The 57,671-nt window shown below is 53.7% G+C and carries 51 protein-coding genes, 2 tRNA genes and 1 pseudogene (1 of these 54 running past the window's edge); 15 read left to right on the top strand and 39 right to left on the bottom strand.

The genetic code is table 11. From position 1 onward, the window contains the following. Positions 1-1,337, bottom strand: partial view of a trypsin-like peptidase domain-containing protein gene (locus tag B0B07_RS06390; RefSeq protein WP_076757585.1) — the 5' portion only. It extends 124 nt beyond the left edge of the window; 1,337 of the gene's 1,461 nt are visible here — the first part of the coding sequence; its start codon is at positions 1,335-1,337; the stop codon falls past the left edge of the window. Between the two features lie 178 nt (positions 1,338-1,515). On the opposite strand from B0B07_RS06390, the gene B0B07_RS06385 reads away from it, so the two are divergent. Next, positions 1,516-2,286 carry an NRDE family protein gene (locus B0B07_RS06385; protein ID WP_076758340.1) on the top strand — a complete coding sequence of 257 codons (771 nt, stop codon included), beginning with the start codon at positions 1,516-1,518 and terminating at the stop codon, positions 2,284-2,286. 39 nt (positions 2,287-2,325) lie between these two features. Here the strand turns inward: B0B07_RS06385 and B0B07_RS15485 are convergent, their stop codons facing one another. Next, positions 2,326-2,448 (bottom strand): hypothetical protein, encoded by a 123-nt coding sequence (locus B0B07_RS15485; protein WP_268753118.1) that lies wholly within the window; start codon positions 2,446-2,448, stop codon positions 2,326-2,328. A 238-nt stretch (positions 2,449-2,686) separates the two neighbouring features. Here B0B07_RS15485 and B0B07_RS06380 point away from each other — a divergent pair, with 238 nt between their 5' ends. The 5 genes from B0B07_RS06380 to B0B07_RS06360 all read left to right on the top strand — a co-directional run bounded on the left by B0B07_RS06380 (position 2,687) and on the right by B0B07_RS06360 (position 10,142). Continuing rightward, the gene (locus tag B0B07_RS06380) at positions 2,687-4,231 is read left to right on the top strand and encodes an AbgT family transporter (protein ID WP_076757584.1); all 1,545 of its coding nucleotides are present in this window, start codon (positions 2,687-2,689) and stop codon (positions 4,229-4,231) included. 21 nt (positions 4,232-4,252) lie between these two features. After that, a complete protein-coding gene (locus tag B0B07_RS06375) occupies positions 4,253-5,464 on the top strand; it encodes a metal-dependent hydrolase family protein (RefSeq protein WP_076757583.1) in 1,212 nt (403 codons plus the stop codon). Then, the gene (locus tag B0B07_RS06370) at positions 5,424-6,632 is read left to right on the top strand and encodes a M20 metallopeptidase family protein (RefSeq protein ID WP_076757582.1); all 1,209 of its coding nucleotides are present in this window, start codon (positions 5,424-5,426) and stop codon (positions 6,630-6,632) included. The genes B0B07_RS06375 and B0B07_RS06370 overlap by 41 nt, the downstream gene beginning before the upstream one ends. An 89-nt stretch (positions 6,633-6,721) precedes the next feature. Next, a complete protein-coding gene (locus B0B07_RS06365; protein WP_076757581.1) occupies positions 6,722-8,437 on the top strand; it encodes a helix-turn-helix domain-containing protein in 1,716 nt (571 codons plus the stop codon). Positions 8,438-8,690: 253 nt separating this feature from the next. Further along, positions 8,691-10,142, top strand: coding sequence for an aldehyde dehydrogenase family protein (locus tag B0B07_RS06360; RefSeq protein ID WP_084186592.1), 1,452 nt, complete (start codon positions 8,691-8,693; stop codon positions 10,140-10,142). A gap of 64 nt (positions 10,143-10,206) precedes the next feature. Here B0B07_RS06360 and B0B07_RS06355 read toward each other — a convergent pair whose 3' ends face one another. The 8 genes from B0B07_RS06355 to B0B07_RS06320 form a co-directional block, all read right to left on the bottom strand. After that, on the bottom strand, positions 10,207-10,971 hold the full coding sequence (locus B0B07_RS06355) for a 3-hydroxybutyrate dehydrogenase (protein WP_076757579.1): 765 nt from the start codon (positions 10,969-10,971) through the stop codon (positions 10,207-10,209). 21 nt (positions 10,972-10,992) lie between these two features. Continuing rightward, on the bottom strand, positions 10,993-11,631 hold the full coding sequence (locus B0B07_RS06350; RefSeq protein WP_076757578.1) for a FusB/FusC family EF-G-binding protein: 639 nt from the start codon (positions 11,629-11,631) through the stop codon (positions 10,993-10,995). 52 nt (positions 11,632-11,683) lie between these two features. After that, entirely contained in the window at positions 11,684-12,448 is a 765-nt protein-coding gene (locus B0B07_RS06345) for an SDR family NAD(P)-dependent oxidoreductase (protein ID WP_076757577.1), read from the bottom strand. A 2-nt stretch (positions 12,449-12,450) separates the two neighbouring features. Next, positions 12,451-13,389 carry a 3-hydroxyacyl-CoA dehydrogenase family protein gene (locus B0B07_RS06340; RefSeq protein WP_076757576.1) on the bottom strand — a complete coding sequence of 313 codons (939 nt, stop codon included), beginning with the start codon at positions 13,387-13,389 and terminating at the stop codon, positions 12,451-12,453. Between the two features lie 90 nt (positions 13,390-13,479). After that, on the bottom strand, positions 13,480-14,799 hold the full coding sequence (locus B0B07_RS06335) for a GntP family permease (RefSeq protein ID WP_200805792.1): 1,320 nt from the start codon (positions 14,797-14,799) through the stop codon (positions 13,480-13,482). A 63-nt stretch (positions 14,800-14,862) separates the two neighbouring features. Continuing rightward, positions 14,863-16,140, bottom strand: a complete 1,278-nt coding sequence (gene hisD, locus B0B07_RS06330) for a histidinol dehydrogenase (RefSeq protein WP_076757575.1) — start codon at positions 16,138-16,140, stop codon at positions 14,863-14,865. A 102-nt stretch (positions 16,141-16,242) separates the two neighbouring features. Further along, positions 16,243-17,217, bottom strand: a complete 975-nt coding sequence (locus B0B07_RS06325) for a LacI family DNA-binding transcriptional regulator (RefSeq protein WP_076757574.1) — start codon at positions 17,215-17,217, stop codon at positions 16,243-16,245. A gap of 162 nt (positions 17,218-17,379) precedes the next feature. After that, a complete protein-coding gene (locus B0B07_RS06320) occupies positions 17,380-18,672 on the bottom strand; it encodes a M28 family peptidase (protein ID WP_076757573.1) in 1,293 nt (430 codons plus the stop codon). A gap of 138 nt (positions 18,673-18,810) precedes the next feature. On the opposite strand from B0B07_RS06320, the gene B0B07_RS06315 reads away from it, so the two are divergent. Both B0B07_RS06315 and B0B07_RS06310 read left to right on the top strand, forming a co-directional pair. Beyond that, positions 18,811-18,898 (top strand) — tRNA-Ser (locus tag B0B07_RS06315). Between the two features lie 109 nt (positions 18,899-19,007). Beyond that, positions 19,008-19,715, top strand: a complete 708-nt coding sequence (locus tag B0B07_RS06310) for a DUF421 domain-containing protein (protein WP_076757572.1) — start codon at positions 19,008-19,010, stop codon at positions 19,713-19,715. A gap of 46 nt (positions 19,716-19,761) precedes the next feature. Here the strand turns inward: B0B07_RS06310 and nhaC are convergent, their stop codons facing one another. Further along, positions 19,762-21,246, bottom strand: coding sequence for a Na+/H+ antiporter NhaC (gene nhaC / locus B0B07_RS06305; protein ID WP_076757571.1), 1,485 nt, complete (start codon positions 21,244-21,246; stop codon positions 19,762-19,764). Positions 21,247-21,516: 270 nt separating this feature from the next. Here nhaC and B0B07_RS06300 point away from each other — a divergent pair. Further along, positions 21,517-21,589, top strand: a tRNA-Arg gene (locus B0B07_RS06300). 439 nt (positions 21,590-22,028) lie between these two features. On the opposite strand, the gene B0B07_RS06295 is transcribed toward B0B07_RS06300, so the two are convergent. From B0B07_RS06295 to B0B07_RS06285, 3 genes are all read right to left on the bottom strand, one after another. Then, a complete protein-coding gene (locus B0B07_RS06295) occupies positions 22,029-22,184 on the bottom strand; it encodes an aspartyl-phosphate phosphatase Spo0E family protein (RefSeq protein ID WP_076758336.1) in 156 nt (51 codons plus the stop codon). Between the two features lie 185 nt (positions 22,185-22,369). Beyond that, positions 22,370-22,912 (bottom strand): YhcN/YlaJ family sporulation lipoprotein, encoded by a 543-nt coding sequence (locus tag B0B07_RS06290; protein WP_084186589.1) that lies wholly within the window; start codon positions 22,910-22,912, stop codon positions 22,370-22,372. Between the two features lie 103 nt (positions 22,913-23,015). Further along, the gene (locus B0B07_RS06285) at positions 23,016-23,546 is read right to left on the bottom strand and encodes a YhcN/YlaJ family sporulation lipoprotein (RefSeq protein ID WP_076757570.1); all 531 of its coding nucleotides are present in this window, start codon (positions 23,544-23,546) and stop codon (positions 23,016-23,018) included. Between the two features lie 244 nt (positions 23,547-23,790). Between B0B07_RS06285 and B0B07_RS06280 the strand changes: the two genes are divergently transcribed. Next, positions 23,791-25,161, top strand: coding sequence for an FAD-binding oxidoreductase (locus B0B07_RS06280; protein WP_076758333.1), 1,371 nt, complete (start codon positions 23,791-23,793; stop codon positions 25,159-25,161). Continuing rightward, complete coding sequence (locus B0B07_RS06275; RefSeq protein ID WP_076757569.1) at positions 25,158-26,141, top strand: bile acid:sodium symporter family protein; 984 nt, start codon at positions 25,158-25,160, stop codon at positions 26,139-26,141. Before B0B07_RS06280 ends, B0B07_RS06275 begins: the two co-directional genes overlap by 4 nt. A 118-nt stretch (positions 26,142-26,259) precedes the next feature. On the opposite strand, the gene B0B07_RS06270 is transcribed toward B0B07_RS06275, so the two are convergent. The 5 genes from B0B07_RS06270 to B0B07_RS06250 form a co-directional block, all read right to left on the bottom strand. Beyond that, positions 26,260-27,279 (bottom strand): LLM class flavin-dependent oxidoreductase, encoded by a 1,020-nt coding sequence (locus B0B07_RS06270; RefSeq protein ID WP_076757568.1) that lies wholly within the window; start codon positions 27,277-27,279, stop codon positions 26,260-26,262. Between the two features lie 200 nt (positions 27,280-27,479). Next, a complete protein-coding gene (locus B0B07_RS06265; protein ID WP_076757567.1) occupies positions 27,480-28,877 on the bottom strand; it encodes a SpoVR family protein in 1,398 nt (465 codons plus the stop codon). Further along, a complete protein-coding gene (gene yhbH, locus B0B07_RS06260) occupies positions 28,874-30,031 on the bottom strand; it encodes a sporulation protein YhbH (protein WP_076757566.1) in 1,158 nt (385 codons plus the stop codon). The genes B0B07_RS06265 and yhbH overlap by 4 nt, the downstream gene beginning before the upstream one ends. A 326-nt stretch (positions 30,032-30,357) precedes the next feature. Further along, positions 30,358-32,253 carry a PrkA family serine protein kinase gene (locus tag B0B07_RS06255; RefSeq protein ID WP_076757565.1) on the bottom strand — a complete coding sequence of 632 codons (1,896 nt, stop codon included), beginning with the start codon at positions 32,251-32,253 and terminating at the stop codon, positions 30,358-30,360. Between the two features lie 493 nt (positions 32,254-32,746). Further along, positions 32,747-33,730 carry a ring-cleaving dioxygenase gene (locus B0B07_RS06250; protein WP_076757564.1) on the bottom strand — a complete coding sequence of 328 codons (984 nt, stop codon included), beginning with the start codon at positions 33,728-33,730 and terminating at the stop codon, positions 32,747-32,749. A gap of 143 nt (positions 33,731-33,873) precedes the next feature. Here B0B07_RS06250 and B0B07_RS06245 point away from each other — a divergent pair, with 143 nt between their 5' ends. Continuing rightward, complete coding sequence (locus tag B0B07_RS06245) at positions 33,874-35,103, top strand: TraB/GumN family protein (RefSeq protein ID WP_084186587.1); 1,230 nt, start codon at positions 33,874-33,876, stop codon at positions 35,101-35,103. Positions 35,104-35,233: 130 nt separating this feature from the next. Here B0B07_RS06245 and recQ read toward each other — a convergent pair whose 3' ends face one another. From recQ to B0B07_RS06230, 3 genes are all read right to left on the bottom strand, one after another. After that, positions 35,234-37,033, bottom strand: a complete 1,800-nt coding sequence (gene recQ, locus B0B07_RS06240; protein WP_407643864.1) for a DNA helicase RecQ — start codon at positions 37,031-37,033, stop codon at positions 35,234-35,236. A gap of 14 nt (positions 37,034-37,047) precedes the next feature. After that, entirely contained in the window at positions 37,048-37,557 is a 510-nt protein-coding gene (locus tag B0B07_RS06235; protein WP_076757563.1) for a DNA topology modulation protein, read from the bottom strand. Positions 37,558-37,711: 154 nt separating this feature from the next. Beyond that, positions 37,712-38,629, bottom strand: a complete 918-nt coding sequence (locus B0B07_RS06230; RefSeq protein WP_076757562.1) for an NAD(P)H-dependent flavin oxidoreductase — start codon at positions 38,627-38,629, stop codon at positions 37,712-37,714. Between the two features lie 235 nt (positions 38,630-38,864). Between B0B07_RS06230 and B0B07_RS06225 the strand changes: the two genes are divergently transcribed. Continuing rightward, on the top strand, positions 38,865-40,604 hold the full coding sequence (locus tag B0B07_RS06225; RefSeq protein WP_084186586.1) for an AAA family ATPase: 1,740 nt from the start codon (positions 38,865-38,867) through the stop codon (positions 40,602-40,604). 145 nt (positions 40,605-40,749) lie between these two features. Here the strand turns inward: B0B07_RS06225 and B0B07_RS06220 are convergent. The 14 genes and pseudogenes from B0B07_RS06220 to B0B07_RS06155 all read right to left on the bottom strand — a co-directional run. Continuing rightward, positions 40,750-41,303 (bottom strand): annotated as a pseudogene (locus B0B07_RS06220) (transposase); the annotation flags it as partial. A 268-nt stretch (positions 41,304-41,571) separates the two neighbouring features. After that, positions 41,572-42,213 carry an ABC transporter ATP-binding protein gene (locus B0B07_RS06215; RefSeq protein ID WP_076757559.1) on the bottom strand — a complete coding sequence of 214 codons (642 nt, stop codon included), beginning with the start codon at positions 42,211-42,213 and terminating at the stop codon, positions 41,572-41,574. After that, on the bottom strand, positions 42,213-43,010 hold the full coding sequence (locus B0B07_RS06210) for a hypothetical protein (protein WP_076757558.1): 798 nt from the start codon (positions 43,008-43,010) through the stop codon (positions 42,213-42,215). The genes B0B07_RS06215 and B0B07_RS06210 overlap by 1 nt, the downstream gene beginning before the upstream one ends. Further along, entirely contained in the window at positions 43,003-43,815 is an 813-nt protein-coding gene (locus B0B07_RS06205; protein WP_144264317.1) for a hypothetical protein, read from the bottom strand. The genes B0B07_RS06210 and B0B07_RS06205 overlap by 8 nt, the downstream gene beginning before the upstream one ends. After that, entirely contained in the window at positions 43,799-44,572 is a 774-nt protein-coding gene (locus tag B0B07_RS06200) for a hypothetical protein (RefSeq protein WP_076757556.1), read from the bottom strand. The genes B0B07_RS06205 and B0B07_RS06200 overlap by 17 nt, the downstream gene beginning before the upstream one ends. A gap of 52 nt (positions 44,573-44,624) precedes the next feature. After that, positions 44,625-45,020: a hypothetical protein gene (locus tag B0B07_RS15125; protein WP_144264316.1), complete on the bottom strand. Its 396-nt coding sequence runs from the start codon at positions 45,018-45,020 to the stop codon at positions 44,625-44,627. A 416-nt stretch (positions 45,021-45,436) separates the two neighbouring features. Continuing rightward, positions 45,437-46,171: a YqcI/YcgG family protein gene (locus B0B07_RS06190; RefSeq protein WP_076757554.1), complete on the bottom strand. Its 735-nt coding sequence runs from the start codon at positions 46,169-46,171 to the stop codon at positions 45,437-45,439. A 313-nt stretch (positions 46,172-46,484) separates the two neighbouring features. After that, the gene (locus B0B07_RS06185) at positions 46,485-47,579 is read right to left on the bottom strand and encodes a branched-chain amino acid aminotransferase (protein ID WP_076757553.1); all 1,095 of its coding nucleotides are present in this window, start codon (positions 47,577-47,579) and stop codon (positions 46,485-46,487) included. 334 nt (positions 47,580-47,913) lie between these two features. Further along, on the bottom strand, positions 47,914-48,249 hold the full coding sequence (locus B0B07_RS06180) for a hypothetical protein (RefSeq protein ID WP_076757552.1): 336 nt from the start codon (positions 48,247-48,249) through the stop codon (positions 47,914-47,916). 94 nt (positions 48,250-48,343) lie between these two features. Next, a complete protein-coding gene (locus B0B07_RS06175; RefSeq protein ID WP_076757551.1) occupies positions 48,344-48,793 on the bottom strand; it encodes a MaoC/PaaZ C-terminal domain-containing protein in 450 nt (149 codons plus the stop codon). Between the two features lie 15 nt (positions 48,794-48,808). Beyond that, positions 48,809-50,380 carry a class I adenylate-forming enzyme family protein gene (locus B0B07_RS06170; protein ID WP_076757550.1) on the bottom strand — a complete coding sequence of 524 codons (1,572 nt, stop codon included), beginning with the start codon at positions 50,378-50,380 and terminating at the stop codon, positions 48,809-48,811. 30 nt (positions 50,381-50,410) lie between these two features. Then, complete coding sequence (locus tag B0B07_RS06165; protein WP_076757549.1) at positions 50,411-51,871, bottom strand: sodium:solute symporter family transporter; 1,461 nt, start codon at positions 51,869-51,871, stop codon at positions 50,411-50,413. After that, positions 51,868-52,281: a hypothetical protein gene (locus tag B0B07_RS06160; protein WP_076757548.1), complete on the bottom strand. Its 414-nt coding sequence runs from the start codon at positions 52,279-52,281 to the stop codon at positions 51,868-51,870. Before B0B07_RS06160 ends, B0B07_RS06165 begins: the two co-directional genes overlap by 4 nt. Before the next feature lie 326 nt (positions 52,282-52,607). Further along, the gene (locus B0B07_RS06155) at positions 52,608-52,847 is read right to left on the bottom strand and encodes an indolepyruvate ferredoxin oxidoreductase subunit alpha (RefSeq protein ID WP_076757547.1); all 240 of its coding nucleotides are present in this window, start codon (positions 52,845-52,847) and stop codon (positions 52,608-52,610) included. Positions 52,848-53,186: 339 nt separating this feature from the next. Between B0B07_RS06155 and B0B07_RS06150 the strand changes: the two genes are divergently transcribed. Next, positions 53,187-53,765 (top strand): DUF488 domain-containing protein, encoded by a 579-nt coding sequence (locus B0B07_RS06150; protein WP_076757546.1) that lies wholly within the window; start codon positions 53,187-53,189, stop codon positions 53,763-53,765. 157 nt (positions 53,766-53,922) lie between these two features. Further along, positions 53,923-54,405: a DinB family protein gene (locus B0B07_RS06145; protein WP_076757545.1), complete on the top strand. Its 483-nt coding sequence runs from the start codon at positions 53,923-53,925 to the stop codon at positions 54,403-54,405. A gap of 68 nt (positions 54,406-54,473) precedes the next feature. Here B0B07_RS06145 and B0B07_RS06140 read toward each other — a convergent pair whose 3' ends face one another. The 3 genes from B0B07_RS06140 to B0B07_RS06130 form a co-directional block, all read right to left on the bottom strand. Continuing rightward, complete coding sequence (locus B0B07_RS06140; protein WP_076757544.1) at positions 54,474-54,998, bottom strand: GNAT family N-acetyltransferase; 525 nt, start codon at positions 54,996-54,998, stop codon at positions 54,474-54,476. 67 nt (positions 54,999-55,065) lie between these two features. Beyond that, positions 55,066-56,295, bottom strand: coding sequence for a dicarboxylate/amino acid:cation symporter (locus B0B07_RS06135; protein ID WP_200805791.1), 1,230 nt, complete (start codon positions 56,293-56,295; stop codon positions 55,066-55,068). A gap of 226 nt (positions 56,296-56,521) precedes the next feature. Beyond that, on the bottom strand, positions 56,522-57,457 hold the full coding sequence (locus B0B07_RS06130) for an AEC family transporter (protein WP_234982277.1): 936 nt from the start codon (positions 57,455-57,457) through the stop codon (positions 56,522-56,524). Positions 57,458-57,671: the final 214 nt, after the last annotated feature.

The following is a 57,671-nucleotide window of genomic DNA, read 5'->3' as shown; positions in this document are numbered from 1 at the left end:
TCCAGCGCATGGACAACCGCATGGTCATCAAGGATGTCTACGGAAGACACCTCCTGGTCGGTCAATTCGAAGTTGATGCCTTTCCCGCCGAGGTCCGCGACTTCTTCTTCCAGTTTACCATAGGCCGGACTGCCGGGCTGGACAAGGTCCTCCACGAAGAAGAAATCTGCATCCGTCAGCATGAGCATATGGAAATGACCAAAGGAAATGATGAAGTTTTCAAGCGCAATTTCGTTGAATGACTCGCCTTCCCATCCGCCTTCGAAGTTGTCGTCTTCGGGGCTGCCCGAGCCGCCTTCATAATCATCATAAGAGCTGAACAGCGCAGCCACCTGATCCGCTGACATCGGGTTCGAGGCCCAGCCGTCCAGCAGGCCGGTCATGCTGAAGAGCGGGATGGCGAAGCCGACCAGGTTGTCATCCTGCATGACGAGGGAGTTGATGCCGACCACTTTTCCTGTCTTGGCGTCAATGAGCGGTCCTCCGCTGCTCCCCCGGTCGATCCGTGCATTCATCTGGTAGATGTTTTCGTATTTAAAGCCGATCTCCAGATTCCGGTCATGACCGGTCAGTTTCCCCGTCGTCACCGTGTTGGCGAGCCCGTTCGGACTGCCGATGGCGATGACGTCCGTCCCGATCGGCGTAACGCCGCTTTCCATTTCAAACGGGGCGGCATTCGCATAATCATCCACTTTGATCAATGCGACATCCGACCGGTCCGATATCCCGATCACCTGTCCCTGCGACTCTTTCCCGGCCCCGTTCCGGACCGTGACCCTCGTAAAGCCGGAGACCACGTGTGCATTCGTCACGACCAGGCCCCCTTTTTTGTACAGGAAACCGGACCCGATGCTGTCGTCCGTGATGACGGTGAACACTTTCGGAAGGGATTCCTTGATGACCGTCTGGGTATCGCGTCTCTCCCCCGCAATCTTTTCGGGCAGGATGACCGCTTCGGTCATCGTGTCGGATGTTTCACTGATTTCACGCTGGACGGTCCCTTCGACCTTCGTCTCCTCTTTCTGGACCTCCTGCTTCTTCTCTTCATCCTGATCTGCATCCTGGTCGGAATCTGCGGCTGCCGGAACTTCTTCCGGCGGCTCCTCTTTCGTCTCCTGTGCCGTCTCTTTATCGGGCTTTACGGGCTCCTGGACTTCCTCGTCATCCAAATAGATGGCTGTGAAGGCTCCGCCGGTCAGCAGGAGCACCGCGGCAAGCGTGGCGGCGATCAGCCTTGATTTTTTCTTTTTGCGTTTTCCTCTTGTGAGGGGCTTGCCGCACTCAGGGCATTTCCCTTTAATTTGTTCATTGTGATGTCCGCAGTTCGGGCATTTCATCCTGGTTCACTCCGTCCGTCTTTTTTCTCATGCTCTCATTCTATAAATACACGTTCAGTCATAGAGAAATATCCATCATCATACCACGAAAGAGGAGCGCCGACATCATGAGTCTGACGCATTTCCGGACCAATTTTTTTAATTCCTGTATAGTGAAAGGAAAAAGGGGGATACGATGATGTGTCTTGTGTTGTTCAATCATGACGAGCACCCCGTTTATCCGCTCATCGTGGCAGCAAACCGGGATGAATTTTATGACCGTCCGACAGAGCGCGCCGGATGGTGGGAAGACATGCCGGGCATCCTTGCCGGGAGGGATCTCCGGTCCGGCGGGACGTGGCTCGGCATGTCCGCTTCCGGCAGGTTCTCTGCACTGACCAATGTCAGGGCTCCGGGCAGCCGTCCCCCTGAAGGCGCGAAAAGCCGCGGCGGGCTGGTGACCTCGGTCCTTTCAGATGAGCGGCCCTTGCCCGGGGTGCTCGATGCCTTGATGAGGCAGTCCGGAAACTATGATATGTATAACTTGATTGCAGGGACTCCCGGCCGTCTATTCTATGGGACGAACCGGGATGCAAAGAGTTTCATAGAAATATCACCCGGGACGCACGGCCTGAGCAACGGCCGCCTTGACACGCCATGGCCAAAAGTGGAAGCCGGCAAGGAATGGCTTGCCCGGGCAGCATCCGGATACTGCCCGATCGATCCGGATGAACTGTTCAGCATTTTGGCTGAGGCCGAACCATTCCCGGATCGACTACTGCCGGACACAGGCGTGGGGCCGGACATGGAACGGATTCTTTCCCCCCTTTTCATCAAGACCGGCGGTTATGGCACCCGCTGCTCAACAGTCATCCTCATGGACCGGGACGGCATCGTGACGTTTATCGAACGGACTTTCATGGATGGCCGGACGGACGGAGAACAAAGATTCCAATTTCAGATCAAATGAAAGCAGGCAGCCGCAACGATTCGGGCTGCCTGCTTTTGATTACATCGACCATGCAATGATGATCGCCACTGCAATGACCGCCAGAGCGATCCAAAAAGCGACCCACTGGCCTCGATCTGTATTGTACGGATACGGCCGGCTGTCTGGGTATCGTTTTGCCATCAGATTCCCCTCCTTCATCTCCACCGCCTCATTCCTTAAGATTCCCGATCAGATCCCGCGGGAAACGCCAAATCGCCGAAGCCGGGCAATCTTTCGCAATCGCCGCACTTGCGGCCTGCACGGTTCCATGTTGTGCAGTTCCACAACCCGCCGAAGGCTTCTTTGGCCCTTTCAACATATCAGCCATCCAATAGATGAGTTAAAATTTCAACAATTCAATCTAAGGAGGGCTGTTCTCATGAGCAAACTGGCAACTGTACAGCAAGTCGGAAAATCGGAAAAACCAAGCTTCTTCCAGAAGATGCTGAACGGCGTAGAAAAAGCCGGCAACAAACTTCCGGACCCGGTCACGCTCTTTGCCATTTTTACCGTACTCATTTTAATTGCATCCGCCATTTTCGGCTTGATGGGCGTGTCTGCGGTTCATCCGGGGACGAAGGAAACGATCCAGGTGGTGAATTTGCTGAACGCGGAGGGCATCCGGAGCATCGTGACGACGCTGGTCCCGAACTTTACCGGCTTCCCGCCGCTCGGATTGGTGCTCGTGGTCATGCTCGGGGTCGGCCTCGCCGAATCAACCGGTCTTGTGACGACATTCATGAAGACGACCATTCTGAATGCGCCTGCGAAGATCATCCTGCCGACCATCCTGCTCATAGCAGTCCTGGGAAATACGGCTGCTGACGCCGCACAGGTTGTATTGCCGCCCATTGCGGCGATGATTTTCGCCGCGCTCGGGCGGAACCCCATTGCCGGGCTCGTTGCCGGCTATGCGACGGTTACCGGCGCCTTCAGCGCCAACCTGATCGTTTCCATGCTGGATCCCCTCGTCTTCGGCTTCACGCAGTCGAGTGCGCAGATGATCGATCCGTCCTACGTCGGAAACCCGGCGATCAACTGGTACTTCCTCATCGCGTCAACGTTTGTCCTCATTCCCGTTGCTGCTTTTGTGACAACCCGGATCGTGGAACCGCGCCTCGGCAGCTTCACCGGTGAAGTCGAGAAGCTGGAGAAAACGACCCCCGAAGAAAAGCGCGGCCTCCTCTGGGCCGGCATTTCCCTTGCCGCATACACAGTGCTCATCCTGTGGCTGGTCGTTCCGGAAAACGGTATCTTGCGAGACCCGGAAACGAACGGAGTCATCGTTTCCCCGTTCATGACCGGCATTGTCCCGATCATGTTGTTCGGGTTCCTCATCCCTGCACTTGCCTACGGGTTCGCCTCCGGTGCGCTGAAGAACGATAAAGATGTGGCGGAGCACCTGACAAAAGCGATGGCGGGCATGGGCGGGTATATCGTGCTTGCATTTGTTGCCGCACAGATGATCGCCTTTTTCGGGATGAGCAATCTCGGTCCGATCATCGCAATCAAAGGGGCCGCTTTCCTCCAGGGAATCGGATTGGAAGGACTGACGCTGTTCATCGGGTTCATCTTCATCGCAGCCACCATCAACCTGCTGATCGCAAGCGCATCTGCGAAGTGGGCGCTTCTCGCTCCCGTGTTCGTCCCGATGTTCATGCTGATGGGCTATGATCCTGCGGTCACCCAGGTCGCCTACCGCGTCGCGGATTCCATCACCAATCCGATCACCCCGATGCTTGCCTATTTCGCGATCCTGCTCACATTCGCCAAAAAATACGACAAGAACATCGGAATCGGAACATTGATTGCAACATTGCTGCCCTATTCGGTTGCATTCGCAATCTTCTGGATCATCTTGTTCTCCGTCTGGTTCCTGCTTGGCCTGCCACTCGGCCCGGGCGGCGGCATCACTCTTCCATAACACAGCCCAGGAGGTAAACCCATGTCCATCAAACTGACGAACGTCACCCTCTATACAGGGAAAGGTGACAAACTCGAAAATACCGCAATCATCATTGAAGGAAACACAGTCAAAGCGGTCGGTGAGGAGGCCGTCCGGCTGCCTGCCCGAACGGTCATCGACGGTACCGGGAAAACGATCATCCCCGGAATGTTTGATATGCACGTCCATCTCGGGATGGACGGTGTCGGAGACCCGTTCTCACAGATTGACGGGGACTCCCCCGCGATTTCTGCATACCGCCATCATGTCAATGCACAGAAGCAGCTGAAATCAGGTGTCACGAGCGTCCGGAACCTCGGTTCCAGATGGCATATTGACCTGGAATACCGAAACTCCATTGCCGACGGCCTGATGACCGGACCGACCGTCTACGGATCCGGTCAGGCGATCGTCATGACGGGCGGCCACGGCTATCCGTTCTCCACAGAAGCGGACGGTGAAGACGGTGTCCGGAAAGCGGCCCGGGAGACGCTCAAGGCCGGAGCGGATGTGATCAAGCTCATGGCAACCGGTGGCGTCATGACACCGGGTGTCGATCCCGGATCCCCCCAGCTTTCGGAACGCGAGATGCGGGCGGCGGTGGAAGAAGCCTTGAACGCCGGAAAAACTTCTGCGGCACACGCACAGGGAACCGAGGGCATCAAAAACGCGGTCAGGGCCGGGATCACCACGATTGAGCACGGAATCTTCCTGGACGACGAGACGATCGGGCTGATGATCAAGCATGGAACGGTCCTTGTCCCCACTCTCGCCGCCCCCTACTACATCGTCCAAAACGCGGAGAGCGGCGGAATTCCGCCTCATGCGGTGAAGAAAGCGGTGGATTGTTTCCACACCCATAGAACGAGCTTCCGGAAAGCAATGGATGCAGGGGTGAGAATTGCAGCGGGTACCGATGCCGGGACTCCGTTCAATGCCCACGGCGATTTCGCGAAGGAACTTGAATTGATGCACGAATACGGATTGAACGTGAGGGACATCATCACTGCCGCGACATTCAATGCGGCAAAGGTACTGAACGCCGACCCGACCGTCGGTGCGCTTGAAGAAGGTAAGATGGCGGACTTTGTCATCTTGGATGAAGATCCGGAAAAGGAAATCGGAGCGTTCCGGAAAGTGCAGGCCGTATACAAAGGAGGTGTCTGTGTCCATGAGCACACAGGAAAGCTTGAAGCAATCGTTGGATCATGATCTCCAGACTTGTCTGCAGACGGTGGATTCGCTGCTGCCGGAAATGGTGCTGAACCGGAGACACTTCCACCGGCATCCCGAACTTTCCCACCAGGAAGTCGAGACACCGAATCGCATTGCGGCCTACTATAGGGAACTGGGCCTGGAAGTCCGGACAGGAGTCGGGGGCCGGGGCGTCGTGGCAAAGTTCAATGCCCCGCAGGCTTCCAAGACGATCGCATTCCGTGCAGACTTTGACGCTCTTCCGATCCAGGATGAAAAAACCGTCTCCTACCGCTCGACAGTGCCGGGCGTTTCCCATGCCTGCGGCCACGACGGCCATACGGCTGCTCTCATGGGGCTCGCGAAAAGCCTCGTGGCCAACCAAGACAAAATCCGGCATAACGTCGTCCTGATCCACCAGTTCGGAGAAGAACTCTACCCCGGCGGAGCGATGGCGATGATCGAAGACGGCTGCCTCGATGGCGTGGATGCCATTTTTGGCTGCCATCTTCAGAGCATGATGCCTGCCGGCACGATGTATTACCGCGAGGGATTCATTCAGGCTGCGGTGGACACCTTCAAAATCACCATCATCGGCAAAGGGGGTCACGGAGCGGTTCCGCACGAAGCGGTGGACCCGATTGTCATCGCCGCTCACGTCGTGACGGCCCTCCAGTCGATCGTCAGCCGGAATACGGATCCGTTGAAGCAGCTTGTTGTCTCGGTCGGCTCCATCCACGCAGGTGAGGCCAATAATGTCCTCCCGGGCGAAGCCGGGATGACCGGCACGATCCGGTCTTACGAGCCGGAGATCCGGGCTTCCGCAAGGGAACGGCTCTCCAGGATCGCCTCACAGGTGGCCGAAGCATTCGGAGCAAGGGCAGAAGTTGAACTGGAAAGCGGCTACGATGCGCTCTACAACCATCCGTCCGAGACCACCCTCGTCAAGAACGCGATGCTCGCGGTCTTCGGTGAAGAACTGGTCCGGGAAACCCCTCCTGTCATGCCGGGGGAAGACTTTGCCTACTATACTCAAAAGATCCCGGGCGCCTTCTTCTTCTCTGGAGCACAGCCTGAAGGAGAAGCATACCCGCATCACCATGCGAAATTCGACTTTGACGAGAAAGCGATGGCCAACACCGCCAAAACGTTTATGGCGATCCTCTTCCAGGATGACGCCGAATAAAAAACAAAGGAGCGCTCACCAGGAGTGCTCCTTTTCTGATGCGCAAACAAGAATTGTGCTAATATATTGATAAAAGGGAGGGGACGGAAATGACCGGCAAGATGACCCGACAACTCTCATCCACCCGGTCGGAAGCACTGATCAAAGTGGCGAATGCCGTGAATTCGACGCTGGAGCTGGATGAACTGTTCAAACTCACGCTTTCCGAATCGATCAAGGCGATCACGCATGCCGACGGCGGAGCGCTGTTTGTTTACGAGCCTCAGGCCGGACTGCTCGTTTGCCGTTCCCATATGAATTTTGACGAAGCCGTGGAACAGATCCGGCTCAGTCCCGGAGAATCTTTTACCGGACAATGCTTTTCGGACAGAAAGGCCATCCTTCTTCCGACCCAGAAAGAGATCAAGATGAATTCCAGCACGATGACCCAAGAAAATCTCCTCTTGCTTAACCAATCGATGGCGAGGCACCCCGGGCGAAACTCTTTCCGTGCCATGAGTGTTCCGCTGATTACCGCCAGAGATGAATGCATCGGCGTCGTGACGCTGAACGGTTTTGCCGAAGAGGGTTCGTTTTCATCGGAAGATATGACCCTGTTGCAGGCAATCGCCGGCCAGGCCGCCACTGCACTGGAAAAGGCGGGGCTGTATGAGGACATCCGGGCGAAGAACAGCATGCTCGAAAAGCTCAGCCGCTTTCACCAGGAATTGCTGTCCCACATGAATAACGGGCTCGGGCTGCAGGCCATGCTCGATCAATTGAGTTCGGTCGTCGGCAGGCCGCTGTCCCTATTGACGGTGTACGGTGAAGTGTTCGGTTCGGCCGTTTCCGTCAAAGACAGTCAGATCGATGAATTTATGATCCGGAACGGAAGGCAGCTGCTCGGCAAATTGTTCGTCTATAACGGAAACCTGAATGAGATGTCCACCACAGACCGGCATCTGATTCAGCAAAGCATCTTGTATTTTGCCCTGGAGATCAACAGAAGAGCGTCCGTCCGAAATATTGAGCAGCGATACAAGTCCGAACTGGTGGATGACTTGCTGACCGGCGCGTTGACGGATGATTTTCTGGGCAGGGCCGCGGGGCTGGGCTTGGATGTATCCGGTTGCCTTCTGCCGGTGGCAGTCAAGATTCAGGAACCGGCTGCCGAGAATCCTGTGGGTCAGCTGATTCATCAGAATGAGCTGGCCGGGTTTCTGGAAATGGAGATCAAGCGCCGGTTTCCGGGCAGCCTCGTCGTCTTCCGGGAGAATCTTTATCTGCTTCTGATTTCGGCTGGCTTGCAGTCCAACACGCATTCCCTGGTGGAGAAACTCACGAAAATTGCCGAAGGAGCTGTCCAGTTTGCAAAGGAAAGCAAAAATCTGTCCACAGCCAAGTTCGGGGCCGGCCATCTTGTGAGCAGCCTGGACGAATTGGCTGATTCCTTGCAGTCCGCCATCATGACATTGAAATTCATGGAGACGGCCAATTTCAAAGGCTTGGTGGCCGACAGCTCGAGATTTGCACTGCAGCGCCTTCTGAACTCCGCCACAGACCGAGAGATCGACCTGTTCATCTCCTCCACTCTCGGACCGGTTTTTCAGTATGATGAAGAGAAAGGGACGGATCTGGCAAGGACCCTGCAGGTGTATTGCCGGCATCTGCAGCGGCCCGGCCAGGCCGCTAAGGAGCTCCACATCCATCCCAACACGCTTCAATACAGGATCAAGCAGATCTCCCGGTTGTTCGGGCTGGATTTCCAGGACTCGGATGCCATGCTTGACGTTCAGCTTGCCTGCAAGCTGTCTTCACAATCTTAATGCCCGCACGGGAGCTCTCCCTGTGCGGGCATTTTTGAAACTCAGGGTTGGAGACCCTCGGAAGAAAACGGCATTCCGACATTGGGTGTATCTTCGGAAGTACAGAATCTGGTTGATACGGAGGAACCGGACTTATGGAACATGCGATTTAAGGACATGCTTGCTTTTATATTGACAGCCAAGCGCTTTTTCAAGCACGTCTTGGCTGTTTCTCAGCAATTAATGGTTGATCAACATGAGGAGGCACCTGACGATGGATCCATTCACAAAACAATTCATAGGCGGAAAATGGGTCAGCGGTTCAAGTGAAAAAAATATCGTGGACCTCAATCCGTATACCGGAGAAACGATCTTAACGATCCAATCCGCGAACCAAAATGATCTGGAAGAAGCCTTTCAGGCAGCGAAAGAAGCCCAGCCTGGATGGGCGGATCGGACGGTGGCCGAAAAGCAGGGGCTTTTTCAAAAACTGATTGATGTCATGCTTGCCGAGAAAGAGTTCATCATCGAATGGCTGATCAACGAATCCGGAAGCACCCGCTTAAAATCAGGGATCGAATTTGATGCTGCATTGGGGATCGTGAAGGAATCGATGTCTTTTCCGACTCGAATGGCCGGGAGTATCCTCCCTTCCGTTTTTCCGAATAAAGAAAACCGGATTTACCGGATCCCGAAAGGCGTCATCGGGGTGATCGGCCCCTGGAATTTCCCGTTCCACTTGACGATGCGCTCGGTTGCACCCGCTTTGGCAACCGGAAACAGTGTGGTGATCAAACCCGCTTCGGATACGCCCGTAACGTCGGGACTTCTCATCGGCATGCTGTTCGAGAAAGCAGGCTTCCCAAAGGGCCTCGTGAATGTCGTTGTCGGAAAGGGCAGTGAAATCGGGGATGAATTCGTCGTCCACCCGATTCCGAAGCTGATTTCCTTCACCGGTTCGACTGAAGTCGGAAGGAGAATCGGCGAAAATGCAGGCAGGAACCTGAAAGACGTTGCCCTGGAACTTGGCGGAAACAACGCAATGATCGTCCTGAAGGATGCCAATATCAAAGAAGCGGCAAAAGCGGCTGTCTTCGGCAAATTCCTCCACCAAGGACAAATCTGCATGGCCTTGAACCGGTTCATCGTGGACAAAGAGATCCATGATGAATTCGTGAACGAATTTGTAGATCTGGTGAGCAGGCTGAAATACGGCGATCCGTCCCATCCATCAACATTCGTGGGCCCTGTGATCAATAAGGAACAGGTTGAGAGAATTCAAGTAGACCTCGATGAAAGCATCCGCCAAGGTGCCGAGATGATATACGGCGGCAAAGTGGAAGGATGCCTGATGCAGCCGACTGTCCTTAAAAATGTAACCAACGACATGCCGATTGCCTATAATGAGATCTTCGGTCCGGTCGCGGTCGTCATCAAGGCGGAAAATGAATCGGAAGCCGTTGAATTTGCCGATGCCTCGCCATATGGACTGAGCGGGTCCATCTTCACGGAAGACCGCCATCACGGAGTTGAACTGGCGATGAAGATTGAAACCGGCATGATCCACATTAATGACCAATCGGTAAACGATGAAGCGCATGTTCCATTCGGCGGTGAAAAGGAATCCGGGATCGGCCGGTTCAACGGAGAATGGGCGATCGAAAAGTTCACTACAATCAAATGGATCGGCGTACAAAGCGGGTACCGCGAATTCCCGATATTTTGATCCCATGCAAAGATCCGCAATAGCTGCCGGGCAGTTATTGCGGATCTTTTGTGTTCGAAATATTTTATTGTGCGGTATACCCGCCGTCCAGCACGACTGCCTGTCCCGTCAGTCCTTTTGCGGCGTCGCTGGCCAGGTAAAGGGCAAGTGCGGCGATTTCCTCGACACCGATCAAGCGTTTCTGGGGAATCAGCGGATAGAGCACTTCGCTCAGGACTTCTTCCATCGAGACGCCCCGAGTTTTTGCAAGATCCCCCATCTGGTTCCGGACAAGCTGCGTATCTGCGTAACCCGGGCAGATGGCATTGACCGTGATTCCCTGTTCGGCGGTCTCGAGCGCCGCGACTTTCGTCAGGCCGATCACACCGTGCTTGGCGGAATTATAGGCGGCCTTGCCGGCGAAGCCGATGACGCCGTTGATCGAGGCCATATTGATGATGCGCCCCCACCCTTGCCGCTTCATTTGGGGAAGCACATGCTTGATCATCATGAACGGTCCGGTCAACATGATGTTGATGAGAAGCTCAAACTTCTCGGTCGGAAAATCTTCCAGCATGGAGACATGCTGCATGCCTGCATTGTTGATGACCACATCGATCCTGCCGAACCGTTCGACCGTGCAGTTGACTGTCCGTTCGATGTCCCGTTCACTCGTGACGTCACAGACGATGCCTTCCGCCTCACCGGCCAGAGAAGCAGCGGCTTCATTGACCGCCTCCTCATCGAGGTCGGACAGCATCACCTTTGCCCCGGCGGCCGAAAATTCCCTTGCAATGTCATAACCGATCCCGCGTGCAGCACCTGTGATGAGCAGAACTTTCCCTTCCATAGCCACCCCTCCTTCAGTCAATCACTTCCTGATTGTGCCGATGAACTGCCCGAGCCGCTCCGGGTCATCCAGCCGCCGGTTGCACGCTTCAGAGTCCACACAAATATAGTTTCCCCGTTTTGTATAGGTCTCGCCTCCGGAATGGCGGGTCTCTGAAAGAAACAGCCCGACTTCATCCAGTCCGTTGCAGATGGCGCAGACCCCTTTTTTGCCGAGCGGCTTGAACTGTCCAAAAATGCCCTGGAGCTTGCCCGACTCCTCCCAGACCAAGTACTTCCGGTTTGAGCCGGAATCATTCCATCCGAGATAAGTCAGATCCCGCCATTCGATTGAGGACAAATTCGGCGGATTGAGCTTTTTCACCTTCGGGAACATCTTCTTCAACTGTTGCTCCTTCGGTTCCGGAAACGGGATGACGAAAGGAAGCAGCTGCTCCCTGAACCGGTCGAAGCTGTCGTTGTCCACCACTTCCCCGATTTTCGCAAAAAGTTTCCGGACTTCGTCGGGAAGTTCCGTCAAGCGCTCTTTCGCCCGTTCCTCCGCAAGGCCTTCAACCGCATTGAGCACTCCGGTGTCATTGACCCTCATATGGCCGTTCATGACGCTTCGCGCCTGTCTTAAAATGAAATGAAAATCTGCGCTGCTGATGAATGGTTCCATCTGTTGCACCCCTTTCTAATGAAGATTTTACTATTCGAAAGGACCGGTGTCATCAGATGGCTGTCCAGCCCCCGTCCACCTTGATCGTATCCCCTGTTACATAGTCCGAAAGCGACGATGCCAGGAACAGGACCGCCCCGTTCATATCATCCGGCTTCGCAGGCCGGCCGAAGAGGATCCTGCTGTTCACTTCTTCTCTGAACGCCCGGTCTTCAAGCATCTTCGAGGTCATTTCCGTTTCCACGAAGGTTGGTGCCACCGCGTTGACATTGATCCGGTGCCCGGCCCATTCCACGGCCAGCGCCTTCGTCAACTGCACGAGCCCGCCTTTGCTGGAGCAGTAGGCCGCCCGGTTGTAATAGCCGACAAACGCCATCTGTGACGCGATGTTGATGATTTTCCCGCCGTCCGTTTTGACCATATGGCCCGCGACGGCCTGGCTGAGGAAAAACACCGTTTTCAGGTTCAGGTCGAGCACGCGGTCCCAGTCTTCTTCGGTAACCTCGAAAGCCGGCTTCGCTATATTGATCCCGGCATTGTTGACAAGTACGTCGATTTTCCCGAAACGTTCTGCGGTCAGATCCGCCACAAGCCGGACTTCGTCCATCCGGGACAGGTCCGCACGGATATAATCACACTTGGCATTGAACCGGTTCATCTCTGCTTTCACTTCGGCAAGCGCTTTTTCGTCCCTGCCGACGATCATGACATCCGATCCGTTTCCGGCAAACGCCAAAGCCATGGAACGGCCGATCCCTTTGCTGCCGCCCGTAATGAGCACAGATTTCCCTTTTAAATCCGAAAAGTCAACAGTCATCGTCATTGTCCCCTTTCCAGGTCGTTTTTCAGGAAATCGATCAATGTCTTTTCTCGTTCGGCATGGATGGAAGAGGACTGTCCGTCATCCCAAAGATAGAATCCTTCGCCGGATTTGGAACCAAGCTTCCCTGTGTCCACCAGGGAGCTGAGTGTTTCACCCGAACGCGGGGCATTGCTAAGATCGGCGAACAGATAATCGGAAATGGCCTTGAACACATCGAGTCCCCCCATGTCCGCTGATTTGAGAGGCCCGGTCACCGGAAGCCTCCGCCCGATGCTGTAGGTGACTGCCGAGTCGATGTCCTCTTTTGTGGCTACCCCCTGGTCGATCAGATATTGTGCTTCCCTGAACAATGCATACTGCAGCCGGTTTCCGATAAAGCCGGGCAATTCCTTTTTCACCTCGATGGGCTTCTTGTTCATCGCCTTCATCAATGCCATGGCCCGTCCGACCGTCTCTTCCGATGTTTCCCGGCCGGCCACCACTTCCACCAGCGGAATGAGGTGGGCAGGGTTCCAGAAGTGTGTGACCACAAACCGTTCAGGACGGTCCGCCCCGGCGGCAAGATCGGAGGGCCGCAGACCGGATGTATTGCTGGCAACGACCGTTTGGTCAGGGATGAGCGATTCAAGTTCCTTGTAAAACGTCTGTTTCAGTTCCAGATCTTCCGGGATCGCCTCAATGATGAATGACCGGCCGGCGACGGCTTCTTCGAGCCGGTCCGTCAGATGGATGCGTCCGGTTATTTCCTCTGCCTCCATACGGTTAATCAACCCGTTTTCCGTCATGACCGACAATTTGGAGCCGATCCCTTTTTCCGCGGTCTCCAGATCTTTTTCATTCATTCCGAACAAGCGGACATCAAAGCCCGACCAGGCGGCTGAAAGTGCAATCGAATGGCCCATTGTTCCGCAGCCCAAAACTGAAATATTCTCCATCACGATCCCTCCAATGTTTGAATGCTGTAATAAACAGAGCCCCCTGCAGCGCTTCCCTTCTTCAAGCCATCCGTAAAGCGTCCGGGCCCGTCAGATTCCCAGGCCCAAAGAAAACAGGATGACGGCAACGATGGTTCCGAGCAACGGCACGACCACCGTCATGGCGCCAAATGCCGGATAGGCGTCTTTATGGGTTTCCCCCGCAATCGAACGGATGGTCGTCACCACATATCCGCCATGAGGAAGGGAGTCGAGAGAGCCGGAAGAGATGGCGACCGTCCTGTGCAGTGCCTCCGCATTCACGCCCATATCCAGATAGTGAGGGGCGAGGAGCGGCAAGGCGATGGCCTGTCCGCCCGAAGAGGACCCGGTCAGTCCCGCAATGATCGCGACGGCGAGCGCGCCTCCGATGAGCGGGCTTCCCGGAATATTCGTCATAACGGCGACCGCTGATTCAAAGGCAGGTGTCGCTTTCACGACACCGCCAAAGCCGACGACCGCGGAGGTATTGGCGATTGCGATGACGGCGCCGGCAGTTCCTTCCGATACGGCGTGTCCGAAGTTCCGGAAATACTTCCTGTTCAGCAACCATGTCGCGATGACCCCTCCGGACAAGGCCAGGATGAGAGCGGAGGTCCCGAGGGATTCATGGAACGAGAACGAGACGATCAGCACGACGAGCAATGGGACGAGGCTCAGCAGCGGATGGGGCAACGCGGTTCGTTCTTCCATATGATCACTTTCTCTCTCAACAAACCGTTCCCCTTTTTCCACCGCCTTGCGGATCATCTTTCTCAGCCACCAGTATCCGAACGCCATCATGAAGACAGCGACAAACAGGCTGACCTCCCACCCGGCCAGAGGAGAGGTGCCGAGAAACTTCACCGGAATCCAGTTTTGGATCTCCGGCGAACCGGCTGACGTCATCGTGAATGTGGTCGAACCGAAAGCAAGCGATGCCGGGATGAAGCGTCTCGGGAGATCCGCTTCCTTAAACAGGCTGACCGCCATCGGATACACCGAAAAAGCGACGACGAACAGGCTGACCCCGCCGTATGTCAGGACCGCACAGGCAAGCACCACTGCAAGGACGGCCTGTTTCATGCCCAATTTTTCCACTATCCACTTGGATACCGCATCTGCAGCTCCGCTGTCTTCCATCACTTTTCCGAAAATGGCGCCGGCAAGGAACATCAGATACCAGGACAGGATGAAACCTGAAAACCCTTCCATATATCCGGTCAGATAATCCGGAGCCCCTTCTTTCGCCAGTTGCGGGAAAAGCGGCAGGCCGTTCATGAGTGCGACGAACAATGCTGCGAGCGGTGCAACGATCAGCAGGTTCAAGCCCCGCATCGTCAGATAGATGAGCAGCCCCAGTCCCCCGATCAAACCAATCATGCCAATCATTGATAATCCCCCTAATATGTAATAACCACCCGGAACCCGAGAACGGATTCCAGGTGGATGTGTTTATCCTTCTTGACCGTAGCGGCGGACTCGCAGGAGCGCCTGCTCCGCATGGCCAGCAAAATTCTCAAGCTGGCACAGACGGGCTGCATATTCACCGATATACGCACTGGCTTCCGGGGTTGCCTTCTGGTAGGTGACCGTCTTGATGAACTTGCCCACCCACAGTCCGCCTGTGTACCGGGCGGCTTTTTTCGTCGGGAGTGTATGGTTCGTACCGATCACTTTATCCCCGTAAGCCACGTTCGTTTCCGGTCCGAGGAAGAGGCAGCCGTAATTGGTCATGTTCTCAAGGAAGTATTCCGGATTCTCGGTGAGGATCTCCACGTGTTCATAGGCCATGTCATCTGCGACCTTGAGTGCTTCCTCAATGTCTTCGACGAGGATGACCTGGCCGTAGTCCGCCCATGAGACGGCCGCCACGTCCGCAGTCGGCAGGATGCCCAGCTGACGGTCGATTTCTTTCAGTGTGGCGTGGGCCAGCTCTTCGCTCGTCGTAACGAGCGCACAGGGGGATGTCGGACCATGTTCCCCCTGTCCGAGAAGATCGGTTGCGATCATTTCGGCGTCGGCTGTTTCATCCGCCACGACGAGCGTTTCCGTCGGTCCGGCAAACAGGTCGATTCCGACCCGGCCGTACAGCTGGCGTTTCGCCTCGGCAACGAATGCGTTCCCCGGTCCGACGATCATGTCAACCGGCTCAATCGTTTCGGTCCCGATGGCCATCGCACCCATCGCCTGGATTCCGCCGAGAAGGTAGATTTCATCCGCTCCCGCCAGATGCATCGCGGTGATCGTCGCTTCCGGGATTTCTCCGTTGATCGGCGGTGTACAGGCGATGACCCGGCCGACGCCTGCAACCTTCGCGGTCAGGACGCTCATGTGGGCTGATGCCACCATCGGGTATCTGCCTCCCGGCACATAGCAGCCGACACTGCTGACGGGGATGTGCTTATGGCCGAGGATGACGCCCGGAATGTTTTCCACTTCGACATCATGCATCGATGCGAGCTGCGCTTCCGCAAATTCCCGGATATTCTTCTGAGCGAATTTGATGTCTTCGATCACTTGCTCCGGCACTCTGGAAACGATCTCTTCGATCTCCTTTTCCGAAAGCCGGAAAGACTCAGGGCTCCATTTATCGAATTTGGCGGACATTTCCTTCACCGCGGCGTCACCGCGCTGTTCAATGTCTTTCAGGGCTTGCGAGACGACCGCGGATACCTGGTCGTCATTCTCCCTGATTTCCTCTGTTGCCTTTCCTTCTTTGATATAAATCATGGTCAGTCCCCTTTCTGAAATCCAAACCGGTTTGCATACGTATGCAAAAACGCTTACAAAAGGTACCTTAAATCAAATCCCGGCGCCGGTCAAGAGAACAGTTCAAGTTTCCCTAATAATCAGTTCTCCTTCCAGGTAAACCGGCCCGGCGGGAGTCCCCCTTTCTTCTCCTTCTCCCAGCAATAAGCCGAGTGTCTTTTCAATCATCCGATCCACCGGCTGTTTGTAGGTGGACAGGGCATAACCCGGCCAGGAAGCCATCGGGATATCATCGAAACCGATCAGCCGGACAGGCTTTTGGAGCCGCATTTCCTTCAAGGCATCCAACGCACCCATTGCCATAATGTCATTTGCGGCAAAAATGGCGTCCGGCATGTTTTCGGAGGGCAGGTTTTTGACTGCCTTGAATCCGCCGTCATAGGTATAGCCGCCGACTGTGAAATCCGAACGATATCCTTCCGCCTGCAGCGTTTCCGTGAAGGACTGCTCACGTTCCAGGTTGGTGGAAGTCCCCCTCTTCCCTGCAATATAGACAAAGCTTTCACAGCCGTCTTCGATCAGGTGAAGGGCAATTTCCCTTGAAGCGCTCCGGTTGTCGCAGCTGACCGACAGCAAAGCCGTTTCTTCGACCACCCGGTTAAAAAGGACTGCGGGAATCCCGTTTTTCTTCAGGGCTTCCGCCGTGCCGAAAGAAGCGGTCGCATCCATGATCACGACGCCGGCCACTTTATAGGCGATCAGCTGTTCAATATCCCGCGGGCATAATTCATCCTCGGCGGTATCGATCAGCAGGACTCCATAGCCCATGCTTCTCAGGGTGGCCGTGAATTTCTTCAGTACGGCCGGATAAAATGGATTGTCCACGTTTTTCATGACGAGTCCGATCAATCGTGTTTTGCGCATGATGAGGCTGCGCGCAAACTCATTCGGCTGATATCCGAGTTCCTCTGCCGCTTTCAGCACCTTTTTCCTTGATCCGTCCGAGACACTCGCCCCTTCGGTGAACACCCGGGAAACCGTCGACTGGGAAACACCGGCAAGACGGGCGACATCGTGGGCAGTGATTTGTTTATCCAAGAACACCACATCCTTTATCCAATAACAAAAGTATAGCGTACGCGGCCTGCAGGAAGAAAGGGATACTTAAATGCGCAGAAAAACAGGAACACCGGCAGCCGGCATTCCTGTCCAATTCCCTTTTCTGCCGGCTCCGTTCCGCGGCTGCTACCGTTCATAAGGTCAGCTCTTCCCGGTGCGGATAAGCTCGACGACCGCTCCCGAAACGATCCGGGCCACATCACGCAGTTTTTCCTTGCTGATCTTTTCGAGGTCGTCATCTGCGGTATGGTACCATGGTTCCGCCGGGCTGTGGATGAAGAGTGCGGCCGGAATCCCCGCCTCATGGAACGGGACATGGTCGCTCCGGTCTCCCTGGACCAGCGGTGTTTTGCGGTCATTCAGCTTTCCGCCGACCGACCGGGCTACATCCGAAACGGTATTCGGCTTGCCGTCAACGGTCTGGATGGTCAAGTCTCCCGCATCCCGGCTGCCGACCATATCCAGGTTGAAGTTGGCGGAAATCCTTCCTTTTTCAGCTTCCGGCAGAAGGGACACATAGTTGCCAGATCCGACCAACCCGAGTTCCTCCGCTCCGAACACGGCAAAGCGGACTTCCGAACCGGATGGGAAATCCCTTAAAGCCCGGGCGATTTCCATCAGCACGGCGGTGCCGGAGGCATTATCATTGGCGCCCGGTGCACCGGCAACGGAATCAAGGTGAGAACTAATGACTACGATCTCTCTTCCGCTTTTCTTTTTGGCGTCCGGTTCTTTGACGGCAATGATATTCTGGGATTCCTCTTTTTTGATTTCGGAGCCCCGGATGTAGATCCGGGCTTTTGTGTCCGGTTTCTGTTTTATTAGATCCAAAATCGATTCGCCGGCTGCCCGGTCGACTGAAATGGCCGGAATCCGGCCGCCCCCTGTTTCTCCGAGCGTGGCGCTGAGCACTCCGGGCTCGTCATTGAACACGATCGCACCGGACGCGCCCGCACGCGCCGCATTATCGATTTTCTCGCCAAATGGAATCTCCCCGCGCCGGATGACTGCAATCTTTCCTTTTACAAATCCGCCCTTCAAGTCCGATTTCCTGCCGAGCCCCGCATCCGCTAGAAGTCCCGATACGTCACCGTTGATCCCATATGTGAAGCCGCCGGCAGCCAGTTCATCCAGCCCTTCCACATCAATCCCCACTTCTTCCGGCTCTTTGTAGGCGGTGAAAAAGAATGGCTGGACCTCCACACGGTATCCGTAAGATTTGAATGCATTCCGTACATACCGGGCAGCCCGCTTCTCTGCGTCAGTGCCCGCCACCCTCGGTTCCTTGCTCAGTTCCTTGATATGCCGGTAAATATGATCCGTGCTGACTTCAACCGCCGGTTTTCCTGCGGCCGAAACGGAAACCGGATTTGCGGGCCCTGTCAATCCGATGGCGATCACCGCCGAAACGGCCAGTCCTCTGATTGTCTTCATCCAGTCAGCCTCCTGTCTTTTATCCCCTTCATGAGCAGATGTACATTCTCATTTTTCCGCTGTACGGCAGCTGAAAAAAGTATCGAAAAAGGGTTGCGCATCGTTTTAAGGTCGTGATACAATATTTCTTGTCAACATGGAGATGTACCCAAGAGGCTGAAGGGGACTGACTCGAAATCAGTTAGGGCGTTCACGCGCCGCGGGGGTTCAAATCCTCTCATCTCCGCTACCGGCCGCCGGTTTCCTTAAACAGGAACCGGCGGCTTTTTGTTTTGCATAAAATTCCCCGCCCTTCTCAAGCTATGAGGACAACACTTTGGCGGGAGTTGACCCAGATGGATGTGTCCTCTTATTTTGAGACGTTTTTACGCGCGTTATTCGCGTTCTTCTTTTTATTGCTGCTGACCCGTATTCTCGGCAAAAAGCAGATGAGCCATCTCACCTACTTTAATTACATTGCCGGCATTACGATCGGGACACTTTCCGCAGATGTCGCAGTGGCACCCAGAAGTGAGGCCGGACACGCTCTGCTCGCACTTGTCCTCTGGGTGGCTTTGACCATCATCCTCGGTCTGATCGGGATGAAGTCTGCCAAAGCGAGAGTTCTTCTCGACGGCGAGCCGTCCATCCTGATCCGAAAAGGTTCCGTCCAGGAAAAATCATTGAAGGATTTACGTCTGAATTTGGATGATTTGATGATGATGCTCCGCAAGGCGAACGCCTTTTCCCTTTCAACAGTCGAATATGCAATCCTCGAGCCGAACGGCCAGCTGAGTGTGATGCTGAAGACGGATCAGCAGCCTGCGATAAGGGCGGACCTTGGAATCCCGGCCGGTCCTGTACGCAACCTTCCGACTCTCCTGATCATCGACGGTGCAGTCATGGAACATGAAATGAGTGAACTCGGGCTCAGCAGCGAATGGCTTTTCGGCGAGTTAAAAAAGAACCGGATCACTTCGGTATCCGACGTTCTTTATGCGGAGTACGGGCAGGACGGCAGCGTCTGCATACAGAGAAAGGGCCAAGACCATGCCCCGGCATAAAAAACCGTTCCGGATAGGCGATCCGGAACGGTTTTTCTTGTTTTGATTATTTTACGGAGACAGGCTGAAGGCTGTCGAGGTCTTCCTTTTCTTCTGTTTTGTTCTGGGATCCTCCGCCTCCGCCGTTATCGAGCTTTTCAATCGTAAAGCCGGTGATGGCATAGATGATCGAAATGATCGGGCAGAGGAAGTTGAGGATCGCATACGGTGCATAGCCGGCAACCCCGACGCCAAGCGTGGCGAAGATGAAGACGCCGCATGTATTCCACGGAACGAATACGGAAGTGAGCGTACCGCCGTCTTCGAGCGCCCTGGACAGATTTTTGGAAGCAAGCCCCATCTTCTGATAGGTCTTCGCGAACATCCTTGAAGGAACGACGATTGATATATACTGTTCCGAACAAGTGGCATTTGTCAGGAATGCAGCCCCGATTGTCGATGCAATCAGCGAAGAAGTATTCTTCACGACTTTCATCAGCTGATTCATGATGGATTTCAGCATTCCGGAAAATTCGAGGATCCCGCCGAACGTCATGGCCACGAGTGTCATGCTGACGGTGTACATCATCGAATCCAGTCCGCCCCTGTTGAACAGCTCATCCACCAGGGTGTTTCCGGTGTTGATCTTATATCCTTCCTGAAGCGCATTCAGTGAATGTGCCAGTGTGTCGCCCTGTACGAACAGCTGGCTCAGGAAACCAAGGAAGATGCCGACGGCCAGAGCCGGGACAGCCGGAACTTTCATGGCGACCAGCACGATGACGAGTACCGGAACGAGCAGGAGCCAAGGTGAGATGAGAAAACTCTCTCTCATGACGGCGGAAGTCTGAGCGATTTCAGATGCATCCACCGATCCACCCGCATGCTTCATGCCGATGAATGCGTAGGCTCCAAGCGACAGCACGAGCGCGGGGATCGTCGTCCAGAGCATGTGCTTGATATGGTCGAACAGGTCGGTGTCGGTCAGGCCCGCGGCAAGGTTTGTCGTGTCTGAAAGCGGTGACAGTTTATCTCCGAAATAAGCGCCGGAAATCACGGCTCCAGCAATCATTCCCGGGGAAAGACCCATCGACAAGCCGATTCCCATGCCGGCTACGCCGATCGTCCCCATCGTGGACCATGAACTGCCGATGGCCAGAGAGACGATGCCGCAGATCACGCATATGGCAACGAGGAAGAATGACGGGTTGAGGATTTTCAGCCCGTAATAGATCATTGAGGCGACAATCCCGCCCCCCATCCATGACCCGATGACGAGTCCGACGAGCATGATGATGACGACGGCAGGAAGCGCCAGCTTGATCCCCTTGTACATCATCTCCTCGATCTCTCCCCATGTGAACCCGGACTTATAGGCGACAAGAGAAGCGATGACCGTCCCGACGATGAGCGGGACGTGCGGACCTTCTTCCAATTTAACGACCGTGACAAGCATGACGATAATCATGACAGCCAAGGGAAGGATTGCCCAGAAAAAGCCGATGTTCCGCTCTTTCTGCTCTTCGACCGGCTGAGTGTTTGGATTGCTCATATGTTGTACACCCCTTCTCTTCGAAAACGCTATCATGATAATAATCAAAACTTACTGTCCCGTAAATGCAAAAATAGACGACATTCTGCAAATTATCTTTGCTGGTAAAAAACTAGGCCGGCTTTAACCTTTTTCTGCTCTCAGTTTTTTCTAGATATTATATTGTTTTCATCCAAATTGACCCAAAACCGGATTGGAGGTCTGAAATTTTCGTTTCTCCCTTTTGCAATCAGGATGAAATTGTGTATAATAGGTCCTGTCGCATCCCATGTCCTGGTAGCTCAGTGGATAGAGCAACGGCCTCCTAAGCCGTAGGTCGGGCGTTCGAATCGCCCCCTGGACGCTACGTTAAAAGCCCGCCATAGCAATGACTATGGCGGGCTTTGCTTTGTGAATGAAGCCGTTAGCCTTGCGAAGACAATGCCGTTGTACTTAACGGAGGAGTGATCGCATGACTAAGCGAAAATTAATTGCAAAAAGGCGTCCGACGGCCTCGCCCGCTGTCCCACAGCCTAACTACGACCCACTGCTGCTTTCCGTTCCGCCCGACATCTTCGTATGCGCTCGCAGACTATCCTTCGCAAGGCTTCCTAACGGACTATTTATACGAGGAATGCGGAAAGAGGAAAGCCGCTGCTTAATGATTAAAGCCTGAATTTAATCCGCGAGTCTATATCGCCTGACGGGCGTTCGAATCGCCTCCTTGGACGCGATTAAAAAACAGTCGCGGGTCCATCCGGACCTGCGACTGTTTTTTTGATTCAATTTATGTGGGTCTCCAATTATGCGATATCCTGATAGCGGTTGAGCAACCCGTCCAGCGTCTGGCTGCATGCGACAGTTTCTGGATGTGTAAAACCGAGGATCTTGGCTTTTCGATACATTTTTCTTCTGACGAACCGAATGCGATTCCTTAAAATCGTTTTCGACACGGCCATTGTTAATATTCTCCTTACCCTGATGGATTTCTGCTGTATCGGTGACAGCTTGTCTATCATACACCTCATTTTTTGCGACTTCTGTCGAAATGAAGCGCGAATCACAAAGTTCACAAATTGTTCACATGAACTATATTAGAAAAACAAAAAACGGACCGGAGGTGTTGCACCGGTCCGTTTTTATATTATTTTGCGTCGGGGAACATTCGTTTCATCGCATCGGAAAATTCATCAAAGAAACCTTCGACTGGCTCTCCCTCATCAATCCGGTTCCCGTAGTCGGACAATTCTTTGGCAAAGTCCGGATCTGCGGACACGTAAACATTCCCAATTTCAGGTTTGATCTCTTTTACCTGATCGCGGATTTTCGTTTTCAAATCCTCGGTTTCGTCCGTCCCCTCTGCAAGCTCCGCGGCTACATATGCATTTTCATCAGTCAGCAGTACGGTGGCCCCTTCGACACCTTCCACGGTCTCCACCTTTGCAGCGGCGTCTTCATCGCGTTGAAGGCTATCGCTCGTGGACCCGTTCGTATTGTCGTCATTCCCATTGTTGGCGCTGTCCATGCCTGTGGAGTTGTCACCCGTTGTGCCCGTGTCCGTGTCCGTCGTGCCTGCGTTGTCATTTCCGTTGTTCGTTCCGTTGTCGTTGTTGTCATTGTTGTTGCCGCATGCCGCCAGTCCAACAACAAGGAACAGTGCCGAAATCGTCATCCATATCTTTTTCAAACTTGATCCTCCTCTCGATTTGTTCCTTAGAATGCCACCTGCAGTGGCAATTATGTATATGAAGGCATAATAAACGGGCAAAGGTCTCCCTTTGCCCGTTTTTTTATTCCTTCATGTCGGGGAACCAGTCCTTCGCCTTCTCCTTGAATTCATCATAGGCTCCCTCGGCATCCTCGCCTGTCCGGTCCGCGTAGCCTTTCACTCCTTTGGCCGCCTCTTCATCGGCAGAAATGTGGACCGTTTTGTCCGGCACAACCGATTTAGCGGCATCCTCAATTTCGGATTGGAGAATGGAGGTCTCTTCGGCGCCCTGTGAAAGCACGACCGTCACGAACGCATCATCATCCGCCACAAGAACGGTGGCGTCATCCACGCCATCGACCGTTTTCACTTTATCTGCAGCTTCCTGGTTCACCTCAAGCGTGACGCCTTCCTGACTTTTTTTGCTCGTTCCTTCCTGGTCTTCGGTGTTAGTGTCGTTTTTCTTGTCTTCATCCGTATCCGCCGGAACGCCCATATCATTTTCCTCATGCCCGTTCTCTGTAAAGGACGGGTCTTCATCGGCCGTCTTTCCGCAAGCCGAAAGACCAAACGCCAGTGCGAGCGCCGATAAGCTGAGCATATACTTTTTCATGTTGTTCTCTCCTTCCGCTGATTGTTGCAGTTCATCGGTCCCTTCTCTTTGTAACATACCCAAATTTCCGCATTGCACGCGCAGAATCTTGAATTTGGTCATCAGCACGGGCCGGCGAGGCTGGATTTCATGAATTGAATTGATATTATCTTTTAAAAGCGTATACTTTCTTTATTCACAATATTTTATTAGTGTCAAAGGAGTGGGCAAGATGTTGGGTGCAGAAAGAGAAACGCTCGCGGAGATGTTCAGGGAATTGATGGGGAATGAGCGTGTATCGGAAAATGAAACGTTGAGGGAACTTCACGCCAAGGATGAGTCCTACCATGCGCAGCACCTGCCGGACATGGTGGTGTTCCCCGAATCTGCGGAAGAAGTGAGTGCAGTCGTCCGCCTTGCGGGTAAAGCCGGTGTGCCGGTGGTCCCTTTCGGACTGGGCTCCAGCCTCGAAGGTCATGTCATCCCTTACAGCGGCGGAATCACAATCGACTTTTCACTGATGAATCGAATCCTGGAGATCAGGGAAAGTGACTTCCTCGTCCGGGTTCAGCCGGGCGTCACCCGGTCACAGCTCAATAAGGAACTGAAAAAATACGGCCTGTTCTTTTCGGTGGATCCCGGTGCGGATGCGACACTCGGCGGCATGGCGGCCACGAATGCAAGCGGCACGACGAGCGTGAAGTACGGTGTCATGCGTGATCAGGTGCGCAATCTGGAAGTCGTGCTTGCGGACGGGTCGGTTATCCATACAGGCAGCCTTGCGGCCAAATCGGCTTCCGGCCTTCATCTGAACGGCCTGTTCGTCGGATCGGAAGGAACGCTCGGCTGCTTTACCGAACTGACGTTGCGTGTGTATGGAATTCCAGAGGAGACAGCTGCGGCACGGGCATCTTTCCCGACGGTGGACGATGCGGTACAGGCCGTCGTCTCGATTCTGCAGGCGGGAATTCCGATCGCCCGCGTTGAGCTGGTGGACGAGCCGTCGATGGAACAGGCAAACCGTCACAGCGGAACCAACTATCCTGTCCGGCCGACGCTCTTCCTGGAATTCCACGGCAATAAGGCCGGATTGCGTCAGGATATCGAATTCTGCCGGGAAATCGTCACCGAACTCGGCTGCGAACGGATTGAATTCGAGACGGATACCGAGGGGCGGAATGCGCTCTGGGAAGCCCGCCACAACCTGGCCTATGCGTTCATCCATGGGCATCCGGGCCGGAAAATGATGGTGACGGACGTATGTGTCCCGATTTCAGAACTCGCAGGCGCGGTCCGTCATGCCCGGGAGGCCGTTGACCGGCTCGGCCTGATCGGCGGTATCACCGGACACGTCGGCGACGGCAATTTCCATATCATTCTCATGATTGATATGGAAAATGAAGAGGAAGTGAAAAAAGCTGATGAGCTCAATGAAACGATCGTCAAGTATGCGCTTGACCGCAACGGGACATGCACGGGCGAACACGGTGTCGGTGTCGGGAAGCAAAAATATCAGCAGCTCGAACACGGTCCGGCCCTTGCGGTCATGCAGGCGATCAAGAAAGCGCTCGACCCCGGAAACATCATGAATCCGGGCAAAGTCATCGACTTTAAACAAGGGGGATCAGCGGAATGAAACTGCTCGAAACGATCAGTTCGGTTGCCGGCAAATACTTTGCATTCCTCGTCATTGCGACGGCCGTCACAGCGTACTTCATCCCGGACTCGTTTACCCGGTTCGGCGCCTACATCACCATTCTGCTCGGCGTTGTCATGTTCGGCATGGGGCTGACATTAAAAGCATCTGACTTCAAAATTGTCTTTACCCATCCGATCCCTGTCATTATCGGGGTGCTCGCCCAGTACACGGTCATGCCCCTTGTCGCGTTCCTTATTGCGTACGCATTGCGCCTGCCGCCCGAACTTGCAGCGGGCCTCGTCCTGCTAGGCTGCGTACCCGGAGGAACGGCATCCAACGTGATGGTCTACCTGGCGAAAGGGAATGTTGCCCTTTCCGTCGCAATGACATCCGTTTCGACCTTGCTTGCTCCGATTGCAACTCCGGCCATCCTGCTTCTCCTGGCCGGACAATGGCTCCCGGTAGACGCCAAATCGATGTTCCTGTCCATTGTCCAAGTCATCATCATCCCGATCGCCCTCGGGCTAATCGTCCAGCGATTCTTCCCGAAGGCCGTCGAAAAAAGCGTCACGGTCGTTCCGCTCATCTCTGTGGCAGCCATCCTGATCATCGTATCGGCCGTTACGGCAGCCAATGCCGGCAATGTTGCAAAAGCCGGCTTCATCGTTTTCCTTGCCGTCTTCCTGCACAATGGATTTGGACTTTTGCTCGGCTATCTGGCTGCAAAGGCGATGGGCCTGAGCGAAAATGACCGCCGGGCCATTGCCATCGAAGTCGGCATGCAAAACTCCGGTCTCGGCGTGGCGCTCGCCACTGCCCACTTCAGCCCTCTCGCGGCGCTTCCGAGCGTCTGGGGTGCCATATGGCATAACATTTCCGGTCCGATCCTTGCGACGGTCTGGTCGAAGAAACCGGCCTCCAAAGTGGCGCCCGGAATCCGGAAGGCGGCTGCCGGCCGCGCGGTTCCCGGGAAGTAAGATGGAATGAATGAAGTCCCTCTCCTTGGGAGGGGGCTTTTTCAGTTTCGGAGTTTGGACTTGAGCCGAGGCCAAAAGAAAAAGACACACGGCAGACCGTGTGTCTTTTTTGTCTGTTTCAATCCATCATTTCAGCCAGGTATTCAAATGAGCGGAGACGGTCCTTGAAGTCAAAGGCGACCGTATTGACGATGAGTTCCTGGGCCTGGGTGAGATCGATCAGCGAGCGCAGGCCGGCCCGGACCTGGTCCGGAGTACCGATCAGCGTGGTCCGCGGATCAAGTGTCTGCATGACATATTGTTTTTCTGTCGGCGTCCAGAGCTCGTCCATATTTTCAACGGGCGGCTTCACCTTGCCGCGCTCGTCCCGGATGATCGAGAGGAACTGGCGCATATGGGTCGTTCCGAGGAATTCGGCCTCTTCCTGCGTATCGGCGATCAGGACATTGACACCCGGCATGGCATGCGGCTCTTTGAGTTGTTCGGACGGCTCAAAGCTGCTCCGGTAGGACTCAAGGGCAGGCAGGAGATACCCGGGTGCAAAGTGGCTGGCGAATGAAAACGGCATGCCTTTTCTCGCCGACAGATGTGCGCTGAAGCCGCTTGATCCGAGCAGCCAGATCGGGATGTCTTGCCCCTCCCCCGGAAATGCCCGGACACGCATGTCTTCCCCGCCTTTGAAATACGCCTGGAGTTCGGTCACTTCCCGGGGAAAATCATCCGCACTGCCATTGCGGTTGCGGCGAAGCGCCCACATCGTCGGCTGGTCGGTGCCCGGCGCCCGGCCGAGCCCGAGGTCGATCCGGCCCGGGTACATCGCATCGAGCGTTCCGAACTGCTCGGCTACGATGAGCGGTGCGTGGTTCGGGAGCATGACGCCGCCCGAACCCACACGGATTTCCTTCGTCTCCCCTGCAAGTTTTCCAATCAGGACGGCCGTTGCCGAACTGGCCACCCCAGGCATATTATGGTGCTCGGCCAGCCAGTACCGGTTAAACCCCCACTGCTCGGCACTTTTGATCAATTTTACGCTGTTGCCGATGGCATCCCCCGTGTCGTGCCCTTCAGAAATTTGGACGAGATCGAGGATCGACAGCGGAATACCATCGAATTTTTTGGCGTTTTCACGTATGAGCATTTGATTCACTCCTTCATGCCAAAATCATAACGCGTGAGGGAACCGGGATGCCACGATCTTGCCTTGAACGGGGAATTCCGGCCGATTTGGCCGTCACCGCTTACAGATTCCGATTTATTTTTCACTAAGCCGTTTTGCTAATCCAATGCCTGAAAAACCAAAGCCGCCCGGCCCCTGGCCGGACGGTAACATTCTCGTGTCTACAGTGCACGCCGCGTCACTTTCTTCCCGTCGCATGAAAAGCAGATCGTTCTCGTTTCCACGGTCGTTTCCAGGTGGACGGTCCGTCCCCACAATCTGTGCACATGCGGCAATACATGTTCCAAATAAGGCAGATCCAGTTCGACGCCCTCGTAACGGTGGACGAGATACAGTTCACCGTTGCGCAGATAGTCCCCGTTTTCGACGACAAGGTAAGGGAAACCACCGTTCACCCGCGAGGAGATGAGACGGTCCCTGACAGTTCTGGCGTCTTTGTCGGTGATCTTATATTCGGACCCCTTCTTCCCGAACACGTACAGGTCCTCGTGGCGCACCAGATCTTCTGTGAGGTAGTTACGGATGAATGAAGTGTCGGATTCGATCTCACGGACTTCGAACAGCTTCGCCCTTCCCCCGCCCGGTTCATAGCCGCATTCTCTCAGTTTCTCGTCCGGATGATCATACCGGCGCTCGATGTCTTCGAAGATTTTGAGTCCGAGCAGATACGGATTCACCGATGTCGGGGATGCCTGGATCACGCCCGCGTTCAGCTTTGAGAACTCGATCGTTTCAGCGGGGGTCAGGTCCAGCTCCCTCAGGATGCGCTGGTGCCAGAACGTCGCCCATCCTTCGTTCATGATCTTCGTCTCCAGCTGCGGCCAGAAATAAAGCATCTCTTCGCGCATCATCGTCAGGATGTCGCGCTGCCATTCCTCAAGATCCCGGCTGTGCTGGAGGATGAACAGCAGGATATCTTTTTCCGGTGATTCCGGCACCCGCTTCCGCTGCGGAGCAGCCGGCACCAGACTCCGTTCATTCCTGCTGTCGAGCGCCCACAGGTCATCGTATGGAGACGTCCGCCGCTCCGATGGCTGTTTAAGGCCGGATTCATCTTTTGCGATCAGAATCGTCGGATCGACATGTTCCTGGATCGCCAGGACCGCGTCCAGGAACTTCTCCACCTGATCCTTGCCGTACTCAATTTCGTATGCAGCAATCCGCTCCGCCGTTGCCGCCATGCTCTCGACCATGTCCCGGCGCGTATTGGAGAACCGGACATTGTTCTTGAAGAAGTCACTGTGGGCAAGCACATGCGCGACGATCAGCTTGTTCTGGATCAGCGTGTTGGAATCGAGGAGGAATGCATAGCACGGATCGGAATTGATCACCAGCTCATAGATTTTGCTCAGGCCGACATCATACTGCAGCTTCATCCTATGGAACTGCTTCCCGAAGCTCCAGTGGCTGAACCGGGTCGGCATTCCGTAGGCCCCGATCGTATAGATGATTTCCGCCGGGCAGACTTCATAGCGCATCCGGTAGAAATCCAGCCCGAACCCGGAGGCGATCTCCGTAATTTCACCGATCGCCCGCTCCAGCTTCTTTTTCTCCGTCATCCGCCCACCGCCTCCCCCGTCTGGAAGAACCCTTTCAGCGCGTGATAGACATCCGCCTTCTCCTTCAGCACGTAATGCCGGAATTTCGGATCATCGATCGACCGGTATGCGGACAGCAATGTCGAATACCGGCTGTGCTCGTTCACTTCTCCGTAGCCGAACATCCTTGACATGCCGAGCAGCTCTTCGATGAGCCTCAGGCACTCTTTGTTGTCGGACGTCAGGTTCTCCCCGTCTGAAAAATGGAACGGGTAAATGTTATATCGGTTCGGACTGTACTTTTCTTCGATGAGGCTGACCGCAAGCCGGTAGGCGGAGGAGCAACGCGTGCCCCCGCTCTCCGCCTTCGTGAAGAATTCTTCCTCCGTGACGATTTTCGCATCGGTCTGATGGGAGATGAACTCGATTTCGACCGACTGGTACTTGGTCCGGAGGAAGCGTACGAGCCAGAAAAAGAAACTTCGTGCGATGTACTTCTCGAACGTTCCCATGGATGCGCTCGTATCCATCATGGCGATCACGACCGCCTTCGATTCCGGGCGCTTGACCTCATCCCAGGTCTTGAACCGGAGGTCATCGTCGAGGATCGGCGCGATCGACTTCCGCCCGTCCATCGCGTTCCGCTTCAGGGCGGACAGGATCGTCCGCTTCTTGTCGATATTGCCGATCAGCCCTTTCTTGCGGATATCGTTGAACGTGATATGGTCGGTGACGATGTCTTCCTGCTCTTTTCGTTCCAGGTTCGGCAGCTCCATCTCGCGGAACAGCGCCTCCTCCAGTTCCGCCACCGACACTTCCGCCTCATAGACGTCTTGTCCGGGCGCGTCCCCCGCCTGTTTGCCGCCCTGTCCCTGACCGGTGCCGTCCTTGCCGAGCACGTCCCCGACCTTTGAGTCGCCCTTCCCCTGCCCGACATGCTGCGACTTGGAATGATTGTAGCGGATTTTATATTCATCGAGCGAGCGGATCGGAATTTTGACGACCTTCCGTCCGTCCGACATCACAATGCTTTCCTCACTGATCAGATCCGGCAGATTCGAACGGATCGCTTCCTTGACCTTGTCCATGTGGCGCTTCTGGTCCTCGTGGCCCTTCCGGTGGAGGCTCCAATCTTCCTCTGAGACGACTGACCGACTGTATTCTTCCCCGTTCATGCTCCACCCGCCTCTCTGCATGACAGTTTCCATTATCATATGCAGCACGCACCGGCCGTTTGACTGCTTTTCTGAATACGGCTTTTTTCTGCTAGGAACGAAATGGAACGAAGCGGGCAGGCAGCCGGGATGCAAAGAGGCAGCACTGCGGACATCCACCTTTCCCGGATACAAGAGTCCGATCCGACATATCAAGAGGACGGATCTTCTATCCAGGAGTCCGGTCCTGCTTCGTAAAAGTCCGATTCCCTTGATCCATGGGGAAGTGCAGGAACCGTCTCTTCCATGATTCAAAAAAATCCGCCCGAAGAGCAGGCGGAGAGTTGTCAGCGGTTCAGCAGGCTGCCGACATAGCGGAGGAGTTCGTTCGCCGACACCGTGTTGTAGCCGTAATCGTCGATCAAGCGGGCGACGACTTCGTTGATCTTCTTGAGCTGGGACTCGTCCGGTGTGGCGGACGAGGTGGTGATCTTCACAACATCTTTGAGATCCGCGAACAGCTTTTTCTGGATCGCTTCCCTCAGCCGGTCGTGCGACTTGTAGTCGAACCGTTTACCTTTTCGGGCATAGGCGGAAATCCGGATGAGGATCTCTTCACGGAAGGCTTTTTTTGCATTCTCTGAGATGCCGATCTGTTCCTCGATGGAGCGCATGAGCTTTTCATCCGGCGGCAGCTCCTCGCCGGTAAGCGGATCGCGTAGCTTGTTTTTGTTGCAGAATGCCTCCACATGATCAAGGTAATTGTCCATGAGTGTTTTCGCCGACTCCTCATACGAGTAGACGAAAGCCTTCTGGACCTCTTTTTTTGCAATATCGTCGTACTCCCGACGCGCGACGCCGATATAATCCAGATAGCGGCTCCGGTCGTCTTCCGAAATCGAGGCGTGGTCCGTCAGCCCGTCTTTCAGCGACCGAAGCACATCGAGTGCGTTGATCGACGGAACGTCCTTCCGGATGATCGAAGAGGAGATCCGGTTGATGACATAGCGGGGATCAATCCCGCCCATTCCCTCATCCACAAATTCCTGTTTCAGTTCACGGACATCCGCCCGATTGTATCCTTCCACGCTCTCACCATCGTACAGGCGCATCTTCTTCACGATGTCGGCACCCTGTTTCCTCGACGGCTTGAGCCGGGTGAGCACCGAGAAGATCGCCGCGACCCGCAGTGCATGTGGAGCGATATGGACATGCGACATATCGCTCTCGGCGATCATCTTCTGATAGATCCGTTCTTCCTCCGACACCTTCAGGTTGTACGGCACCGGCATGACGATGATCCGGGAATGGAGCGCCTCGTTCTTTTTGTCTGCGATGAACGACCGGTACTCCGTTTCGTTTGTATGGGCGATGATCAGTTCATCTGCGCTGATGAGCGCAAACCGGCCCGCCTTGAAATTCCCTTCCTGAGTGAGCGACAGCAGATGCCAGAGGAATTTCTCATCGAGCTTCAGCATCTCCTGGAACTCCATCAGGCCGCGGTTCGCTTTGTTTAATTCCCCGTCAAACCGGTATGCACGGGGATCGGATTCGGAACCGAACTCCGCAATCGTGGAAAAATCGATGCTGCCGGTCAGGTCGGCGATGTCCTGCGACTTCGGATCGGAAGGCGTGAATGTCCCCACCCCGACCCTTTTGTCTTCGGACAGGAAAATCCGCTCGACCGGCATGTCTTCGATCCGCCCTCCGTAGTCCTGCTCAAGCCGCATCGAATTCAGGGGAGACAGTGACCCTTCGATCCGGACGCCGAACTCCCGCTGGAAGTCGTCACGCAGATGCATCGGGATCAGATGAAGCGGATCCTCATGCATCGGGCATCCTTTGATCGCGTAGACCGCCCCCTCGTCCGTGTGCGAATATGCCTCCAGGCCGCGCTTCAACAGTGTCACGATCGTTGATTTGCCGCCGCTCACCGGTCCCATGAGCAGCAGGATCCGCTTCCTCACGTCGAGCCGCTTTGCCGCCGGATGGAAGTACTCTTCGACGAGGCGTTCAATCGCCTCTTCCAGGCCGAAGATCTCTTCTCCGAAGAAACCGTATCGTTTGACCCCTTCCACTTCAGCCACACCGTGGCTTCTGATCATATTATAGACGCGCGAATGCGCACTCTGAGCAACTTCAGGGCGTTCCTTCACAATCTCCAGATATTCCGCGAATGTCCCTTCCCACTTCAGACGGTCTTCTTCCTCCCGGTGGCGCCTTGCCCTCTCCAGGATGTCCATCCCATCGCCTCCCGTCAGCGCTTCATTTCTAACAATCTATGCAGGGGACAGGCACGGCATACGAAAACATGGAGAAGATTGGGCCGCGGGGGGGCGGAACAACATTGTTTACATAATAATATTACTTGTATATAAAGAGAGGCTGGACGAGGTCAACGAAAAAGTCTTACCAGCGTCTGCTTCCATAGTGATGGCATGTGACATTGATTTCGCAGGCGATCTATAAAATCTTCCCGGCCCGATCCCCTCCCCGGTAATCCGGCCTCTCCGCTTCCATATAGGAAGATTGTCGAGTCGCGACCAATCGCTCACGAATCCCTACCAATCAACCATGAAGCCCTACGAATCAACCGCGAGTCCCTACCAAACCTATTCCCAATAGCCGCAGAGAAAAAAGAGACAAGATTCCGACCCGTTACAGGTGCAATCTTGCCTCTTTATTTCACTTCTGCTTCTTGGCGAAATTCGTTTTCAGGCTGCGCTTTCCATGCTCTTACTCATATTCCTTTTCAAAAGTCTTTGTGCTCCGGACCGTGTCGATGTACCGGACATGGTTTTCGATCTGTTCGCGCTTGGATTCCAGGAAAGGCGGGAGCGCAAGCTTTTCCCCCAGCGTTTCATACGGTTCATCTCCCATGAAACCGGGACCGTCTGTCGCAAATTCGATCAGGATGCCCGGTGTCACGCGTGCATACAGGGATTCAAAGTAGAACCGGTCAACCCGTCCGGATGTACGGAAGCCGAATCCTTCCATCCGGTCGATCCAGTGCTCAAGCGCATCGTGGTCTTCCACCCGGAATGCCGTGTGGTGCACCGTGCCGAACCCTTGGCGTCCGCGGGGCAGAACCGCATTGTATTCAACGATGACCCGTGCTCCGTTGCCGCCTTCTCCGACTTCAAACAGGTGGATGTCCCCCGAAGCGTCGATTTCAGAGTAGCCGAGCACGTCTTCCATCAGTTTCTTCATATAAGTGAAGTCGGATACCCGCAGGACGATCGGGCCGAGTCCGGTGATGGCAAACTCAAGCGGGACCGGTCCGTTCTGCCAAGCGATGCCCGGTGCGACCCCGGAATCGCCTTCGTCGGAAACAAGCTGATACAGCTGGCCGTCAAAATCGCTGAACGGCAGCACCTGCCGGTCAAATTGCCGGCGGATGCCGTCGTGTGCAATCCCGAGACGGTCGAATCGCTTTGTCCAGTAGCCGAGCGCCGCGTCATCCGGCACCCGGAACGAGGTCCGGTGGATTTCGTCCGTTCCATGCGAGCCTTTCGGGATGCCCTGGAAATCAAAAAATGTCATGTCCGTTCCTGCATTGCCGCGGTCGTCCGCAAAGAATAAATGATACGTGTTAATGTCATCCTGGTTCACTGTTTTCTTCACGAGCCGCATTCCGAGGACATTCGTGAAGAAATCATAATTCTTTTCTGCAGAGCTCGTAATCGCTGTGACGTGGTGCATTCCTTTCAGGCCATTCATGGTGGGCCCTCCTTTATCTCGAATTAAAGATATTATAACCCCTCAGCCGCCATTCCACAATTAATCTGTTCTAAATATTGAATTCCCCAGCTCTATGCTTCATCATTAACGATATGACAACTATCGAAACGAAGGATCAAAATATGGATGAACTCAACCTGAACAACAATCAACCGAACCAACCGGACCATGACCGGGTCGTCTCCGATGAGCAGAACATCACCCGGATCCAGCTGGGCGATAAGGAACTGATCCTCATCGGCACCGCCCATGTCTCCCGCCTGAGCGCCCTCCAGGTCAAAGAAGTCATCGAGCGTGAACAGCCCGACACGGTCGCAGTCGAACTGGACGAGCAGCGATATCAGGCGGTCATGGGTGGGAACAAGTGGAAGGACACGGATATCTTCAAGGTCATCAAGGAGAAGAAATCCTCCCTGCTGCTCATGAATCTCGCCATTTCATCATTCCAGAACCGGATGGCCAAGCAGTTCGACGTGCAGCCGGGAGCAGAGATGATCCAGGGCATCGAGTCGGCGAAGGAAACCGGCGCCAGGCTCGTCCTTGCCGACCGGAACATCCAGACGACTTTTTCGAGGATCTGGGGCAACCTCGGATTCACCGGAAAGGCCCAGCTGCTCACTTCCGTCGTAGCGAGCATCTTCAGCCGGGAGGAGATCTCCGAGGAAGAAATGGAGAAGATGAAGTCCCAGGACACGCTCAACGCCGTGCTTGCAGAATTCACCGAATCCTTCCCGAGGCTGAAAGAACCCCTCATCGATGAACGGGACCAATACCTGGCTGAAAAGCTTCGCACTGCCCCGGGGCGGAAGATCGTGGCGGTCCTCGGAGCGGCACATATCCCGGGCATCACCAAAGAGATCCACAAAACGCATGACCTGAAAAAACTCACCGCCAAACCGCCCAAGCCGGTCTGGCCCAAAGTGGTCGGATGGGCGATCCCGCTCCTCATCATCGCGATCATCGCCTACACGTTCATGCAGAACAGCGGCGTGGCCTTGAATCAGATGCTCAGCTGGCTGCTCTGGAACGGATCGCTGGCCGCCCTCGGAACGATCATCGCGAAAGGGCACCCGCTTGCCGTCCTGACCGCGTTCATCGCGGCACCGATCACTTCGCTTCATCCGCTGCTCGCCGTCGGCTGGTTCTCCGGACTTGTCCAGGCTTACTTCAGCCGGCCGAGCGTCCGGGACTTCGAGAAGCTGACGGAAGACGTTTTGAGCGTGAAGGGATTCTGGCAGAACAAGGCCACCCGCGTCCTCCTCGTCGTCGTGCTCGGCAATCTCGGCAGCTCGCTCGGAACGTTCATCGGCGGTGCAGATATCATCCGTTCGTTCTTCCAGCACATTTTCTGAATGAAATATGAAACCGGACAGGCACTGGGCCTGTCCGGTTTTTCGTTCCGTTATTTTTGAAGTCGATGCACATTATTCAGGTTGGCCAGATGCCGCGGCAACCTTCTTCAGGATGCCGCCGGTCACCCGGTCAGTCCGGCGAACCGGCGTACTCCCGGATTGCGGACAGGAATGGCTCGCCGTATTTGGCGAGTTTGTTCTCCCCGACACCGTGGACGTCCAGGAATTCGTCTTCGTTCCCAGGCCGCCGGGCACACATGTCTTTCAGCGATTTATCGGAGAAGATCACATACGGCGGAACGCCCGCTTCTTCGGCGAGGTCTTTGCGGACTTCCCGCAGCTTTTCGAACAGCGGATCCGCATCCCCGATCGCCTGGGTGACCACCGCCTGCTTGCGGGACACTTTCTCTTTGCCCGTCAGGACGTCCTTGCCGGCTTCTGTCACGAAAATGGTCGGGAACTGTCCTTGGCTGATGCCGACCAGATCACGCGAAATCATGAAATCGATCAGGTTGGTCGCTTCCTTCGCACTGTAGTCCTGCTTCAGGATCCCGTACGTCGTCAGTTCGTCGAAGCCGAGTTCTTTCACTTTTTTATTCACGGAGCCGGTGAGCACCTGTGCGGTAAGCGCCTTGCCGAAACGCTGGCCCATCCGGATGATGCAGGACAGCACTTTCTGCACATCTTCCGTCACATCGGTGCTCTCACGGTCATCGGTGCAGGTCCCGCAGCGGCCGCACGGTTCCGTATCCCCGTCGCCGAAATGGCGGACAATGAACTGCTGGAGGCAGTCCTCTGTATGACAGTAGTCGACCATGGCCTGCAGCTTTTCCAGTTCCCGCGAGATGCCGTCCCGGTCGTCGGACTGGTCGATCAGGAATCGCTGGGTCTGCACATCCTGTGGTGAATACAGAACGATGCATTCGCCCGGCAGTCCGTCACGTCCCGCACGTCCCGCCTCCTGGTAATAGCTCTCCATGTTTTTCGGCAGCTGATAATGAATGCAATACCGGATGTTCGACTTGTCGATGCCCATCCCGAATGCATTCGTTGCGACCATGATCCGGGCTTCGTCGTTCAGGAATGCTTCCTGCGCCCGCCGACGCTCATCCTCGCCGAGTCCCGCATGATACTTGGCGACCGGCAGCCCGGACTTGCGGATGGAATCATGGAGCGCGTCCACCGTCTTGCGTGTCGCGGCATAGATGATCCCCGACTCATCCGCATTTTTCTTCAGGAAATCTTTGAGATACTTGCCCCGGTCCTGTCCCCTGATCACCGAAAACGTCAGGTTCTCCCGCTCAAAGCCGGTGAGGACCGTGTTTTCCGCAGCGATCCGGAGCTGGCGCCTGATGTCTTCACGGACTTCCGGCGTGGCGGTGGCCGTCAGTGCGAGCACGACCGGCCGGTCCGGAAGTACGTCGACCACATGTCCGATCAACCGGTAGCTTGGCCGGAAATCATGCCCCCACTGGGATATGCAGTGGGCCTCATCCACAGCGACCACCGGTATATCCATCATCATGAGATCGTTCAGGAAAAAGTCCGAATCCAGCCGCTCCGGTGCCACATACAGCAGTTTGTATTCACCCGCCCTCGCCCGGGCCATCGTTTCACGGAATTCGTCCGCTGATAGCGTGCTGTTGATGTAAGCGGCCGGGATGCCCGCTTCCGTCAGGGCATCCACTTGGTCCTTCATGAGCGAGATAAGCGGCGAGATGACGAGCGTCGTCCCTTCCCTGACGAGCGCCGGCACCTGATAGCACACCGATTTTCCTCCGCCGGTCGGCATGACGCACAGTGTATTCTCTCCAACGAGCACACGCTCGATCACCTGTTCCTGGCCCGGCCGGAATGTCGGGTAGCCGAAATGTGTATTCAGTTGTTCGAGCGCTTGCTCCAGCAATTGCTCAGAGCCTTGCTTCAGCATGGCTGACACTCCAATCAATTTGGCAGGCGGTCCAGAAATGCCCGGACCGCCTTTCTATTTTTCAGGATGAAGACCTGCTTATCCGGACCGAGGCCATCCAGCATCGCCTGGACGCCCGGCCGCTTTTCCTTCGGATAGTTCCACACCCATTTTGCGAATTCAAGATCAAGCCGTTCCGGGCAGTCCCGCTGCATATCGGGACGTGTCCTTCCGTGATACCGGATGCGTCTTTTCAGTATCCGGTAAAGACAGACGGTGCGGGACATATCAAGGAAGATGACCGTATCGGCAGCCCGGATCCGCTCGTCCATGGTCGCCCCGTAGTTCCCGTCGACGATCCACCGGTCCCTGCCGCACAGCCCCCGCTGAATTTCCCGCTGTTCATCACGTGTGGTGAGTGTCCAGCCCGGCTTCCAAAGCAGGGCATCCAGATGATGCACCTGGATATTAAGCCGTTTTCCAAGTTCTCTCGCAAGCGTTGATTTGCCCGCACCGCCTGAACCGATCAACATGATCCGCTCCATGGTCCTCCCCCCCAGTCTTGCAATCGTTCTTCCATTATAGCGCATCCGGCCGTCCTCTTCCCGAACCCCGGCCAATATGCAAAATTCGTACTAAAAAGCCGGCCATTCAAAGCCGGCCGGCTTCTTTTCCGTCTGGTTGCAAAATCCGTTCCGTTCAGTGGGCGACGCCGCTCCGGTCCCCCGAAAGCCTGGCGATCGTCTCGTCGTATTCCCGGATGAGCGTGCCGACGATTTCGGCAACCGTCTCCATTCCGGTAACGTTTGTCACGCCCTGGCCCGCGGACCAGGCGTCCCTCCAGGCTTTCACTTCGTCTTCGCCGGAAAAGTTCAGCTTCCCCGGAGCCTTCAGGTTATCGGGATCCAGCCCCTGCCTGACGAGAGACGGAGCGAGGAAATTCGCCGGTACGCCGCTGATGGCATCCGTATAGACGATATCCTCGATCGTCGAGTCGATCACCATTTGTTTGTAATCCTCAAAGGCGCCGCTTTCTTTCGCGGCGAGGAAACGGGTGCCGAGATACGCGTAATCCGCCCCCATTGCAAGGGCCGCCGCCACGTCCGCACCTGATGACAGGGCACCGGACAGGATGATCTTCCCCTCATAGAATGTCTTGACGGCAGAGATGAAGGCAAACGGATTCAGGGTCCCCCCGTGGCCACCGGCACCCGAACAGACAAGGATCAGCCCGTCCACGCCGGTCTGTGCGGCTTTCCTGGCATGCTTTACGTGCGCCACGTCCGAATAGACCGTGCCCCCGTATGCATGGACAACGTCCACCACTTCACCCGGATGGCCCAACGAAGTGATGACGATCGGCGGCTCATATTCTCGGATAAGTCCCAGGTCCTCGTCATACCGCATGTTTGACTTCTTATGGCAGATGAAATTGACGCCCCAGGGCGTGTCGCCGAGTTCATCCTTCACTTCCTTCAGCCATTCCGCACAGACCGACGCAGGACGGGCATTGAGCAGCGGGAACGTCCCGATCACCCCTGCCCTGCCCGACTCGATGACCATCTGAGGATTGGATACAAGGAACATCGGCGCTACGATTACCGGTAATTTCAGCATTCTTCCACCCCATTCATATTTTCCGAAAATTACTGAACTTCGTATCCCCATTCTCCTAATTCCGGAGTCGGGTGTCAAGAAAGAAATGAATGAACGTTCATTCTTTTGTTCTTCCCATAAATCCCCCAACCTTTCAACGACATGAAATTGTAACCTTTTTTACTACCCTTTTTCCTATCAATTAAACTCGTTATTTTATATAATGGGCTTAAATTGTTGAAGGAGATGGTGCGGCTTGAAGCCAATTTCAAAAATGACATCGAAAATGTTTCTGATCACCGTGCTTCTAGTCGCAGTCGGGTCGATCGCAGCGTGGTTTGCTTTCGGCTATGAACGGACAACGGGCGTGTCGTTCGCCAAGATGGAGGATCTCATCCAGGCCGGCGACGGGCAGAAAATGACGCTCACCGAATCGGCGGGGGGCACACTCGTCCTGGAAACGCCGGAAGGCAAATATTCCACGAATATTCCTCCCAACAGCCAAAGTGTAGAAAAACTCGTCATCAACAATGACGTGACATATGAATACTCCAAGCAAAATACACGCGACCGGATGCTGCTCGTCATCATCTTCGCGGCAGTCGGGACAGGGCTTTTCGTTCTCCACCGCAAAGGAAAGCTCGGCGTCGCTTCTTCGATGAAGCAGAGTGCCGCCAAGTCCGCTCCCCTGCCGGACATCACCCTGAAAGACGTCGGCGGCATACCGGACGAGATGAAGGAAGAGATCGGTCAGGCGCTTGCAGTCATCAAAGACCCGGGCGGTGCTGAGCAGGTCGGCCTCAAGCCGCCGCGCGGCATTCTGCTGTACGGCCCTCCGGGAACCGGCAAGACGCTTCTCGCCCAGGCCATTGCCCATGAAATCGGGGCGACCTTCTTCTCCTCGAGCGGTGCGGCATTCACCGAAATGTTCGTCGGCGTCGGCGCTTCCCGTGTCCGCACATTGTTCGACAATGCGCGCAAACAGCGCCCGGCAGTCATCTTCATTGATGAAGTCGATGCACTTGCGGGCAAACGGAAACCCCACGGCGGTGAGGAATCGGAGAAGACACTCACCGAACTGCTCGTCCAGCTCGACGGCGGCAACGACAACGACGGCATCCTGTTCATCGCCGCGACGAACCGCAAAGACATGCTAGATGATGCGTTTCTGCGTCCCGGCCGGATTGACTTCGAATTCCAGGTTCCGCTTCCTGACACAGAGGGACGCCGTGAAATCATCGATATCCACTCCCGCGGAAAAATGATGGCACCGGAAGTCGTGGCCTCTTTCGACCGCCTGGCAGAAAGCACTTCCGGCTTCTCCGGAGCGGAACTCAGCTCCCTGTTTGAAATGGCGAGCAGACGGGCACTCCGTGACGGAAGATCCGAAATCTCCAATGAAGACATCGACTTTGCAATCGACCGGACCATCCTCGGTTCCACGGCACGTGCGCTCAATGACCCGGCCACGAAACACCGTGTGGCCATCCATGAGGCCGGCCATGCGCTCCTCCAGGCGCTTACGAATCCGGGATCCGTCCGCAAGGCGACGATCATCCCGCGGGGCATGGCGCTCGGTTATGTTGCGCCCCTTCAGAAGGAATTGCATCTGTCGACCGCGAGTGAACTGCTCGACAGGGTGGCCATGATCCTGGCAGGCGGCGTTGCAGAGAGGATCCATCTTGGCGAACACTCGATCGGCGTCGGCGGCGATGTCCAGCAGGCGAAGGATCTTCTCGAACAGATGGTTGATACCGGACTGCTTCAGGACGGGTTCCAGCTCACGTTCAACAAAGGCGAGAAAGAAGCCAAAATGCAGGAGCTGTTCAATGAAGCCCTGAAGATGGCTGAACTGCTCATTAACACCTACCAGGTCGAGTACATGAATCTTGTGGATGCCCTCAAGAAAAAAGAGACCATTGACGGCGAAGAAGTACAGGAAATCGTGGGCTACAAGAAAATTGTCCGTGACAAACTGATCGCAGTTGAAGCATAATCATCAATAAAACGCCCCCGGTGACGGGAAGGCAATTGATTTTCGAGGTATAAAGAAACAGAGGCGAGGTCGCACCCATTAATTGGGTGGTGACCTCGCCTTTTTTAGTCATAAAGCCGGCAAGACCTGCTTGCAGTTCCCATTTTTCATCCACCAGCTTAATAATTCGCTGTAGATTAACCGCAAATATGGACGTGACCCCCTGTATTTACATGCCAAATAAGCCCGCAGATTCCGCCACTTTTAAGCCGTGCCGGTTCTTGAGCTCGTCATTCTTCACTTCAATTTTATAGCGTTCTTTGGCTTTGAGACGGAATTCATCCGTCTCGTGGGATGCCATTTGTTCAAGATGGACGTTCGACTTAATGGAGACGGGATAGGTCTTCGTTTTAGCGCCCTCTTTGTAGCATCCTTCTCTAAGCGGACGGACTTTGCATTCCCCAACGTCAAAGAAGTAGGTGTCCACCTGTTTTTTTGTGTATTCTTCTTCCCTTGTCGTGCTTTTTGAAATGCCAAATGACCTGCCCAGCAAACGTACAACCCCGCGTCCTTATTGGTTTCGAACTCTTCTTCTTTTTTTCGGGTCCCTTGCGCCACACTTTGATTCAGTTTGGCTACCAATGCGATATCCTTTGATTTTGTATAGTCGATATTGCCTTTCTCGGAATAAGCAGCGTCTCCAATGACCGTATCGACGTCCGGGGCGGCGCCACTGTTTTGACGGGGTGTAGTTCAAAAGCAGCATTGACTCTTGATGGACTTTTTCAGTGATCTCGTGACGGGAGGCGTTTTATTGTGTGATTGCGATATGTGCACAAAAGCAGGACCGGCAATGTGAGAAATTGGAGCGACTGACAGCACCCACTGAGGAAACTTGGCGTGTCATTCCAAAATCATTCGTTACTTGGATGAACTCGTCACTTTTTTTTGATGAATTCCCTTTCAAATAAAGAGCATTCACACTCCACTAAACGTCCTCCCTAAACACTCGTAGTTCCCCCTGCTCCATTAGATAGACTTGATCACACAGCAACTCAATATCTTCACGATTATGGCTTGCAAGCAATACGGTGGTCCCTTCACTTTTAAATTCATTGATCACTTTCCGCACTTCCTGAACCCCTGATTCATCGAGTCCATTCATCGGTTCATCCAGAACGAGAAGTTTGGGATGCTCCATGATTGCTTGAGCGATGCCGAGTCTCTGTTTCATACCAAGTGAGTACTTCCGTACAGGACGACGATCATCGGGCTCCAATCCAACCACTTTGATGACCTCTCGAATTTCTTCCTCTTTGACGACTCCCTTGATGGATGCCAATAGTTTTAGATTGTCCAAGGCTGAATATCGAGGCACAAATCCCGGTGTATCGAAAAGGGCTCCGAAATCTTTCGGGAAACTTCCTTTTCCAACTAATTCTCCAAACACCTTTACATTACCTATAGTAGGCTGGAGCAACCCGGCAATCGTTTTAAACAACACACTCTTCCCGGAACCATTTCTTCCTACAACTCCATATACTCCAGGGGTTTCTATTGTAAAGTTTATACCATTAAGGATTTTATGGCCTTTCATGTCTTTTGTAACATTGACCATTTCAACAATCATCACAATCCCCTTCCCTGATTCCCGATTAGTATTTGCTCTAATTTATATTTGAAGACAAGGTTCATCACAGCTACCAAGATCGCTAATGCAACACACCCTGAAATCAACCCATATGCAAGTGGAAAATTGTTCATTTCTTTTAATGCTGCCATGCCGCTATTCAATGGAAGCCACGGAATGATTGGAGGAATTAGAAAAGCAGTAACTGTTGAAACCGATACCAGAATAATTACGGTGAGGGTCGCTAGCCCGCCATGCCCGATGAACAGAATGAAAAGTATGTTCAACAGGACGGAAATTGAAATAGAAAGGATCATCATGAAATATTCACCTATCATGAGTCGTATCCCCGAACTGTCCGTAAAAACCGGAAGAAGCTGAACCATATTGGACTGGGTATCTCCAAATAATACACCGGCAAAGAGATTGACAAAAAAACCAGCTAATGTTGTAACCATTATCAACTTGATAATTACGACAATCATACTGTTTAACCACAAAAGGGCATTTCCTGATCGTATCAAAGTCAGTGAAAAACGATGATGCAATTCGTTTTGTACATAAAGAGTCGTGATCATCATATACGGAAGTAAAATGATGAACCATCTTGGAAGATCGAATTTCAGATTAATCGGGATATAGAGAGGAAAAGCAGCTGCGTGCCATAAGTCTCCCGGAAGTACACCTTGATTGATGGAAACAACGGTTAAAGCATTTAGTGCATAAACGAGAGGGACGATAAGCAAAGTAAATGGCGCAAAAAAGATTTTCATATGATATCGAAGAAGATTAATCATCCCGGGACCCTTCCTTAATAAATTGAAGATCAGTCTTTTTCGCCGCCCACCCAGATAAGATCAGTAATGCAAGGATTAGAACTAACCAATAGGTGAACATGTAATATGGGATCGATACAGCAATGGCCCCCGAACTTTGAATACCTTGCATGATATCGAAGTGTTTTGTGAATAGAAAATCGGTAAATGGTTCCACCTTCCCCAACGAAACAATCAAATTAAAAATATCGACAACGAATAATAATACCGCAGGCAGAATAGCATTCTTTGTTAAAATCCAAATGAATAAATACATCATGCCGTATGAAAATAAGAGTAAAAAGACTAAAATCATCGAGGCAATCGTAAAGAGGTACGGTGAATTTTTATCCAAAAAAGCGGCAGCGAAGGAAAAGTTACTTCTGAAACCTTCACTCCATCCTCCTTCGAAACCCATTGAAAACAACGCCTGTAACAACCCGATAAAAAAAATGACCAATATAAACGAACTGGCCATCAAATAAACTCCCGTTACTTCGGCAAGGATCCAGCGAAATCGGGAACGGTATCGAAAAACTGTATATTGTCTTACATGACTGAATGAAAAAAAGGACGCCAACCAAATTAGAAATAAAGGAATGATCGTGTAGGTAACCGCATGCAAGTTAAACAATTCATAGAAAAAATCAAACCCATTTACCTTTGGTGCCATCCTGAATACCCTTATCAAATGGGCTGTGCAAAGCACAACAATGAACAAAACGACCATAAGAAGTTGGGTTCCTCCTGCGAAACCGAGAAACCGCAATTTATTTAGATTGGTCAACATACTTACCTCCGATAGAAAAAACTATCGCGGATAGCAAAATTAAAATGATTCCAATCACCATTCTTGGCCAATAATAAGGAACCCCCCTATTAATATCGTACAGAAACTGTAGGTTAAAAGGAGAATGATAATCTGGAAACATGATTCCTGTAACGATGTACAAAACCAAAGGCAATAATACAGCTAGGTATGAATTTCTCGCAATGACCGAACATGCAAGTCCGATTGAAGAAAAAATAAACCCGCAATAAAACAAAAGAAGCACAACAATCGTCATCATTAAATACGGATTATCAATTCCCATCTCATTGAAACGGAGAGCTGTCTCAGTCTCGGAAAGATTCAAAGGCATTCCAATAATTAGTTTTGCAATAGATAGAATGACCATTCCGACAAAAGGTCCGGCAGCTACAGCTATTCCGCCAGCCATTCCGTTCAAGAAAAATTTCACTACTTTATATTGATAAGTTGAAGTCCGGATGTAAATCAAATCCGTCAATCGATTTCGATGGTCTTGTATAAAAGAGGCAGCGAATGGCAAACAAGCGATAATCGGAAAAACGACGATTAGGAAGTTTGTTAAACCTGAGTTGTATCCATTAAAAAATGCATAAAGAACAGAAATTTGTCCGGTTGGGAACCATCTGATATATTCAAAAAAACCGGCAATAAATAAGGCACTTGATAACAACAGGGCAATCTTCATAACCGGCGAAAACAAAGCCCGTTTACATTCTTGGACTAAATATTCCATTATACCACCGCCATATACATTAAAATATGACCAGCCGCCACTGGATTTTAAATCAATTTGGAGTCCAAGATCCTCTTGTACCAGTTGCCGTGTAGTTACCTACTGCTGTGGATATATTTAAATGAACTAGCTTTCCAACATAGTTGCTTGACGGATAATAATACGTCATCGTTTTAGTACCAGTCGTCGTATAAGAGACTTTTGGCGTTACATTGGAGCCACCCGTATTTTCAATCCAGGAAACTATTCCCCTATTTCCTTCCACATAATTCACCACATTATAAGCAGACCCGCTACTAATCTTCGTTTTATTCGACGATTCGTAATCTGATACGGCAGGAACTCTTGTATCATATCCATAGTATGTCGCAGCAGTAACCATACCGGATCCGACAGCTAACAAACCAATTCCAAGCGTTGCGGCAGCAATCTTGATCTTCAGTTTCAAGTTCCGCACTCCTTTATTTTTAGCTGCCAGTCATAATAAGGAGCATTTAAGCTCCTTATTTAAATAATATTCGAAGATACACAAAGAGTAAATAGGAAATTAAAAATATTCCCTATGTTCGGTTAACCATCTGCTGTTAATTCAAGGCTGATCCATTCTTCGGTTCCGGTAAGGACGAGACACTAAAAAAGCCCCTTACCAGTGAGCTTTTCATGATTGCGGATGCGAATTGCCACCATGCGGGTGCGGAAAAGTCGGGCAGCGGGAAGCAGGTGCGAAAAGAGCTGGGGCGGTCGCGAATCGCCCTCAGCCAGGCATAAACTCACGCCCTCCAAAAACCGTCCGAGCCCCGGCAACTTGCGAAAGACGCGGAGCACCGGAATCCTTCCGTGTGCTGCGCGTCTCTTTTTTGCAGTTCAGGCCATGTCCTTATGGGTGAACGGGCATTTTCCTGCGATCGGAACGACATCATCGCCGATGAAGAACTGTTTCCATTCATTGTGCTCCGGGTCTCCGAAGTGGCTGATGTCCGGATGCTTCGGCAGTTGATCCCATTTCTCCACCCGTTCGCGTACTTTCTCGCGTGAGTTGATGCCGCCCGGCTCGGTGCCTTCGAGCCCCTTGAATATCTTGCGGGGCTGAAACCCGATCACCATGGCATTGCCGAGGTCACGTGTTTTTCTCTGCTTGTAAGCCGGTGCGTTGCCGAACGCAAAGATCGGTTCTCCTCCGAAACGGAAATCCCAGAGATGATGCTCCGGGTCCTTCGGCGCGTCTTCCGGCCACTCGACCGTGTCCTGTTCATGCAAGTATTGGAGAATGTCCCAAAACTCTTTCCGGTAATCCTCCAGGGTGCCCTCTTCGGGGAATGGCTCTACGAACACAAAGAGTCCGTGGCGCTTATGCTTCGGATTTTGGAACAGCTCGAGGAATTCCGACAGCGCTTCGGGCAGATTCGACCAGTCCTCCCGCTCAATATATGCATAGCGGAGCTCACCGCCAAGCTCCCCGGCCATCCCGAAATAGCACGGGAACGTCTTGTCGGTCACCGTATCATGAAAGGTTTGATATTCTCTCAGCAGCCAGGCCGGAAGCTCATCCTGCGAGGAGAAATCTTTCTTGGTCAACAACTTTCTCTGTTTAACGGTCATGATTCAACCTCCATCCAGTCTCGTACCATTCTATCCCCGGACGGACAGAATGTAAAACACGAATGGACACGCCGCAAAGTGATCATATGTGGAACGGGCTGCAGACATTCCGGGACGGATAAACCGGCTTCCCTGTCGAACCGGGCCTGCAGTCCGATTCAGGGCGTTAAGAGTCCGATCCGGTGTGCCAGGAGTCCGATTCCCCGCTATCAGAGACCGATCGGTGCTGCAAAAAAACCGTTTCTCCGCCCCCATAAAGGCTTCTCGCCAAAAAACTGCCCGATGCGATCACGCACCGGGCAGTTATCTTGAGTTATTGCCGAATGGCTTCCTTCTCTTCAATCACGGTGACCCAGCCGAACGGATCTTCTTTCCTGCCGGTCTGGATGCCCGTCAGTTCATCGTACAGTTTCTGAGAAAGCTCACCCGCATCGCCGCCGTTCACGCTGAACGTTTCTCCCTTCCAGTTGAACTCGCCGATCGGGGAGATGACGGCAGCCGTGCCGGTGCCGAACGCTTCCTCAAGCCGGCCGTCCCGCTGTGCGTCCACCAGCTCCTGCATGGAAATGCGGCGTTCTGCGACCGGGATGTCCCATGAACGGAGCATTTCAAGGATGGATTTCCGGGTGATGCCGCCGAGGATGCTTCCGTTGAGCGCCGGCGTGACCACTTCCCCGTCGATCTTGAAGAAAACATTCATGCTGCCGACTTCTTCGATATATTTCTTCTCCACGCCGTCGAGCCAGAGCACCTGGGAATAGCCCATTCCTTCCGCCACACGCTGGGCTTTCAGGGACGCCGCATAGTTGCCTGCAGTTTTTGCAGCACCGGTGCCGCCAGCCACAGCACGGACATATTCATTCTCCACAAGGATCTTCACCGGGGCGATGCCCTCTTTGTAGTAGAGACCGACCGGAGACAACACGATCATGAATTTGTATTCGAGCGACGGGGACACCCCGAGATGCGGCTCTGTCGCAATCATATAAGGACGGATATACAGCGAAGTCCCTTCCGCATCCGGCACCCAATCCCTTTCCAGCTCGATGAGGGTCTTCAAGGCTTCAAGCGCCTCTTCCTCATCGATCTCCGGCATGCAGAGCCGGTCACATGACTCGTTCATCCTGCGGAAATTCTCTTCCGGGCGGAACAGGCGCACAGAGCCGTCTTCCGCTTTGTAGGCTTTCAGTCCTTCAAACACCGTCTGTCCGTAATGGAAGATGACTGCCGACGGATCCAGGGTAATCGGCTGATACGGCACGATCCTGTGGTCATGCCAGCCCGTTCCCTCCGTATAATCCGCAATGAACATATGATCGGTGAAATTGCGCCCAAAAGCGATGCCTTCTGTCGACGGCTTTTCTTTCTTCTCCAGGCACTTCGTGATGTTGATCTTCATGTTCCCCATATCGATCTTCCTCCTTGGATTCAGCGTATGCGATATATCGTATACAAATGAAACGAAATAATAGCCCCATTATACATGAATTCAGACAGTTTTAAATCAATTTGACGAAACTTTTTCCTTTAATTGTACGAGAATAAAAGCATTGTCCCGTTTGAACACGTTTATTCTGGAATGCGTCCGGATCTTCAGCGTTTGCACAGTCTTACATGGACAAACGAAAAAAATTGCAAGCAGCACGGCCGGCTGCTTGCATTAGGCACTTCGCATAGTTTAAACTGTTGTGCAGCCCGCCTGCCCCGTCCGGAACACAAATTTCATTAGATGAGGAACCGGGTCATACCGGCTTTCGCCGTGCGGACATTTCTTCCTGCGGCAGAACGACTTTGGGGAAACTTGCGAAAAGCGGCTCGAGCTTCTCCTGAATCTCTTCCATTTCATAGGGCTCGAAGAACGGGTACTCGAAATAATAGGAGCCCCTCCCCGTTTCCAGCAGCACACTGAACACTTGCATCACGTTCCCGCGGACCGAGTCCTCATCCTCGACCACGGTCTCCAGTGCAGCCCCGCCATCTTCGATCGCCTGGCTGACGAACAGATTCCCGGGCAGTTCTTCCGGATCAAAACTCATCGCGGCTTCCACAAACTCATCAATCGATTCGAATGTTTTCACTCGGCACTCCCTCCCCGTTCTTCACTATTCCCCGATCTGGAACATGCAAACAGGCGGAAGCTCACCGTGCCGGGACTTGGCGGCCGGGGAATAATCAGGACTCGACCGCGACAGGTGCGTGATTGACCAGCATGCGCAGTGTGCCGGCCGTCACCGTGCGTCCGTCCTGATTGATGATCTCGGTCTGACAGACGATGACTCCGGTCCCATCCCCCCGGTCTTCCTTGTCCGCAGCCGCCAGCCGGACTTTGATCGTATCGCCGATGAATGTCGGTGAAACGAATCTGATTTTGTCCATCCCGTAGAAAGCGACAATGACTCCTTCAGTGAAGTTCATCAGTCCCGTCGCAACCGACAGGACGAGCATCCCGTGTGCGATCCGGCCGCCGAACCGGGTGGCCTCCGCGTATTCCCTGTCCATATGAAGCGGATAGTAATCTCCGCTCACACCCGCAAAATTGACGATATCCGCTTCTGTAATCGTCCGGCCCTTCGACTCCCAAACTTCTCCGACTGCCACTTCCCCGAAATACTTGTCAAACATCCGTTCATCCCCTTTTCATGTATTCACTCCATGACCGAGCAAATGCTTGTATTCGCTCCGCAGACGGAATTTCTGCACCTTCCCGGAAGCCGTCCTCGGCAGTTCGTCCAGAAAGACGAAGCTGCGCGGCTTTTTATAGCCGGCGAGCCGGCCGTCGATGTACTTCAGAATGTCTTCTTCCGTCACCGGCCTGCCGGGTTTTGTGACGATGACAGCGCAGACGGATTCAATGAACTTCGGGTCGGGAATCCCGATCACCGCCACATCCTGGATGGATTCATGCCGGATGAGCACGTCCTCGATCTCCACCGGATAGATGTTTTCACCGCCGCTGCGGATCATGTCCTTTTTTCTTCCCGATATCGTCAGGTAACCCTGTTCATCCAGCATTCCGAGATCGCCGGTATGGCACCATCCGCCGATAAACGTTTCCCGGGTTGCCTCCGGTTTGTTCCAGTACTCCGACACGACGGCCGGACCTTTCGTGCATATTTCGCCGACTGAGCCCGCCGGCAACCGATCGCCCCGGCCGCCGACGATTTTCACTTCGGTGAACGGCATTGCCTTGCCGGCCGTGCGGCCTTTCTCCACGGCATCGGAGGGATCCAGCGCAACGGCGATCGGCGTGCCTTCCGTCAGGCCATATACCTGCACCAGGCCGATGTGCGGATACACTTCATGCAGCCGTTCGATTGCCCAGGAAATGATCGGATCGCCGCCTGAGTAAATCGTTTTGACGGATCTCAGTGCATGCGATTCGATATCCTGCAGCTTCAGCATTTCGTAAATCATGAACGGGAATAAGAAAACATCCGTCACGCCGATTTCCTCAATGATTTTTAGTGTGCGCGAGATTTCAAAGTTGCCGCTTCTTGAAATGACGACCGTTCCGCCGGAGAGCAATACGGCAAGTGCGATATCTTCCATAGCGCCGACGTGATAAAGCGGACCGGTCGTCATCCCGATCGTTTCCTGGCTGAAATTCCATTTCAGCGATTGCATCACTGCAAACATGACCGTGTTTTCATGCGTCCAGAGTGCCCCTTTCGGCCTCCCGGTCGTGCCGGAAGTGTACATGAGCATCACCGGATCGGATTGCTGGATCTCCGTCCGGCGGTCCAGCACCGGGGCTCCTGCTTCAAGGACGGCCCATGGGAGCGTCCAATCGGCTGATGGACCTTCATCCGGCCCATACTGGATCCAGTGCGCGACTCCGCTTGATGGTACGAGCGGCTCAATCCGATTTTTCAGACGGGCGTCAAAACAAAGCACATTTGCACCGGAATCCTCGAGAATATAAGCCAGCTCCTCTGTTTCAAGACGGAAATTGATCCGGACTGCGATTGCACCGATCTTGGCAACCGCAAAATATAGCGCAAAGTACTCAAGTGAATTGAATAGCAAAAGACCGATCCGGTCGCCTTTCACCACACCCTTGTCAAGAAGGGCATTCGCATACCGATTGGCCCTGTCATTGAGCTCGCCATACGTCCAGCTCTTCCCGTTCTCCAGTGAAACGGCCGCCTTCTCCGGATCGATCGTCTGCAGGCGGGGCTCCGCCCGGTCCAGCAAATAGCCTACATTCATGTGTGTGCCCTCCTTCCATTTCCGGCTTGCTTATGTGACGTTCAGCACTTTGGAGCCGGCTTCCGAAGTCACCGGCTGCGTAAGCAATGACACGACGACAAAGCTCAGGATCGAAATGACGAGTGAAACGGCACCCACCACGACGCCTTCCGGCAAGAGATGGACTCCGTACTTATTCAAAATCTCAAAAAGGAAGTTCAGTGAAACACCGAGGATGATGCTCGCCATGGCCCCGTACTTGGTCGCCTTCCGCCAGACAAGTCCGAGCACCACAGACGGGAAGACGGCCGCGGCAAAAGTCCCCCAGCCGAACACGCCGAGAAGCGCAACGAGTGTATCCATGTAAAACGAGAATAGTGTGGAGATGACAAGGAGACCGAGGACGACGATCCGGTTCCAGAACAGCTCATTCTTCACTTCCTTGCCGAACGCGCGCGGCATGTCACGGACCAGACTGGCCGCCCCGAGCGTCACAAACCCCGATCCGGTGGACATGATCGCCGCTAGCAGTCCCGCCAGGACGAGCCCGCCGATGACCGAGGGAGTGAAGTCGGTGACAAATACCACAAGCGCATCGTCGGCAGAAGCGAGATCCGGGAAACGTCCCTGGATCTGCAGCGAACGGGCCGTCAGTCCGATGCTAACGACGAGCAGCACGGTGATGGCATAGGCGAACCCCGCCGTAAAGGCCCCCCACTTCAGTTCTTTCGGGCTTTTGATCATCAGGAATTTATTGATGAAATGCGGCTGGCCGGCGGCCCCCAGGCTGAAGAGGAGGAACCAGCAGGCAATCGAGATCAACGAAAAATTCCCGAATGGCGAAGCCAGAAGCGGATCTGACGACTGGAGCGTCTCGGTGATGTTCTGCATGCCGCCACCGACATTGAGGGCGAAGAAGAAGATCAAGATCGAAACCACAATCATGATGACACCCTGGAACAGGTCTGTATAAACCGAGGCGATGATCCCGCCCCCCACAGAGTAAAACGCCAGGATGCCGAGCCCGATCAAGGCGCCGACTGCCGGAGAAACCCCGAATATCGAGTGCATGATCACGCCCATCGCCTGAACCTGCGTCCCGAGATAACCGATGACGCCGAGCGTGATGGCAAAGGCCAGCCAGCCCCGGACGCCCCGGCTGTTGTACCGTTTCTCGACAACGTCGCCGAGAGTGAACACGTCTCCAAGATCCCCCATCGCCCACATTCTCTTGCCGACAAGAAACCAGGTCAGGGCAAATCCCAGCGGCGCCGCCACCAGCACTCCTGCCGCAAACCCGAACCCTGCAGAAAATGTCTGGCCGGCACCGCCGAGAAGGCCAAAGCCGCTCTGGATGGATGTGAACGCCGCAATCGCCATGACGAACATGCCAAGGCTCCGCCCGGCTATGAGGAAGTCGCTTGCAGATTTTGTCTTGCGTGTTGCCCAGATCCCGATCAGAATGCAGATGAGAAGATAAATGCTCACTATCACAACGATCGTGCTGTTCATTCCGCCGCCTCCTCTCTCTTGAACTCCTGCTTGAGCGTTTCGGTGTCTTCGGCGTCAAAGAGCAGGGCGTACAGCAGGGAAGCGATCACGGCGAGAGGCAAAATGCCGAGCAGATAGATGGCCAGGCTCGGTGTCATCCCCAGAAAGTAATGATTGCCGCCTGCAGGGTCATTACGCGTGATGATATCAAGCGTGGCAAACAGTGCGACATATCCCCCGGCCACCAGAGCAGGAACCCAGATTTTTGCGGGTGACCGTTTCACCGCCCGCCAGATCCCGATTGTAATGGCCAGTCCGATTACGATCAGATACGGATACAAAATCAGACGCCATGACTGCATGAACATCCCGGCGAGTGACAGAACAATCAAGCCGGAGAACACATACATGATCCGATCATTTACGTACATCCTTTCACCAACCTCCCCCTTGTTTTTTGGAACGGCAAAAACCAGGAAATCTCTTTTTCCGGACTGAAAGCGTTTTCAATAGTCCGAATGAATAAAATATATTGAACTTAACAACTGGTGTCAACCGGCGGATAACCCGAGAGAGAGATGTCCTCCTACCTTTTATTATGATGATATATCAGTTATTTGGGAGTTGTGCATTCTTGTGAAGGAGGATAGGGAGCTAAATGTTATGTAAGTATATCTTTTATCTGTACAAAGAATCTTTCAAGTTCTCTTCCGCCATTATGAACCCATAAGAAAACCGGAGCGTATCCGCTCCGGCGTCAGCCTTCCATGAAGAACTGTTTGGCTTTTTCGACGAACTCCATGTCTTCCGGCAGCAGATCATCTTCGTAGAAGATGGCATCCACCGGACAGACGGCTGTGCAGGCTCCGCAGTCTATGCAAAGGTCCGGGTCAATGTAAAACTGATCCTCGCCTTCAAGAATACAATCGACCGGACAAACATCCACACATTCGCCCGCTTTCTCGGCCATACAAGGCGCTGTGATTACGTGGGTCATTTTTATCACTCCTTACCTTTTCAACATACCATATTCCCGCCATTCGTGCAGTCGGAAACCTTAAAAAAACGATTTATTTGCCGGGTGTTTGTCCAATCTTTGCCGGCTGTCGGGCAAGGGACGGAAAATCTTCCAATCCCAGCGCTGTTTAAGTCTTCGAATGGCATACTCAGAAGCCGGAACGGGAAAGTACTTGAGAGAGACACCAGGAGAAGAACGGTGCAATGGTCTCAGCAGGGCCTCAATGGAATGGACTACCTTAAAACAACAAGCGGCACGAATATTGACGGCAATTTCATACGAAGCCTTCACCGTTTCAGAAGATGAGGGGGCCATCACATGGATCTTTATACAATCGGACACTCCACCCATACCGAGGATCAATTCATCAAGCTTTTGAAAGACGCAGGCGTCGAATTGCTTGCCGATGTGAGGGCGTTTCCCGGCAGCCGAAAATTCCCCTGGTTCCACACCGACCGCATGAAAGAATGGCTGCCCGAAAACGGAATCGGCTACGTCCATATCCCTGAACTCGGCGGACGCAGAAGAAAATCCCGGGACGTACCGGACGGCTGCAATGCCGGATGGAACAATCGTTCGCTCCACAATTATGCGGACTATACGCTCGAGCCCGGGTTTTCGGAAGGACTCAGAAAACTATCGGAAAATGCGGACGGGATACGCGCGGCCATCTGTTGTTCGGAGCGCCACCCTGCCAGGTGCCACCGGCTGCTGATCAGTAATTGGGTATCCATGCATGGAATGCGGGTCATCCATATTCTTGATGGACCGCACGGCGAAACGATCACCGAATCCCATGAACCCGGACGGTGGGGCGCCCGGCCCCTCTTACAGGAGGACGGGTCCATCATCTATCCGCCGGATCATCAGGACGAGGAGGAAGGCCGGACCGAATGAATCTGACTGGCGCCCAGCTACACATCCGCAGCCGTTCCCGATGTCTCCCTTCGTCTAACGGCGACGGGACACCGGAATGCGGGCTTCGGGCAACATGATTCTTCATCCGGGATGCTATGATGGGAGAAATCCTGCAAGATGAAAAGGAGTGTGATCCATGAACATCAATGAAGAGGCACGCCGGGAATTGCTTCAGGCCGTTTCCGGTCTTTCAGATGAAGAACTGAACCGCAAACCGGAAAATGGCGGTTGGTCAATCAAGCAGATCTTGGAGCATCTGTCCCTCATGGAAGGGACGGTTGCCAAAACCATTAAGCTGCAGGCGAAGAACGGCGAGACCGTCAAAACCGAAGAGCGGCCGATTGAGGCGTCGGTGAACCGGGACGTGAAAGTGGACGCGCCCGAGTTCGTGATTCCTTCGGAGGATTTCGCGACTAAAAATGAGTTGGAACAAAGACTGGCTGCATCCCGCTCGATTCTGCAACGGGCGGTCGAATCGACAGACGAACGGTCACTTGAAACGAAAGCTTTTCCCCATCCGGTGTTCGGAATGATGAAACTCAAGCAGTGGATTCCGTTTGTCGGCTTCCATGAAAAGCGCCACATCGAACAGATTCGTGAAGTGATAAAGGGAATGTAACCCGGTTATCGCCCGACAAAGGAGCCGTTCATGCGAACGGCTCCTTTCGTGTCTCAGGGCTTAGGAAATCAGTCATCCTTGCCGGCTGGGTGTTGCCTGCCCGGTCCCCGGATCCTCTCTTCCCGCAGATCCAATATAAGATACTGTCCTTCCCCCGATTGTTCGGGGGGCTGTATTCCATGGTCCAAGGCATTCTTGAAACCAATCCTCGAATAAAAATCCGGGTCACCAAAAGTGGTGATGGCCAAATAGCCATTAACTTTTGCACGGCGGATGCCTTCCTCGATCAGCATCATACCGATCCCTTTGTTCTGATAATCGGGCAGTACTGAAACCGGGCCCATTGCAAGCGCAGGGATCGGTGAACCTCCAATCACCGCCTCCGTCATGAGCGAAAAGCCGATCAGATCGCCGGTCTCTTCATTCTCCGCAACAAGAGCGAGCTCAGGCACATAAGCACAGGTTGCCCGAAGTTTTCCGATGCGCAATTGTTCCTGATGATCGCTTGTCTGAACTTTGCGGAATGACTCCTGGACCACTTGCTCGACTTCATTGAAATCCTTCGGCTGTTCCTGCCTGATCAACACATCCATTGCAACCCATCCTTTTCATTGAACAACTATCTATACTTCAATTTTCGCATTGTGCTTTTTCCGAAAATCAGGACATTGTACCTTTCCGCTCGCTCCTGTCAACAATGGCGGCGCCGACGAGGTCACCGGTCACATTGCAGGCCGTTGCACCCATACCGAGGATGGCATCCACTCCTGCAACGAGCGCCACCACTTCAATGGGAAGCCCCGCCTGTGTGAGGACGATTGACAGTGCAATCAGACCGGCACCCGGAACGCCTGCAGTCCCTACCGAAGCAAGCGTGCCGGTGACGATGATGCCGAGGATGGCGGAAAACCCAAGGTCAAGCCCCATGATATCCGCTGCAAATACGACTGAAGCACCAAGCCGGATGGCTGCCCCGTCCATGTTGACCGTGGCGCCGAGCGGCAGGCCGAAACTCGCCACCTCTTCACTGATGCCGGCTTTGCTTGCAGATCTGAGTGTGACCGGCAGCGTCCCGAGACTGCTGGACGTCATGAATGCAGTGGCTATGGCTTCTTTCGTATCCGAGAAAAACTTCCGGATCTGAACGCCGAATATCTTCATCAGAAGGATATAGACAAATATGAACTGGAGCACGATTCCAATGTAGATGACGGCGGTCAGCTTGCCGAGCGAGAGAAGCGTCTTCAGTCCCTGGGTCCCGATGGCTGAAGCGGCGATGGCAAATATCCCGATCGGTGCATATTGCAGTATACCGCCGAGGATCCGGAAAGTGACTTCGCTCAGACTGACGGTCGCATCATTCAGGAACTCCCCCATCTTCCGCACCCGTTCTTCCCCGGCATGCATCATCGATGAGATCGATAGTCCTGCAATAACCGAAACAAAAATGATTCCGAGGACATCATTCGTGACCAGGGAGGAAAACAGATTCTCCGGTACGATCCCGAGCAATGTGTCGACCATCGAGGAGTGTTCAGGGACCTCCACTTTGGCTTCCGGCAGCGACAGAGCGGCACCAGGTTTTACGAGAAGAGCGACAACAATGCCGAAAACAATGGCAACCGCCGTTGTGAACATGTAGTAAATGAAAATTTTCCCGCCGATCCGGCCCAGTTTTTTTGGATTCAGCTGATCGACCGCCGCGATGAGTGTAAACACGACGAGTGGGATGACGATGAGGTTCAGAAGACGAAGAAGCAGCTCTCCAAGCGGTGATAGAACCTTCGCAGACGGACCGAAGATGAGTCCGGCGATGATGCCCAGGACAAAACCGACCGTCATCTTCAATATGAACGAACGGTCCCGGTAAAACCTCCAGATTGTTCCCATTGGCAAGCCTCCCTGTCACCGGACGGCTGCACAATGGCAGCTCGTCCCGGTATATCTCCATTACCCTATTCTTGCCCTTATTTGAGGAAAGTGAAACGATTGGCATCTGACAGTTAAGGAAAGGAAATGGAAAAACCGCCAGGCAGGCGTTTCCTGACGTAAATTGAAAACAGGTCATGAGGTGCCGGGAAGATGTGAAGAATTTCCAAGCCACACGGGTGTCGGGTCATCCATACAGCCACTCGAGGAGGACGTATATCAACGGAATGGTGATGATGCAGCCTATCGTGGATAGAATGATTCCATACGAGGCAAACACCGCATCAGCGCCGTATCGCTTGGCATAGACGGAAGTGGTCGTTGCACTCGGCATGGCGGCGGTCAGCACGGCGATGGTCATTACAGGCTGAGACACTTGGAAAAAGTAAAAGATGAACAGAACAAGAGGGAGAATCAGCAATTTAAAAAAGGCTGCAATCCAGAGATAGATATTCCTTGTGTACCGCTTAAAATCCGTCAGCCGGGTCTCCGCCAGCAAACTGCCGATGAGGATCATCGAAAGCGGGATCGTCATCCTGCCGACATGCTCGAATGCACCTTGCAGGACTACCGGCCAGCCGATTGGAAGAAACAGCGTAACAAGTCCGGTAAGCGTGGCAAGGATGCCGGGATTGACAAGAAGCACCCGCCAGTTGATCTCCGGATCATGTTTGGTGAATAAATAAATCCCGTACGTCCAGATCAGGATCAAATAAAAGATATTGAATAAGGTCAGATAAAGAACCCCTTGCGGCCCCAACAAAATGAAGCTGACTGCAAAGCCGATGAATCCCTGATTCCCAAAGAGGATCAAACTTTCATAGACGCTTTTCTGGCTTTCGGGAAGCATTGCGCGTTTGCGCAGCCAAGCGGCGGCCAGGACGGAGACGGTTAAGACAAATGCGGACATGGCGGACAGCCAGGCGAATTCCATCATTAATTCGGAAGAAAAATCCGTATCAAGCGTGAACAGGATCAGTGCGGGCAGTGTGAGATAAAGCATGAGACGGGTGATGACCTGATTGGACTGTTCATCCAGAATGGCCGTTTTGCGTGCAACAAATCCGATCAAGGCCATCACATACAGCGGAAGCAGGGCTAGCACAAAGGCTGCTGGAGACAAGCGGGTCCCCCTTTTCTCCCCGGTCTGTCATGTAGGCTATGAGACCGGATTTCGAAAGGTGACTTTACGGAGAAAGTCATTCATTGGAGATGAACAGTGGACTGCACGATGGACCGGACACACAAAAAAACCGTCTCCGGTTGGAGACGGCCTTGTGCCCAGCGATGTCCTACTCTTGCAGGGGGAAGCCCCCGACTACCATCGGCGCTGAAGA

The sequence above is a fragment of the Edaphobacillus lindanitolerans genome (genome assembly GCF_900156305.1).
GTDB lineage: Bacteria > Bacillota > Bacilli > Bacillales_A > Planococcaceae > Bhargavaea > Bhargavaea lindanitolerans.
This window is presented reverse-complemented; position numbering and strand designations above follow the sequence as displayed.

Bases quoted from the DNA above. Each gene is read 5' to 3' on its own strand.
- B0B07_RS06385 (WP_076758340.1), top strand. From the start codon at position 1,516: ATGTGTCTTGTGTTGTTCAATCATGACGAGCACCCCGTTTATCCGCTC.
- B0B07_RS15485 (WP_268753118.1), bottom strand. From the start codon at position 2,448: ATGGCAAAACGATACCCAGACAGCCGGCCGTATCCGTACAATACAGAT.
- B0B07_RS06380 (WP_076757584.1), top strand. From the start codon at position 2,687: ATGAGCAAACTGGCAACTGTACAGCAAGTCGGAAAATCGGAAAAACCA.
- B0B07_RS06375 (WP_076757583.1), top strand. From the start codon at position 4,253: ATGTCCATCAAACTGACGAACGTCACCCTCTATACAGGGAAAGGTGAC.
- B0B07_RS06370 (WP_076757582.1), top strand. From the start codon at position 5,424: ATGAGCACACAGGAAAGCTTGAAGCAATCGTTGGATCATGATCTCCAG.
- B0B07_RS06365 (WP_076757581.1), top strand. From the start codon at position 6,722: ATGACCGGCAAGATGACCCGACAACTCTCATCCACCCGGTCGGAAGCA.
- B0B07_RS06360 (WP_084186592.1), top strand. From the start codon at position 8,691: ATGGATCCATTCACAAAACAATTCATAGGCGGAAAATGGGTCAGCGGT.
- B0B07_RS06355 (WP_076757579.1), bottom strand. From the start codon at position 10,971: ATGGAAGGGAAAGTTCTGCTCATCACAGGTGCTGCACGCGGGATCGGT.
- B0B07_RS06350 (WP_076757578.1), bottom strand. From the start codon at position 11,631: ATGGAACCATTCATCAGCAGCGCAGATTTTCATTTCATTTTAAGACAG.
- B0B07_RS06345 (WP_076757577.1), bottom strand. From the start codon at position 12,448: ATGACTGTTGACTTTTCGGATTTAAAAGGGAAATCTGTGCTCATTACG.
- B0B07_RS06340 (WP_076757576.1), bottom strand. From the start codon at position 13,389: ATGGAGAATATTTCAGTTTTGGGCTGCGGAACAATGGGCCATTCGATT.
- B0B07_RS06335 (WP_200805792.1), bottom strand. From the start codon at position 14,799: ATGATTGGCATGATTGGTTTGATCGGGGGACTGGGGCTGCTCATCTAT.
- hisD (WP_076757575.1), bottom strand. From the start codon at position 16,140: ATGATTTATATCAAAGAAGGAAAGGCAACAGAGGAAATCAGGGAGAAT.
- B0B07_RS06320 (WP_076757573.1), bottom strand. From the start codon at position 18,672: ATGAAGACAATCAGAGGACTGGCCGTTTCGGCGGTGATCGCCATCGGA.
- B0B07_RS06310 (WP_076757572.1), top strand. From the start codon at position 19,008: ATGGATGTGTCCTCTTATTTTGAGACGTTTTTACGCGCGTTATTCGCG.
- nhaC (WP_076757571.1), bottom strand. From the start codon at position 21,246: ATGAGCAATCCAAACACTCAGCCGGTCGAAGAGCAGAAAGAGCGGAAC.
- B0B07_RS06295 (WP_076758336.1), bottom strand. From the start codon at position 22,184: ATGGCCGTGTCGAAAACGATTTTAAGGAATCGCATTCGGTTCGTCAGA.
- B0B07_RS06285 (WP_076757570.1), bottom strand. From the start codon at position 23,546: ATGAAAAAGTATATGCTCAGCTTATCGGCGCTCGCACTGGCGTTTGGT.
- B0B07_RS06280 (WP_076758333.1), top strand. From the start codon at position 23,791: ATGTTCAGGGAATTGATGGGGAATGAGCGTGTATCGGAAAATGAAACG.
- B0B07_RS06275 (WP_076757569.1), top strand. From the start codon at position 25,158: ATGAAACTGCTCGAAACGATCAGTTCGGTTGCCGGCAAATACTTTGCA.
- B0B07_RS06270 (WP_076757568.1), bottom strand. From the start codon at position 27,279: ATGCTCATACGTGAAAACGCCAAAAAATTCGATGGTATTCCGCTGTCG.
- B0B07_RS06265 (WP_076757567.1), bottom strand. From the start codon at position 28,877: ATGACGGAGAAAAAGAAGCTGGAGCGGGCGATCGGTGAAATTACGGAG.
- yhbH (WP_076757566.1), bottom strand. From the start codon at position 30,031: ATGAACGGGGAAGAATACAGTCGGTCAGTCGTCTCAGAGGAAGATTGG.
- B0B07_RS06255 (WP_076757565.1), bottom strand. From the start codon at position 32,253: ATGGACATCCTGGAGAGGGCAAGGCGCCACCGGGAGGAAGAAGACCGT.
- B0B07_RS06250 (WP_076757564.1), bottom strand. From the start codon at position 33,730: ATGAATGGCCTGAAAGGAATGCACCACGTCACAGCGATTACGAGCTCT.
- B0B07_RS06245 (WP_084186587.1), top strand. From the start codon at position 33,874: ATGGATGAACTCAACCTGAACAACAATCAACCGAACCAACCGGACCAT.
- recQ (WP_407643864.1), bottom strand. From the start codon at position 37,033: ATGCTGAAGCAAGGCTCTGAGCAATTGCTGGAGCAAGCGCTCGAACAA.
- B0B07_RS06235 (WP_076757563.1), bottom strand. From the start codon at position 37,557: ATGGAGCGGATCATGTTGATCGGTTCAGGCGGTGCGGGCAAATCAACG.
- B0B07_RS06230 (WP_076757562.1), bottom strand. From the start codon at position 38,629: ATGCTGAAATTACCGGTAATCGTAGCGCCGATGTTCCTTGTATCCAAT.
- B0B07_RS06215 (WP_076757559.1), bottom strand. From the start codon at position 42,213: ATGATTGTTGAAATGGTCAATGTTACAAAAGACATGAAAGGCCATAAA.
- B0B07_RS06210 (WP_076757558.1), bottom strand. From the start codon at position 43,010: ATGATTAATCTTCTTCGATATCATATGAAAATCTTTTTTGCGCCATTT.
- B0B07_RS06200 (WP_076757556.1), bottom strand. From the start codon at position 44,572: ATGGAATATTTAGTCCAAGAATGTAAACGGGCTTTGTTTTCGCCGGTT.
- B0B07_RS06190 (WP_076757554.1), bottom strand. From the start codon at position 46,171: ATGACCGTTAAACAGAGAAAGTTGTTGACCAAGAAAGATTTCTCCTCG.
- B0B07_RS06185 (WP_076757553.1), bottom strand. From the start codon at position 47,579: ATGGGGAACATGAAGATCAACATCACGAAGTGCCTGGAGAAGAAAGAA.
- B0B07_RS06175 (WP_076757551.1), bottom strand. From the start codon at position 48,793: ATGTTTGACAAGTATTTCGGGGAAGTGGCAGTCGGAGAAGTTTGGGAG.
- B0B07_RS06170 (WP_076757550.1), bottom strand. From the start codon at position 50,380: ATGAATGTAGGCTATTTGCTGGACCGGGCGGAGCCCCGCCTGCAGACG.
- B0B07_RS06165 (WP_076757549.1), bottom strand. From the start codon at position 51,871: ATGAACAGCACGATCGTTGTGATAGTGAGCATTTATCTTCTCATCTGC.
- B0B07_RS06160 (WP_076757548.1), bottom strand. From the start codon at position 52,281: ATGTACGTAAATGATCGGATCATGTATGTGTTCTCCGGCTTGATTGTT.
- B0B07_RS06155 (WP_076757547.1), bottom strand. From the start codon at position 52,847: ATGACCCACGTAATCACAGCGCCTTGTATGGCCGAGAAAGCGGGCGAA.
- B0B07_RS06150 (WP_076757546.1), top strand. From the start codon at position 53,187: ATGGATCTTTATACAATCGGACACTCCACCCATACCGAGGATCAATTC.
- B0B07_RS06145 (WP_076757545.1), top strand. From the start codon at position 53,923: ATGAACATCAATGAAGAGGCACGCCGGGAATTGCTTCAGGCCGTTTCC.
- B0B07_RS06140 (WP_076757544.1), bottom strand. From the start codon at position 54,998: ATGGATGTGTTGATCAGGCAGGAACAGCCGAAGGATTTCAATGAAGTC.
- B0B07_RS06135 (WP_200805791.1), bottom strand. From the start codon at position 56,295: ATGGGAACAATCTGGAGGTTTTACCGGGACCGTTCGTTCATATTGAAG.